This is a genomic window from Mesorhizobium sp. Arg314 (assembly GCF_053714275.1).
This window is the reverse complement of record NZ_JBSKBP010000003.1, coordinates 1-55,079: the sequence shown is the minus strand read 5'-3', so window position 1 is coordinate 55,079 and position 55,079 is coordinate 1. Positions and strand designations below refer to the sequence as shown.

General features: G+C 64.8%; 55 protein-coding genes (1 of these 55 running past the window's edge). 29 read left to right on the top strand and 26 right to left on the bottom strand.

The window, feature by feature from the left end; genetic code table 11:
- From ACWGS9_RS04100 to ACWGS9_RS04090, 3 genes are all read left to right on the top strand, one after another.
- Positions 1–588, top strand: partial view of a lysylphosphatidylglycerol synthase domain-containing protein gene (locus tag ACWGS9_RS04100; RefSeq protein ID WP_454504023.1) — the 3' portion only. The gene continues 330 nt to the left of window position 1, outside the view; 588 of the gene's 918 nt are visible here — the last part of the coding sequence; the start codon falls outside the window, past its left edge; the stop codon is at positions 586–588.
- A gap of 5 nt (positions 589–593) precedes the next feature.
- Complete coding sequence (locus ACWGS9_RS04095; protein WP_454504022.1) at positions 594–1,670, top strand: glycosyltransferase family 2 protein; 1,077 nt, start codon at positions 594–596, stop codon at positions 1,668–1,670.
- A 106-nt stretch (positions 1,671–1,776) separates the two neighbouring features.
- A complete protein-coding gene (locus ACWGS9_RS04090; RefSeq protein WP_454504021.1) occupies positions 1,777–2,934 on the top strand; it encodes an ATP-grasp domain-containing protein in 1,158 nt (385 codons plus the stop codon).
- Between the two features lie 6 nt (positions 2,935–2,940).
- On the opposite strand, the gene ACWGS9_RS04085 is transcribed toward ACWGS9_RS04090, so the two are convergent.
- From ACWGS9_RS04085 to ACWGS9_RS04040, 10 genes are all read right to left on the bottom strand, one after another.
- Positions 2,941–3,246 (bottom strand): addiction module antidote protein, encoded by a 306-nt coding sequence (locus tag ACWGS9_RS04085; protein ID WP_454504020.1) that lies wholly within the window; start codon positions 3,244–3,246, stop codon positions 2,941–2,943.
- Between the two features lies 1 nt (position 3,247).
- On the bottom strand, positions 3,248–3,535 hold the full coding sequence (locus tag ACWGS9_RS04080; protein ID WP_454504019.1) for a type II toxin-antitoxin system RelE/ParE family toxin: 288 nt from the start codon (positions 3,533–3,535) through the stop codon (positions 3,248–3,250).
- A 52-nt stretch (positions 3,536–3,587) separates the two neighbouring features.
- Entirely contained in the window at positions 3,588–4,583 is a 996-nt protein-coding gene (locus ACWGS9_RS04075; protein ID WP_454504018.1) for a Rieske 2Fe-2S domain-containing protein, read from the bottom strand.
- The gene (locus tag ACWGS9_RS04070) at positions 4,580–5,725 is read right to left on the bottom strand and encodes a GNAT family N-acetyltransferase (protein WP_454504017.1); all 1,146 of its coding nucleotides are present in this window, start codon (positions 5,723–5,725) and stop codon (positions 4,580–4,582) included. Before ACWGS9_RS04070 ends, ACWGS9_RS04075 begins: the two co-directional genes overlap by 4 nt.
- Positions 5,722–6,978: a F390 synthetase-related protein gene (locus ACWGS9_RS04065; RefSeq protein ID WP_454504016.1), complete on the bottom strand. Its 1,257-nt coding sequence runs from the start codon at positions 6,976–6,978 to the stop codon at positions 5,722–5,724. Before ACWGS9_RS04065 ends, ACWGS9_RS04070 begins: the two co-directional genes overlap by 4 nt.
- Positions 6,975–7,799, bottom strand: a complete 825-nt coding sequence (locus tag ACWGS9_RS04060; protein ID WP_454504015.1) for an MBL fold metallo-hydrolase — start codon at positions 7,797–7,799, stop codon at positions 6,975–6,977. Before ACWGS9_RS04060 ends, ACWGS9_RS04065 begins: the two co-directional genes overlap by 4 nt.
- Entirely contained in the window at positions 7,796–8,779 is a 984-nt protein-coding gene (locus ACWGS9_RS04055) for an NAD-dependent epimerase/dehydratase family protein (RefSeq protein WP_454504014.1), read from the bottom strand. The genes ACWGS9_RS04060 and ACWGS9_RS04055 overlap by 4 nt, the downstream gene beginning before the upstream one ends.
- 3 nt (positions 8,780–8,782) lie before the next feature.
- On the bottom strand, positions 8,783–9,772 hold the full coding sequence (locus tag ACWGS9_RS04050; protein WP_454504013.1) for a 3-oxoacyl-ACP synthase III family protein: 990 nt from the start codon (positions 9,770–9,772) through the stop codon (positions 8,783–8,785).
- Between the two features lie 93 nt (positions 9,773–9,865).
- Positions 9,866–10,315, bottom strand: coding sequence for a DNA polymerase III subunit chi (locus ACWGS9_RS04045; RefSeq protein ID WP_320213812.1), 450 nt, complete (start codon positions 10,313–10,315; stop codon positions 9,866–9,868).
- 3 nt (positions 10,316–10,318) lie between these two features.
- Positions 10,319–11,821 carry a leucyl aminopeptidase gene (locus ACWGS9_RS04040; RefSeq protein ID WP_454504012.1) on the bottom strand — a complete coding sequence of 501 codons (1,503 nt, stop codon included), beginning with the start codon at positions 11,819–11,821 and terminating at the stop codon, positions 10,319–10,321.
- Between the two features lie 377 nt (positions 11,822–12,198).
- Between ACWGS9_RS04040 and lptF the strand changes: the two genes are divergently transcribed.
- From lptF to ACWGS9_RS04005, 7 genes are all read left to right on the top strand, one after another.
- Positions 12,199–13,395, top strand: coding sequence for an LPS export ABC transporter permease LptF (lptF, locus tag ACWGS9_RS04035; protein ID WP_454504011.1), 1,197 nt, complete (start codon positions 12,199–12,201; stop codon positions 13,393–13,395).
- A 2-nt stretch (positions 13,396–13,397) separates the two neighbouring features.
- Positions 13,398–14,480, top strand: a complete 1,083-nt coding sequence (gene lptG, locus ACWGS9_RS04030; protein ID WP_454504010.1) for an LPS export ABC transporter permease LptG — start codon at positions 13,398–13,400, stop codon at positions 14,478–14,480.
- On the top strand, positions 14,480–16,894 hold the full coding sequence (locus ACWGS9_RS04025) for an LPS-assembly protein LptD (RefSeq protein ID WP_454504009.1): 2,415 nt from the start codon (positions 14,480–14,482) through the stop codon (positions 16,892–16,894). The genes lptG and ACWGS9_RS04025 overlap by 1 nt, the downstream gene beginning before the upstream one ends.
- Positions 16,895–17,118: 224 nt before the next feature.
- Entirely contained in the window at positions 17,119–18,042 is a 924-nt protein-coding gene (locus ACWGS9_RS04020; RefSeq protein ID WP_454504008.1) for a peptidylprolyl isomerase, read from the top strand.
- A gap of 208 nt (positions 18,043–18,250) precedes the next feature.
- The gene (pdxA, locus tag ACWGS9_RS04015; protein ID WP_454504007.1) at positions 18,251–19,285 is read left to right on the top strand and encodes a 4-hydroxythreonine-4-phosphate dehydrogenase PdxA; all 1,035 of its coding nucleotides are present in this window, start codon (positions 18,251–18,253) and stop codon (positions 19,283–19,285) included.
- Between the two features lie 7 nt (positions 19,286–19,292).
- Complete coding sequence (gene rsmA, locus ACWGS9_RS04010; protein WP_454504006.1) at positions 19,293–20,138, top strand: 16S rRNA (adenine(1518)-N(6)/adenine(1519)-N(6))-dimethyltransferase RsmA; 846 nt, start codon at positions 19,293–19,295, stop codon at positions 20,136–20,138.
- 283 nt (positions 20,139–20,421) lie between these two features.
- The gene (locus ACWGS9_RS04005; RefSeq protein ID WP_454504005.1) at positions 20,422–21,000 is read left to right on the top strand and encodes a Fic/DOC family protein; all 579 of its coding nucleotides are present in this window, start codon (positions 20,422–20,424) and stop codon (positions 20,998–21,000) included.
- A 13-nt stretch (positions 21,001–21,013) separates the two neighbouring features.
- Here ACWGS9_RS04005 and gmk read toward each other — a convergent pair whose 3' ends face one another.
- The 9 genes from gmk to fabD form a co-directional block, all read right to left on the bottom strand.
- Positions 21,014–21,688, bottom strand: coding sequence for a guanylate kinase (gmk, locus tag ACWGS9_RS04000; protein ID WP_454504004.1), 675 nt, complete (start codon positions 21,686–21,688; stop codon positions 21,014–21,016).
- A gap of 5 nt (positions 21,689–21,693) precedes the next feature.
- Positions 21,694–22,584, bottom strand: coding sequence for a YicC/YloC family endoribonuclease (locus ACWGS9_RS03995; protein ID WP_454504003.1), 891 nt, complete (start codon positions 22,582–22,584; stop codon positions 21,694–21,696).
- Positions 22,585–22,942: 358 nt separating this feature from the next.
- Positions 22,943–24,196: an endolytic transglycosylase MltG gene (gene mltG, locus ACWGS9_RS03990; protein ID WP_454504002.1), complete on the bottom strand. Its 1,254-nt coding sequence runs from the start codon at positions 24,194–24,196 to the stop codon at positions 22,943–22,945.
- Between the two features lie 163 nt (positions 24,197–24,359).
- Entirely contained in the window at positions 24,360–25,622 is a 1,263-nt protein-coding gene (gene fabF / locus ACWGS9_RS03985; protein ID WP_454504001.1) for a beta-ketoacyl-ACP synthase II, read from the bottom strand.
- 34 nt (positions 25,623–25,656) lie between these two features.
- Positions 25,657–25,893, bottom strand: a complete 237-nt coding sequence (locus tag ACWGS9_RS03980) for an acyl carrier protein (protein ID WP_006203723.1) — start codon at positions 25,891–25,893, stop codon at positions 25,657–25,659.
- 200 nt (positions 25,894–26,093) lie between these two features.
- On the bottom strand, positions 26,094–26,831 hold the full coding sequence (fabG, locus tag ACWGS9_RS03975; protein WP_112101164.1) for a 3-oxoacyl-[acyl-carrier-protein] reductase: 738 nt from the start codon (positions 26,829–26,831) through the stop codon (positions 26,094–26,096).
- Between the two features lie 38 nt (positions 26,832–26,869).
- Positions 26,870–27,136: a type II toxin-antitoxin system RelE family toxin gene (locus tag ACWGS9_RS03970; RefSeq protein WP_454504000.1), complete on the bottom strand. Its 267-nt coding sequence runs from the start codon at positions 27,134–27,136 to the stop codon at positions 26,870–26,872.
- On the bottom strand, positions 27,120–27,341 hold the full coding sequence (gene relB / locus ACWGS9_RS03965; protein ID WP_320309906.1) for a type II toxin-antitoxin system RelB family antitoxin: 222 nt from the start codon (positions 27,339–27,341) through the stop codon (positions 27,120–27,122). The genes ACWGS9_RS03970 and relB overlap by 17 nt, the downstream gene beginning before the upstream one ends.
- 72 nt (positions 27,342–27,413) lie before the next feature.
- Entirely contained in the window at positions 27,414–28,367 is a 954-nt protein-coding gene (fabD, locus tag ACWGS9_RS03960; protein WP_454503999.1) for an ACP S-malonyltransferase, read from the bottom strand.
- 276 nt (positions 28,368–28,643) lie between these two features.
- Between fabD and ACWGS9_RS03955 the strand changes: the two genes are divergently transcribed.
- The 13 genes from ACWGS9_RS03955 to ACWGS9_RS03895 all read left to right on the top strand — a co-directional run bounded on the left by ACWGS9_RS03955 (position 28,644) and on the right by ACWGS9_RS03895 (position 42,434).
- The gene (locus tag ACWGS9_RS03955; RefSeq protein WP_454503998.1) at positions 28,644–30,572 is read left to right on the top strand and encodes an LTA synthase family protein; all 1,929 of its coding nucleotides are present in this window, start codon (positions 28,644–28,646) and stop codon (positions 30,570–30,572) included.
- Positions 30,573–30,973: 401 nt separating this feature from the next.
- On the top strand, positions 30,974–31,468 hold the full coding sequence (rpsF, locus tag ACWGS9_RS03950) for a 30S ribosomal protein S6 (protein ID WP_454503997.1): 495 nt from the start codon (positions 30,974–30,976) through the stop codon (positions 31,466–31,468).
- Positions 31,468–31,716, top strand: a complete 249-nt coding sequence (gene rpsR, locus ACWGS9_RS03945; protein WP_006203718.1) for a 30S ribosomal protein S18 — start codon at positions 31,468–31,470, stop codon at positions 31,714–31,716. Before rpsF ends, rpsR begins: the two co-directional genes overlap by 1 nt.
- Before the next feature lie 265 nt (positions 31,717–31,981).
- Positions 31,982–32,566 (top strand): 50S ribosomal protein L9, encoded by a 585-nt coding sequence (gene rplI, locus ACWGS9_RS03940; RefSeq protein WP_454503996.1) that lies wholly within the window; start codon positions 31,982–31,984, stop codon positions 32,564–32,566.
- Between the two features lie 231 nt (positions 32,567–32,797).
- Positions 32,798–34,087, top strand: coding sequence for a class I SAM-dependent methyltransferase (locus ACWGS9_RS03935; RefSeq protein ID WP_454503995.1), 1,290 nt, complete (start codon positions 32,798–32,800; stop codon positions 34,085–34,087).
- Between the two features lie 67 nt (positions 34,088–34,154).
- Complete coding sequence (locus tag ACWGS9_RS03930; protein WP_454503994.1) at positions 34,155–34,475, top strand: YnfA family protein; 321 nt, start codon at positions 34,155–34,157, stop codon at positions 34,473–34,475.
- Between the two features lie 71 nt (positions 34,476–34,546).
- On the top strand, positions 34,547–35,512 hold the full coding sequence (locus tag ACWGS9_RS03925) for a small ribosomal subunit Rsm22 family protein (protein ID WP_454503993.1): 966 nt from the start codon (positions 34,547–34,549) through the stop codon (positions 35,510–35,512).
- Between the two features lie 460 nt (positions 35,513–35,972).
- Positions 35,973–37,463, top strand: a complete 1,491-nt coding sequence (locus ACWGS9_RS03920; RefSeq protein WP_454503992.1) for a replicative DNA helicase — start codon at positions 35,973–35,975, stop codon at positions 37,461–37,463.
- 65 nt (positions 37,464–37,528) lie between these two features.
- On the top strand, positions 37,529–38,932 hold the full coding sequence (radA, locus tag ACWGS9_RS03915) for a DNA repair protein RadA (RefSeq protein WP_454503991.1): 1,404 nt from the start codon (positions 37,529–37,531) through the stop codon (positions 38,930–38,932).
- A gap of 42 nt (positions 38,933–38,974) precedes the next feature.
- A complete protein-coding gene (locus ACWGS9_RS03910) occupies positions 38,975–39,658 on the top strand; it encodes a CvpA family protein (protein ID WP_454503990.1) in 684 nt (227 codons plus the stop codon).
- Between the two features lie 114 nt (positions 39,659–39,772).
- Positions 39,773–41,254, top strand: coding sequence for an amidophosphoribosyltransferase (purF, locus tag ACWGS9_RS03905; protein ID WP_454503989.1), 1,482 nt, complete (start codon positions 39,773–39,775; stop codon positions 41,252–41,254).
- Positions 41,255–41,347: 93 nt separating this feature from the next.
- Positions 41,348–42,091 (top strand): SDR family NAD(P)-dependent oxidoreductase, encoded by a 744-nt coding sequence (locus ACWGS9_RS03900; protein ID WP_454503988.1) that lies wholly within the window; start codon positions 41,348–41,350, stop codon positions 42,089–42,091.
- 118 nt (positions 42,092–42,209) lie between these two features.
- The gene (locus ACWGS9_RS03895) at positions 42,210–42,434 is read left to right on the top strand and encodes a hypothetical protein (RefSeq protein ID WP_027165524.1); all 225 of its coding nucleotides are present in this window, start codon (positions 42,210–42,212) and stop codon (positions 42,432–42,434) included.
- A gap of 105 nt (positions 42,435–42,539) precedes the next feature.
- Here the strand turns inward: ACWGS9_RS03895 and ACWGS9_RS03890 are convergent, their stop codons facing one another.
- Entirely contained in the window at positions 42,540–43,046 is a 507-nt protein-coding gene (locus tag ACWGS9_RS03890) for an OsmC family protein (protein WP_454503987.1), read from the bottom strand.
- A gap of 219 nt (positions 43,047–43,265) precedes the next feature.
- Between ACWGS9_RS03890 and ACWGS9_RS03885 the strand changes: the two genes are divergently transcribed.
- The 3 genes from ACWGS9_RS03885 to ACWGS9_RS03875 all read left to right on the top strand — a co-directional run bounded on the left by ACWGS9_RS03885 (position 43,266) and on the right by ACWGS9_RS03875 (position 46,757).
- Positions 43,266–44,765 (top strand): S10 family peptidase, encoded by a 1,500-nt coding sequence (locus ACWGS9_RS03885; protein WP_454503986.1) that lies wholly within the window; start codon positions 43,266–43,268, stop codon positions 44,763–44,765.
- A 140-nt stretch (positions 44,766–44,905) separates the two neighbouring features.
- Positions 44,906–45,802, top strand: coding sequence for a DMT family transporter (locus ACWGS9_RS03880; RefSeq protein ID WP_454503985.1), 897 nt, complete (start codon positions 44,906–44,908; stop codon positions 45,800–45,802).
- Between the two features lie 37 nt (positions 45,803–45,839).
- Complete coding sequence (locus tag ACWGS9_RS03875) at positions 45,840–46,757, top strand: DMT family transporter (RefSeq protein WP_454503984.1); 918 nt, start codon at positions 45,840–45,842, stop codon at positions 46,755–46,757.
- Positions 46,758–46,892: 135 nt separating this feature from the next.
- Here the strand turns inward: ACWGS9_RS03875 and ACWGS9_RS03870 are convergent, their stop codons facing one another.
- Positions 46,893–47,747, bottom strand: a complete 855-nt coding sequence (locus ACWGS9_RS03870) for a LysR substrate-binding domain-containing protein (protein WP_454503983.1) — start codon at positions 47,745–47,747, stop codon at positions 46,893–46,895.
- A gap of 111 nt (positions 47,748–47,858) precedes the next feature.
- Between ACWGS9_RS03870 and ACWGS9_RS03865 the strand changes: the two genes are divergently transcribed.
- Positions 47,859–48,266, top strand: coding sequence for a tautomerase family protein (locus ACWGS9_RS03865; protein WP_454503982.1), 408 nt, complete (start codon positions 47,859–47,861; stop codon positions 48,264–48,266).
- Between the two features lie 21 nt (positions 48,267–48,287).
- On the opposite strand, the gene ACWGS9_RS03860 is transcribed toward ACWGS9_RS03865, so the two are convergent.
- Both ACWGS9_RS03860 and parS read right to left on the bottom strand, forming a co-directional pair.
- Positions 48,288–48,794 (bottom strand): RES family NAD+ phosphorylase, encoded by a 507-nt coding sequence (locus tag ACWGS9_RS03860; protein WP_454503981.1) that lies wholly within the window; start codon positions 48,792–48,794, stop codon positions 48,288–48,290.
- Entirely contained in the window at positions 48,791–49,276 is a 486-nt protein-coding gene (gene parS, locus ACWGS9_RS03855) for a type II RES/Xre toxin-antitoxin system antitoxin (RefSeq protein WP_454503980.1), read from the bottom strand. The genes ACWGS9_RS03860 and parS overlap by 4 nt, the downstream gene beginning before the upstream one ends.
- A gap of 226 nt (positions 49,277–49,502) precedes the next feature.
- On the opposite strand from parS, the gene ACWGS9_RS03850 reads away from it, so the two are divergent.
- Entirely contained in the window at positions 49,503–51,725 is a 2,223-nt protein-coding gene (locus ACWGS9_RS03850; RefSeq protein WP_454503979.1) for an AMP-binding protein, read from the top strand.
- A gap of 258 nt (positions 51,726–51,983) precedes the next feature.
- On the opposite strand, the gene ACWGS9_RS03845 is transcribed toward ACWGS9_RS03850, so the two are convergent.
- Complete coding sequence (locus ACWGS9_RS03845) at positions 51,984–52,799, bottom strand: CDP-alcohol phosphatidyltransferase family protein (protein WP_454503978.1); 816 nt, start codon at positions 52,797–52,799, stop codon at positions 51,984–51,986.
- A 3-nt stretch (positions 52,800–52,802) separates the two neighbouring features.
- Complete coding sequence (locus ACWGS9_RS03840) at positions 52,803–53,639, bottom strand: phosphatidylserine decarboxylase (RefSeq protein WP_454503977.1); 837 nt, start codon at positions 53,637–53,639, stop codon at positions 52,803–52,805.
- A gap of 43 nt (positions 53,640–53,682) precedes the next feature.
- Here ACWGS9_RS03840 and ACWGS9_RS03835 point away from each other — a divergent pair, with 43 nt between their 5' ends.
- Positions 53,683–54,576 carry an SMP-30/gluconolactonase/LRE family protein gene (locus tag ACWGS9_RS03835; protein WP_454503976.1) on the top strand — a complete coding sequence of 298 codons (894 nt, stop codon included), beginning with the start codon at positions 53,683–53,685 and terminating at the stop codon, positions 54,574–54,576.
- Here the strand turns inward: ACWGS9_RS03835 and ACWGS9_RS03830 are convergent.
- Positions 54,552–54,893, bottom strand: a complete 342-nt coding sequence (locus ACWGS9_RS03830) for an antibiotic biosynthesis monooxygenase family protein (protein WP_454503975.1) — start codon at positions 54,891–54,893, stop codon at positions 54,552–54,554. The two genes, ACWGS9_RS03835 and ACWGS9_RS03830, sit on opposite strands and share 25 nt — an antisense overlap.
- Positions 54,894–55,079 lie beyond the last annotated feature (186 nt).

Here is a 55,079-nt window from a genome sequence, read left to right as displayed (position 1 = left end):
GCTTCGCTCCTGTGGTTCAGGCTGCAGGACGCTTTCGTCGTCGGCGTGCTGGCCTGCCTCGTCTGGCCGGGCCTGCATCCGGCGCTCAGGGCCGCTGGCATCGCGGCGCTGATCGCCGCCGCGTGGTACCTGCCGCGCTGGGCGCGCGCGCCGCATGACTGGACAGGGCGCGGCAGGATCGTCTCGAAATTCGGCAAATTGCGCGACATCTTCACCGAAGCGACGGGGCGCTCGCGCTATGGCTGGTGGTGGACGATCGCCAATTGGGCGCTGAAGCTCGGCGTGCAGGGCTGGCTGCTCGCCATGCTGCTCGGCACCTCGTTCCGGACCGCCTTTCCCGGCGCGGTCGGCGCGGAAGCCGCCGCCATCCTGCCGGTGCAGGGCGTCGCCGGCTTCGGCACCTATGAGGCGGGTGCCGCCGCAGCACTGCTCTATTCCGGCATCGCTTTGAAGGACGGCCTGCAGGCGGCGCTGGCGCTGCATCTCTTCATCCTCTGCTCGGCGGTCGCAACCGGTGCGATCGCCTGGCTGTTCCCCTCGAAATCGACGCTGCCGGAAACCCCGGCGGCGGGACCGGCAAGGAAATGACCGCCATGAACGTGCTTCCCATTCCGGCTTCCGGATTGCCCGAGGGCGCCGTCATGCCCGAGCACAAGCTCTCCATCGTCATCCCGATGTACAACGAGGCCGACAATGTCGAGCCGCTGCTTGTCCGCATCCATCAGGCGATGGAAAATTACAGCCAGCCCTGGGAAGTGGTGCTGGTCGACGACGGCAGCACGGACGCCACGCCCGCCGAGATCCGCCGGCTTGCGGCCCGATACGGGCCACATGTGCATGGCGTGGAGCTGGTGCGCAACTACAAGCAGACCGCCGCCATGCAGGCCGGCCTGGACGCCGCGCGCGGCGACGTCATCGCGACGCTCGACGGCGACCTGCAGAACGATCCGTTCGACATTCCGCGCATGGTCTATCGCTTGCTGACCGAGGATCTCGACCTCGTCGCCGGCTGGCGCAAGAACCGCAAGGAAGGGTTCTGGATGCGCCGCCTGCCCTCGCGCATCGCCAACAAGCTGATCGCGCGCGTCACCGGCGTGCAGCTCAAGGACTATGGCTGCAGCCTGAAGGTATTCCGCGGCAGCGTCATCCGCAGCGTCCGGCTCTATGGCGAGATGCACCGCTTTATCCCGGCCTGGCTCGCGACAGTGACGACGCCGCGCCGCATCGCCCAGGAAGTGGTGACGCACCACGCCCGCATCCACGGCCAGTCGAAGTATGGCATCTCGCGCACCTTCCGCGTGGTGCTGGACCTCGTCTTCATGTTCTTCTTCTTGCGCTACCGCACACGGCCCGGCCATTTCTTCGGCGGCATCGGCATCGTGCTCGGCGTGCTCGGCTCGCTGATCCTGGCCTATCTGCTTGCGGTGAAAGTGTTCCTGGGACAGGACATCGGCACCAGGCCGATGCTCATCACCGGCTTCTTCCTGGTGATTGCCGGGCTGCAGGCGATAACGTCGGGCGTGCTCGCCGAAATGCTGTCGCGCGTCTATCTCGAGGCCAACGGCGCGCTCGCCTATGTGGCGCGGCCGCAGCCCGCGCATGGCGAGGGCGACGGCTGGCACTGGCCGAGCAAGCCGGCGACCGAGAAGGCAAAGCCGCGCCGGAAATGATCCGGCCGGCCCCAAAATAGCGCAGGGCATCGATAACAGCCCGCGTTGCCAACGACGCCGATTTCGCGCAACGGTTTTTCGCGACGGGAACGACCGCGAATGAGCGATGCCGGGGGCTGACGGATCCATCCTGATTACCGGGGCACGCGCCCCTGTGGCGCTGCATCTGGCGCGCCTTCTCCATGGCGCTGGGCACAGGGTGATCCTGGCCGACACGCCGGCGCGGCCGATCGCGGCAGGGAGCAAGGCCTCGGCGCACTATTATCGACTGCCACCGCCCCGTTTCGCGCCGCAAGCCTATGCCGACGCCGTGGCGGCGCTGACCCGGGCTGAAGGCGTCGGCCTCGTCATCCCGACCTGCGAGGAAGTCTTTCACCTTGCGCTCGTCTGGCGCGGCAGGACCATGCCTGCGCTTTTGTTTGCACCCGATATTGAGTTGTTGGCGCAGGTTCACAACAAGCACAGTTTCATCCGGCTCGCCGAACGGCTCGGGCTGAAGGTGCCGGAAACGACGCTGCTCAGCTCGCGCGGTGATGTCGAAGCCGTGGGCGACCGCTCGCGCGCACTCGTGTTCAAGCCGGTCTGGTCGCGCTTTGCCAGCCATGTGCTGCTGCGCCCGCCGCCGCAAGCGCTCGATGCAATCGCGCCCTCGCCCGCCATGCCTTGGGTGGCGCAGCGTTTTGTCGAGGGCGAGGAGATCAGCGCCTATGCGGTGGCACGCCAGGGTCGGCTCAAGGCACTCGCGCTCTATCGCTCGCTTTACCGCGCCGGCAAGGGCGCCGGCATTTTCTTCCAGCGGGTCGAGGACAGTGTTGCGCGTGAGCTGGTCGAGCATATCGTCGCCGGCACCTCATGGACCGGGCAGATCTCCTTCGACCTGATGCGTGAGCCGAGCGGCCGCGTGCTGCCGCTCGAATGCAATCCGCGCGCCGTGAGCGGCCTGCATTTCTTCCGCGATCCGGCGCGCTTCGCGGATGCCGTGCTCGGCGACGGTCCGGAAGTCGCGCCCGACGTCACCGCGCCGCAAATGGTGCGGCTTGCGATGTGGATTTATGGATTGCCAGCGGCGTTGCGTTCGGGCGGGCTCGCCCGGTTTCGCCAGGCGATGCGCGAGGGCCAGGAATTGCTCGACTGGCCGGGCGATCCCGCGCCTGTAAGGGCGCAATGGCCGGCGCTGGCGGAGATCGCGCGAATGGCGTTGCACGAGCGGATCAGCCTGCAGGCGGCTTCGACGCGCGATATCGAGTGGAACGGGCCTGGTTGAGGTGCTTCACGCTCCGAGCGAACCAGGGTCGATAGGCTTTACGTCGAGCTGCAGGCCCAGGGCCTTGGTGACACCCAGCAGGGTGCTGAGGCGCGGATCGCCCTTTTCACTCAATGCCTTGTAAAGCGCCTCCCGGGTAACACCGGCGCCCTTAGCTACGGCCGTCATGCCGCGAGCGCGCGCGATGACGCCAAGTGCGTGTGCGATATAGGTCGCGTCACCGGTCTCGAACGCGTCGGCAAGGAGCTCGGCCTGAGACTCCGCGTCGTCGAAATATTCAGCGGCATCGAACGGTGTGGTTCTGAGAGCCATATTAAACCTCGTTTGCCATCAGCTTGGCTTTTTTGATGTCTCTGTCCTGGGAGGATTTGTCACCTCCGCAGAGCAGGACGATGACCGTGTTGCCGCGCCGGACGAAATAGACGCGGTAACCCGGCCCATAATCGATCCGAAGCTCGCCTATGCCTTCGAAGAATTTGGCGTCTCCCAGCAGACCGGCCCCAACACGGATGAGCCTCTGAGCGATCTTCCTGGCAGCTCGGATGTCCTTGAGGTCGCGCAGCCATTTCCCGAATTCGTCAGTCTGCCGGACCTCGATCATGTGTGAATTATAATTCACGGAAGCGTTCAAATCAAGGTATGTGAACTATAATTCACAGCTCAATCTCATGCACCCGCGGCTCACCGGCCGCCGCCGGCACCTTCCCGTCCATGATCGCGGCGATATCGCGGCGCAGGAAATCCAGCGGGCCTATGACCGGCAGGGCTTGCGGCGGCAGCCGAGCGTTGTCGCTTGCCGATTTCAGCACCCGGCGGTCCTGGTGCAGCGCGATGGTGAAGAGCGGCTTGAAGGCCAGCGCCTTGAGCTCGCCGAGCAGGCCCTGGCGCCGGCCGATCAGCCAGCCGACACCCTCGACGGTGCGCTCGTCGGCCTGGCGCAGATGAAAGGTGGTGGCAAGCACCAGCCCGTCCTTGCCCCAATATTCGAGCTCGGCGATGCCGGGATGGCGGAAGCGGCCGATGGTCCTCGCGCGCTCGCCTTCCAGCAGCCTGCTGATCAGGCCCTGCTGGCGATCCTCGCCTGTGTAGCTCGCCTCGACCCACCCCTCGCCGCCGGTCACCTCGACCCGCACCAGATGGCGCTTCGCCGTCAGGCCGCGCAGCAGGCCCTTATGGGTGAAATGGGTATGGGTGGCGTCGAGGATGTTCTCGGCGGCATCGATGACCGTCGACTGCGTCGATGAGCGCACCCGCCGCACGATGACGTCCTTGCCCTGCATACAGTGCAGGTAAGGCTCGCCCCGCGGCACGCCGGAAGAAATGAAGACGACGCCGTCGCGCTCGATCGCGGCGAAGCGGCGGACCCGGTAATGCGGCATGGCGCCGACATGACCGGGGATCGCGGTGCAGCGGCCTTCGCCGTCATAGCGCCAGCCATGGTACGGGCATTCGATCTCGCCGCCGACGATCTTGCCGGTCGACAGCTCGACCAACCGATGCGGACAGCGGTCGAACAACGCGGCGATGCCTTGCGCCGAATGGAACAGCACCACGGGCTCGCCGTCGTACAGGATGCGCTTCGGCCGCTTGCCGATATCGGCGGACAGCGCCACCGCCTGCCAGTGGTCTTGCCCGCGGCGCTCGCTCACAGTTCGAACCTCCTGAGCAGGGGAATGCCGACCAGCGCCAGCACGGTCTCCATGACGCGGATCACTATCCGCCGACGGCGCGCCAGATGCCCGGCATAGACGGCGATGTATTCGATCGCGGCGACCGCGCCGCGCCGGCGTTTGAAATCGGCGGCGCCCGCGCTCATGTTGAAGAACAGGCCGCGCGCCGTGGCGTGGTCCTGCGCCATCGCCATCGCCATGCGATAGAGCCCCTCCCCGACAGGCAGGCTTGTGTCGTAGCCGACGATCGGCTGGGTCAGCGTGCCGCCGTTTTCGAACAGGCCGGTGACGGCGACCAGCTCGCCACCCGGCCTGCGCAGTCCTGCCAGGCTGATGATGCCGCGCCGGTGCATCTCGGCGATGTAGCGAGCCGTATAGTGCGGGTTGAGCGGCGTGTATTTGTCGAGATAGAGCATGTTGTAGAGCATCTCGGTGCGGGCATAATCGGCCTCGGTGAAATCGCCATTGCCGACCCGCTCGAAAGGCGTTGCGCGCAAGCGGGCGCGATCGCGCTTCATCCCACGCGTCATCGCGGGTGCGGCGCTGCGGTCGGCGAAGATGTAGATCTGGCGTGCCGCCAGCATGCGAAACCCCTCGGCCTTCAAGGCGGCAATGGTCGCCGGATCGGCGATATCGTTCAACGAGCGGATGACGATGGCGCGATCGGGGAAGCGCGCGGTCAAGGCCGCGCGCAGCGACGCGGCCGTCGGCCGATCGAGCAGCGGCACCGGATTGGTCGAATAGAGCCAGTTGTTGAGCTGCGCCTGGTGATCGAGGCCGCTTGCCCTGACCAGCGGCGCGCAGGCGCTTATCAGGGCGTTGAGCGCGCGCCGCAGCAGCGGGTGGGTGGCGAAGTTGCGCGTCTCGTCCATCGCATAGTCGATATAGGCGCTGGTCGGGCAGCAGATATAGCAGTTGGGCGCTTCATCCGCGTCGTTCAGCGTCAGCGGAAAAATGCGGCCGGCGACTTCGAATGTCTCGACTTTCGTCTTCAGGTTGGCGACGAGATCGTGCACCGGCATCTCGTTGAAAAGGCCTACAAAAGCCTCGACCTTTGCCGGCTTGTTCTCGACCCGGTCTGCCTGCTGCTCAGGCCTTTCCATCATCGCCGCGCCGCTCATCGCGCCTGCTCCAGGCGGCATTCGACGCGGCGCAGTTTGCGGCCTGTTTCCAGCGGCAGCGGCGCGCGGACGAGCGTCACGGCGGCGACCGCCCTTCGCGCTTCCAGCAACGTTAGCACTGCCTGATGAGCGGCAGCCGCCGCATCGTCCGCGAGCGCCGGCGGAAGTCTGAGCTCGATCCTGTCCGGCCCGGTCTGGATGAGGCGAAAATCGTCGATGCGGCGATCGGCCTTGAGCACGGCGTTGCGCAGCACATCCGGCGTGACGAGGATCGGGCCGTTCCTGGAGGTGAGCCGAAAGACATCGTCCATGCGGCCGACAACTTCGTCGACGCAGCGCAGAGGCGAGCCGCAGGCGCAAGGCTGTCCGGACAAGCGCAACAGGTCGTTCATCCGGTAGCGCGCCATGATCTGCGTCCGGCGGCGAAAAGCCGTCACCAGCGGCGTCACCAGCTCCTCGCCCGCCGGCTCGAATTCGAAGAAGACGGAGTCTTCGGCAAGATGCAGTCCGCCCTGCCGGCAGGTCACCGCGAACAGGCCTTCGGTCGCCATGTAGATCTGGTCGAGCGGCAGCCGGAAGAAATCCTCGACGACCGGACGATCGACCGGGTCGAGCATCTCGGCGGCGGAGAAGACCCGCTTCGGCCGGAGCCGAAAGCTTTCGGTCGCGAAATGGCGGAGCATCTTTGGCGGCGCAATGATGACCGTCGGGTCGAAGGCTTCGAGCGCGCCGCGCCAGCTTTCCGGCCCCATGGTCACATCGAAGAAGGCGAGCTTGACCAGGCGCGATTTGCGGGCGCTGTCGTAAAGCCCGGTGTTCTGCGGCAGGATGACGGCGACGCGCATGCCGCGCCACAGAAGATCGGGCGCCGCCTTGGCAAGGATTGCGCCCAGCCAGCGGTATTTCTCGGCCTCGGAAATCACGAACAGGCCGCGATTGCCCGAGGTGCCGGTGCTGGCGCCGACCGTGAGCGCGCCGACGCGGCCGCCCCGCGCCAGGGCCGCCCAGGCTTCCGCGGCGGGGAGGCCGTGAATGTTGAAATCCTGGAAGCGCGCCATCAGCATCGACTTGTCGGTGACCGGCAGGTCGGTGAGGCGCGCCGGCGCCTTGCCGTAAAAGGGCGCGCGCGGCAGGTCGCGGTCGAGGAAGCGCCGCAGGGCCGCCGCCTGCCAGCGTTCGAAGTCGAGGCGGCTCTTGCGCGAGACCCAGCGCGTCAGGGCGAAGGAGCCGACCGCTTCCGCCAGCCCGTTCATGCGGCCTCCGGCGCGAGGTCGTGGGGCGTCGGCGCGGGATCGTGGCAGAGCATGACCTGGCCGCCGGCCGCGAGGAAGCGCCGCAGCATGGCGCTGGTCGGCTCGATCGCCGTGGCATCCTCGGCGATCAGGGTGGCCGGGAAGCCCGGCGTGTGATTTTCCATCAAAGCGGCGAGCAGCCATTGCACATCGACGGCGTAAAGCAGCGGCCGGTCGAGGCCGGCAAACAGCAGGCCGAACTGGCCATCGGCATGGCCGGGAAGATCGACCGCGATGACGCTGCCGTCGCCGAAGAGATCGGCGCCGCCCGGCACGCCTTCGCTCGCCTGAACATACCGCTTGTCGGAGAGGCCATCGAGCCGGGCTTCGAAGTCGGTCGGAAACAGCTCGGCAAAGATACCATGGCGCAGATTCTGTCCGACCGTACGCGCCTTAACCCGCGCCCAGGCGGCATCGCTGGCGATGAAGCGAGCGTTGCGGAACAGCGACAGGCCCGAAATGTGGTCGGCGTGGAAATGGGTCACGATGACGGTGCGGATGTCATCGGGCGACAGGCCGAAACGCCGCAGCACCGGCAGAACCTGTTCGGCAGCGTTGAGCTGAGGTTTGAGCAATGCGCCGTAGAGCCGCAGCATCCGGCCGCGCCGCTCACCGCTCAGCGCTTCCGGCGTGTAGCCGGTGTCGATGAGCGCCGGCCCGGCAGCCGGGTGAAAGATCAGCCCGTAGCGGACGCGCAGCTTGACACTTTGCCAGCCGCCGCCGCGCAGGATCAGCCGCTCGGCGGCGCTCACCCAGGCGCTGTTGGCGAAGACGAGCTTCATGCCGGCACTCCGCCGACAAAAGTGCGATCAAGCCCTTGTTCGAACGAGATTTTCGGCGCCCAGCCGAGCATCCGCTTCGCCTTGGAAAGATCGAGGCTTTGCGCATAGGCAAAGAGGCCGAGCCCATAGCGCGTCACCGGCGGCTCCGGAGGCCCGGGCAGCCGGAGCGCCACCGCTTCCATCAGGCCCGCCGCCAGCATCGCCGGCATGAGCGGCATCGGCCGCCAGCGTGTATGCAAGCCCGCGCGGATGCAGGCCTCGTCGGCGACGCGGCGGACCGGCAGCACCTCGCCGCCGGAAATGTTGAAGACCTGGCACTCTGCCTCCCCGGGTGCAGCAAGCGCCGCCAACACAGCGTCGACCACATCGTCGACGTGGGTGAGGTCGATTGCCGCGCGGCCATCGCGAAACAGCGGCAGCGGCCGGCTTTTTGCCGCCTTGATAAGGCGTGGCAGCAGCGCCCGATCGCCGGCGCCATAGATGCCGCGCGGCCGCAGCACCACCGGATGGATGAAGGGCTGGCCAAGCACGATCTTCTCCGCTTCGCGCTTGGTGCGGGCATAGTGATTGACGGGCTCCGGCAAAGCCGCGTCCTCGGTGAGACCGAGTTGATCGCGAAAGGCGAAGCAGACGGACGGGCTGGAGATATGGACGACGCGGCTGACGCCCTGGCGCTTGGCGAAATCGACGAGGTTCTGCGTCGCCGTGACATTGGCCGCCTCGAAATCCGCGAGCCGGCCAAAGGGCGAAGAAAGCGCGGCGCAATGGATGATCCGTTCGACCCTGTTGAGCCTGGGGGCGAACGTGCTGTCGAGCGGCTGCGCAAGATCATGGCGGATGATGCGATGGCCCATGGCTTCGAGCGCGGCGCAGCGGGCTTCATCGCGGCCAAGCCCAAGCGCCAGCGTGCCGGATGCGGCCAGCCGCTCGAGCACATGGGAGCCGAGGAAGCCGCTTGCGCCGGTGACGAGGACGGTCATCCCTCAGACCTCCAGCGCCATGCCGCCGAAGGAGACGCCGGCCGAGGTCCCGAGGAAGAGCAGCTTCATGCCCGCCGCCACACGGCCCTCGCGGCGTGCGACATCCAGCGCGAAAGGAATGGAGGCCGCGATCTGGTTGCCGAAGCGGGCAGAGATGTCGACCAGCTTTTCCGGCGGAAAGCCAGTCTGGCGTGCCATATGGGCCAGCGCTAAGGGGCTTGCCTGATGCGGTATGACGAGATCGACCTCCTCCCGCCGCCAGCCGGCGCGCTCGAGCAGAGCGTCGACGAAGCCGTTGAAGTGGCGCGAGGTGAGCCGGAACAATTCCTTGCCGTCCATGTGGAAAAGGCTGTGCGCAGCGAACGCTTCCCGCTCCTTTCGGAAATCGAAGCGCGTGCCGCCCGAACCGATGCCGCAGGCTTCCCAGCCGGAAGGATAAGTGCGCATCAGGCTCGCCGCCACCCTGCCCTCGCCGGGCTCGGCCCGGCGCAGCACCGCCGCCGCAGCGCCGTCGCCGAACAGCGCGGCAATCTCGGGCGCATCCTCCCAAGGCAAGGCGCGAGAGGCGACTTCCGACGAAAAGACCAGCGCCGTTTGGCATTGCCCGGCCTCGATCATCCGGCCAGCGGTCTCGAAGGCGGTGAGGAAGCCGAGACAGCTGCTGTTGACGTCGAAGGCGGCGGCCGAGCCGTCGGCAATACCAAGCCGCTGCATGACCAATGGCGCCGTTGCCGGCAACGGCTGATAGGGCACGCCGCAGCCGCCGACGATCAGATCGACGGCGCCCGGCTCGAGGCCGGCATCCGCCAGCGCAAGTGTCGCCGCGGCGCAGGCGAGGTCGATCTGCGATTCGGCATTGCAAACGTAGCGTTCGACGACGCCGGTCGCGGTTTCGAGCGCGCCCCTGCCGAGGCCCAGCCTTTCCTCCAGCGCATTCGTGGCGACGCATTGGGCCGGCACCGCCCTGCCGGTTCCGACGATCCTGATCCGCATCCTTCCCCCGGCGCGTGAACCCGCGTCTGACTAACTCATAGACCGGATCGGGCGTGATGGTAATGATGTCTTTCGAGCGTGAGAGGTCGCTCTTCAGGCCTTGCGCTCCCAGCGCCGGTCAGGTGTCTGCTGCCAGTAGGTCACGGCGTGGCCGGCTTCCTTCATCGTTTTCCAATGGCCGCGGGCGGCTTCGAGCTGTGCTGCGTCATGGCCGTCGAACAGGAAGACGGCGCGCTCGTAGCCGGAAAGCTCGGGCGGCGTTGCGCCGTCGACCAGGAAGCGGATCTGCGCGGCGTTCTGGTTGCCCCCACCGGTGGTGAGCAGGATCGGCTGCTCGGCCGGATAGGCCTCGCGGTCGGTGGCATGCGCCAGGAAAGAATCGTCGCGGAACGTCCACAGATGCTGGTCGAGCGCGTCGCGGCGCTCTTCGGTGCCCGTCTGCACCACCGCGCGCCAGCCGCGCTCGACGCTGCGCTCGAGCAGGCCGGGCAGCGCCTCCTCGAGCGTCGATTCGGTCAGGTGGTAGAACAGGATGTCGGCCAACCCCTATCCCTCGTAGTGATCGCGCACGAGTCGATCGAGCAGCCTGACGCCGAAGCCCGAGCCCCAGGACTGGTTGACCTCGCTCGAGGGCGCGCCCATTGCGGTGCCGGCGATGTCGAGATGCGCCCAGGGCGTGTCCTTGACGAAACGCTGCAGGAACTGCGCCGCGATGATGGCCCCGCCATAGCGGCCGCCGATATTCTTCATGTCGGCGTTCTTGGAATCGATCAGCTTGTCGTATTCGGGCCCGAGCGGCATGCGCCACAGCCGCTCTTGGCTGGCCTGACCGGCGCCGAAAAGGCGGCCGGCGAGCTCGTCATTGTTGGAGAAAAGACCGGCATAGTGCTGGCCGAGCGCCACCATGATGGCGCCGGTCAAGGTCGCCAAATTGATCATGAATTTCGGCTTGAAACGGTCGTTGGTGAACCAGAGCGCGTCGGCCAGGACGAGGCGGCCTTCGGCGTCGGTGTTGAGCACCTCGATCGTCTGGCCCGACATCGAGGTGACGATGTCGCCAGGACGCTGGGCGTGGCCGTCCACGGCGTTCTCGACCAGGCCGATGACGCCGACCACATTGGCCTTCGCCTTGCGCGTGGCCAGCGCGTGCATCAGGCCGGTGACGGCGGCCGCGCCGCCCATGTCGCCCTTCATGTCTTCCATGCCCGAAGCAGGCTTCATCGAATTGCCGCCGGTGTCGAAGGTGACGCCCTTGCCGATGAAGGCGACGGGCGCATCTTTCGCCTTGCCGCCGTTCCAGCGCATCACCGCCAGGCGCGCGCCGCGCGGCGAGCCTTGCGCGACGCCGAGCAGCGAGCCCATGCCGAGCTTCTTCATTTCCTTTTCGGTGAGGATCTCGACCTCGACGCCGAGCGTTTCCAGCGCCTTGACGCGTTCGGCGAATTCGACAGGGCCCAGCGCATTGGCCGGCTCGTTGACGAGGTCGCGCGCAAGCAGCACGCCGTCGACCACCGCTTCCTCACCGGCAAACACCTTCTTCGCGGCCGCGGGATCGGCGCAGTGGACGGTCACCCTGGCGGGCTTGCCCGACTTTCGGTCAGATTGGCCGTCTTCCTTGTCTTTCCTGGTCTTGTATTTGTCGAAGGAGTAGCTGCGCAGCAGGATGCCGGCGGCAAGGCTCGCCGCCTGCCGGCCGTCAGGCTGCAGTTCCGGCAGATCGAGAATGACGGCCACCTCGGTCGCCTTACGCAGCGAAGCGGCAACGGCGCCGCCGAGCTTCAGCCAGGCATTGTCGTCGAGGCTCGAGACCTTGCCGGCGCCGACCGCCACCAACCGGTCGACCGACGTTCCTTCCGGCGCCAGCACTTCGGCCGAGCTTGCGAACTTGCCGGAGAAATCGGCGACCGGAAAGGCACGCGTGAGCGCGCCGGCCGGATCGCAAGCCTTCGCCGCCTCGCCGAGCCCGCCGCCGTCGGCTGCGAATACGAAGACGCTGCCCTTTTTCGGCGCGGCGAATTTGGCAAAAGAAATGGATGGTCTCGACGTCATCAGGTCCTGCTTTCGGGGATGGCCGTAAGGTGCCGGCAAAGGTAATTTTCAGCGAGCAAGAGGTTTGGCAAGCGTGCGCGACATTTGGTCGTTTTCAGCCATTTGGCAAGACTTTGGCCGAAATCGCAGTCTATATCGGCGCCACCATAGACAAAGGATTCGCCTCGGCACGGCCTTAGCTCGCTGCCGCAACCTGCTGTTAACCATCAATGTTTTGCATTTCTTATCCATTGGCGCGGAGACTCCGCCACGCCGGGGCATGTGGCGTGGGGCGACAAACCGGAGCGAGCCGCCTATGACGCAGTTGTGCGGGCGTCGCCGGATCACTACCTTGTCGGCGGGCATGATGCCGTTCGGCAAAATCGAGAAAAGCCTTCATGAAGGTCGTTGAACGCTACATCATGCGCCGCGCGCTGACGATGTTCCTCGCGGCGCTGGTCTGGACGCTGGCGATCGTGTGGACGACGCAGGTGCTGGCCAAGATCGACCTCGTCACCGACAACGGCCAGTCGGCGCTGACCTTTTTCGAAGTCGCGGCGCTCATCATCCCTTCGGTCATCCCGATCGTGGTGCCGTTCGCGCTGGTGGTGGCGGTGGCGCAGACGCTGAGCGCCATGAACACCGATTCGGAGCTTGCCGTGCTCAGCGCCGCCGGCGCATCGCGCTGGACGATCGCGCGGCCGATCCTGCTGCTCGCCATCGCGGCTTGCGCCTTTTCCTTCATCGTCGACAACGCCATCGACCCCTATGCCAGGCAGAAGAACCGCCAGCTGGTGGCGGCTTCGCGCGCCGATCTTCTGTCGCTGATCATCCAGGAAGGCACGTTTCGCAAGATCGACGAGGGCCTGTTCCTGCAGGTCGGCGAACGGCTGCCCGGCAACCGGCTGGGCGGCATCTTCGTGGCCGATTCGCGCGAGGAAGGCGCCAGCCTCACCTATTACGCCAAGACCGGCAGCATCGTCGAAAAGGGCGACGAGAAGGTGCTGATGATGAATGACGGCGTCATCAACCGCAAATCGGTGACCGGCGACCTCTCCGTCATCCGGTTCACCTCTTATGCCTTCGACATGTCCGCCTTCATGTCGGCGGCGAACGACATCACGCTTTTGCCCAAGGACCGCACGACGCAATATCTGCTCAATCCGGATCCCAACGACAAGATGTTCCAGCGCGAACCGGGCAGCTACTGGGCGGAGCTCAACCAGCGCTTCGCCGAATGGTCCTATTCGCTGGTGTTCGCGCTGATCGCGCTTGCCGTTGCGGGCGATGCGCGCTCGCACCGAGAGGCGCGCGTCAATCCGCTGATCACGGCGATCGCCATAGCGCTTTTCGTGCGATGGCTCGGCTTCTTCGCCGCCGGCAAAGCCGACAGGGTCTGGTACTATGTCTACCTGCTCTACGCCATACCGCTCGTCGCCTCCGCGGTTTCGATCTGGTTCATCGTCTCGTCGCGCAGCATGGAATTGCCGGTCGCCTGGGCCGACTGGCTGACGGGCCTTGCCAGGCGCACCGGCGACAACTGGACGGCATTCAAGCTCTGGCTCGCCCGGCGCGCTTCCGGCCAGGGAGCCTGAGCATGGGCTGGACGCTGGGCCGCTATTTCTTCTTCCGTTACGTCTCGATCACCTTCTGGTTCTTCCTGGGCCTGCTGGCGCTGGTGTTCCTGATCGATTTCACAGAGTTGTCCGGACGCACGACCGGGCTGCCGGGTTTCACCTACGGCACGGCCTTCGCCATCTCGGCGCTCAGGATGCCGATGATCATGTTGCAGACGGTGCCGTTCGTCGGGCTGTTCTCGGCGATGGCGACGCTGGTGTCGCTCAACCGCCGCTATGAGCTTGTCATCGCGCGTTCCGCCGGCGTCTCGGCCTGGCAGTTCCTGTTCCCGTGCTGCGTCGGCGCGCTGATGTTCGGCGTGCTGTCGGTCGCCGTCATCAACCCGATCGCAGCACACGGCTTCTCCTGGTCCGAGCAGATGGAGAACGACCTCAGGGCCGGCAAGTCGAACGCCGTCACCACCAACGTCACGCCCTGGCTCAGGCAGAAGACCGAATCCGGCGACACCATCATCGGCGCCCGCGCCATCCTCAATCAGGGCCTGGAGATGGCGGACGCGGTGTTTTTCATCCTCGACCCGCAGGGCAACATCGCCGAGCGCAAGGATGCCGCAAAGGCCTTCCTGCGCGACGGTTACTGGGAATTGCAGGACGTCAAGGTCTTCAAGAACGGCAATATCCAGGCGCTGGCGTCCGACAAGGTGCCGACCAATCTCAAGCCGGAATTCGTGCAGGAACGCCTGGCGCGCCCGGAAACCATCCCCTTCTACGAGCTGCCGCGCAAGATCGAGGTTGCCCGCTCCTTCGGGCTCAAGGCAAATGCCTTCGCCATGCAGTTTGATTCGCTGGTGGCGTTGCCGTTCCTTCTCGTCGCCATGACGCTGATTGCTGCAACGGTTTCAATGCGATTTGCGCGAATGGGGCAGTCGGCAACGATGATTCTGGGTGGCGTCGTGGCCGGCTTTCTGCTTTATGTCGTTTCGGTACTGGTCAAGGCATTCGGTGTCGCCGGATTCGTGCCTACTATGGTGGCTGCATGGGTTCCGGTTGTCGTGGCTATGTTCTTTGGGGTGACCTTTCTGCTATACAAGGAAGACGGCTAGTGAGGGAGGCGGTTTTGCGCAGCCATGGGCAGGCCGGTATGGCACGCCTCTATGGGGCGACCGCCTTGGCATGTCTGTTCGCCTGTGCGGTGCCGACGGCACCCGCGCTGGCGCAGACCATCGCTGCCAAGTCCGTCCCTTCCGGCACGCAGATGCTGCTGGCCGCCGATACGCTTGTCTATGACAACGACAAGCACACGGTGACGGCCGTCGGCGGCGTGCAGATCGACTATGGCGGCAACAAGCTGGTTGCCCAGCGCGTGGTGTATAACCGCGATACCAAGCGCCTCGTCGCCAGCGGCGCCGTCGAGTTGATCAACAGTGACGGCACCAAGGTCAATTCCGAGCATATCGACATCACCGACGACTTCGCCGACGGCTTCCTCAACGCGTTGCGCGTCGAAACGGTCGACAAGGCCTATTTCGCCGCCGAGAGCGCCGAGCGCATGGGCGGCGTGCTGACCACCTTCCACAACGGCGTCTACACCGCCTGCGAACCTTGCGAGGACAAGCCGGACAAAGCGCCGACCTGGCGCGTCAAGGCCAGGAAAATCATCTGGAACGGCGAGAAGAAGACGGTCCGCTTCGAAAACTCGAATTTCGAATTTTTCGGCTTCCCGCTTGCCTATCTGCCCGCCTTCGAGATCGCCGACCCGACGGTGAAGCGCAAGAGCGGCTTCCTGATCCCCGGCATCGTCTACAACAACCATCTCGGCGTCGGCGTCAAAGTCCCCTATTATTTCGCGCTGTCCCCGACATATGACCTGACGGTCACCGGCAGCGGCTACACCAAGCAGGGTTTCCTCGGCGAGGCCGAGTGGCGCCAGCGCTTCAACAACGGCCAGTACACGCTGAAGATCGCCGGCATCCAGCAGCAGGATCCCGAGGCGTTCATCGCCACGGGCAATCGTCCTACCGTCGATTCGGGAGATTTCGGCGATCCGAACAAGTTCCGTGGCATGATGGGCACCAAGGGCCAGTTCGCCATCAACGAGCGCTGGGACTTCGGCTGGGACGTGCTGCTGCAGACCGACAAGGACTTCTCGCGCACCTACAATATCGACGGCTACAGCGATCTCGTCCACCAGTCGTCGATCTACCTGACGGGCTTGAGCGACCGCAATTACTTCGACGTCCGCGCCATGCGCTTCGAGGTGCAGGAGGATACGCTCTCCAGCGATCCGACGGCGCGCGCCTCCAAGCAGCCCTGGGTGCTGCCGTCGTTCGACTATGCCTATATTCCCGACACGTCGCTGGCCGGCGGGCAGCTGTCGCTCAACGTCAATGCACGCGTCATCAGCCGCAACCGGCTGGATGCGGTTCTCGCCAATCCTCTCGACGACACATCCATCAACAATGTGCGCGGCATCGAGGGCGAGTCGAGCCGGCTCACCGCCGAAGCCGAATGGAAGCGCACCTTCACCACCGATGGCGGCCTGCAACTGACGCCGTTGCTCGCCTTCCGCGGTGATGCCGGCTACGTCAACGCCAATTCCGCTTCGATCGCGGCCGTCAACCAGATGGCGGATAATCTCCATGAAAGCGGCGACATGCGCTCCTCGCTTGCCCGCTACATGGCCACCCTCGGGCTCGAGGCGCGTTGGCCGCTGTTGTTCTCGATGCCGAACTCCAGCCATGTCCTGGAGCCGACCGCGCAGGTCTTCGTGCGTCCGAACGAGCAATATGTCGGCGGACTGGCCGTCCCCAACGAGGACGCGCAGAGCTTCGTCTTCGACGCCACCACGTTGTTCGAGCGCGACAAGTTCTCGGGCTATGACCGTATCGAAGGCGGCACGCGCGCAAATATCGGCTTCCGGTATTCGGGAGCTTATGACAATGGCTGGGCCACGAACGCCATCTTCGGCCAGTCCTATCAACTCGCGGGCCAGAACTCTTTCGCCGCACCCGATCTCGTCAATGTCGGGGCCGCATCCGGCCTGGACAAGCAGAGCTCGGATTATGTCGGCCTTGTCGGCTTCAACAGCCCGAGCGGCTTCTCCGGGTCGGTGAGCGGGCGTTTCGACGAGCAGACTTGGGAAGTCAGGCGCGCCGAAGTGAAGGCCGCCTATTCCGGTCTGCCGATATCGCTCAGTGCCAAATATGCCTTCATCGAGGCGCAGCCGCTCTATGGCTTCGCCACCGACCGCCACGAGGTCACGCTCGGCGCCTCGACGCATCTGGCGCAGAACTGGCGGCTGTTCGGCACCGGCACCTACGACCTGGAGACGAGCGTGCTGGTCAGGGACGGTGTCGGCTTCGCCTACAACGATTCCTGCTTCACCTACATCATGACGTATTCGCAGACGCGCGATTCCATTACCAAGGAAGTGTCGCAGAACATCGGCTTCAACCTGTCGTTCCGCACGCTCGGCGATTTCGGCTCGTCAACAAGCGCGGTCGATACCATCCAGTGACCAAGGACGGGCGCACCGCTTCGGGCCCGTGCGTTGTTTCGGGCGCGCCGATGGTGCTTTGATCTTGATTTGGGGCGCGATCCTTCGAAAATGGACCTGATTCTCAGGGTCATGCGCTGGCGACATCGTTTCGCCGCATAGGACGGGCATGGGGTCGACTGCATCGCGCAGGCGTTCTGAGGTCGCGCGGCGCCGTCGTGGCGGGGAAAAATTGGGAAGGTAAGATGAGGAAATACCTGTTTTCGGCAGGATTTGCGCTTCTGGTGGCGGCGACATCGGTTTCGGTCACGGCTGTTGTGCAGCCTGCTTTCGCCGCGCAGATCAAGTATGTCGTCAACAACATACCGATCACCACCGGCGACATCGCGCACCGCGCCGCCTTCTTCAAGCTGCAGCACAAGAAGGGCGATGCCGGGCAAGAGATGATCGACCAGACGCTGCGGCTGGCCGAGGCCAAGCGGCTCGGCATCCGCATAACCGATCAGCAGGTCGACGCCGCCTACCAGCGCTTCGCCTCGGGCAACAAAATGCCGCTGGCGAAACTCGACGCGATCATGAACCAGTCGGGCGTCACCAAGGAACACTTCAAGGAATTCATCCGCGCCCAGATGGCCTGGAACCAGGCGCTCAGCGCGCGCTACCGCTCCGGCGAAGGCGGCTCGGTGACCGAGCAGGATGCGGTCCGTCGCATGCTCGACAAGGGCGGATCCAAGCCGACCGCCATGGAATATATGCTGCAGCAGGTGATCTTCGTGGTGCCGGCCTCGGAGCGCGCCGCCACGCTCGCCAAACGCAAGCGCGAAGCCGACGCCATGCGCGCCCGCTTCAGCGGCTGCGCCACCACGCGCGACTTCGCCAAGGGCCTGCTCGACGTCACCGTGCGCGACCTCGGCCGCGTGCTGGCGCCGCAATTGCCGTCCGACTGGGCCGAGCAGATCAAGGCGACCAAGGTCGGCGCCGCGACGCCGACGCGCGAGACCGAGCGCGGCGTCGAATTCATCGGCGTCTGCTCCTCGCGCGAGGTTTCCGACGACAAGGCCGCGCAGATGGTGTTCCAGGCCGAGGGCAGCGGCGACAAGGACGCCGACGAACTCAGCAAGAAGTATGTCGCCGAGTTGCGCCAGAAGGCCAAGATCGTCGAGCGCTAGAGCCGGATGATTTCAGGTTCGATCGACCTGAAATCTGGATCCGTCTCTAAATCAAAGAGATAGAGCATGATGTCGCCCGAAAACCGCTGCACACTTTTCGGCATCATGCTCCTTAGAGGCCGAGCATGATGTCGCCCGAAAACCGCTGCACACTTTTCGGCATCATGCTCTGAGCGACAAGCGTGCGATACCGCAGCCAACCCACCGCATGAGCACGCAGAAGACCGATGCGCCGCTGGCGCTGAGTGTCGGCGATCCATCGGGCATCGGGCCCGAGATCGCCATCGCCGCCTGGCAGGCGGGCGACAGCGCCGGCGTACCGCCCTTCTATCTGCTCGCCGACCCTGCCCTGATTGAAGCCCGCGCCCGACTCGTCGGCGCAAATGTCACGATTGCCGAGACGTTGCCCGGACAGGCGGCGCATCATTTTGCCCGCGTGCTTCCCGTCGTGCCGCTCCATGCGCGCCATGTCGACAGCCCGGGAGAGCCAAACCCGGCCAATGCCGCCGGCACCATCGAAGCCATCGACCGCGCTGTCGCCGACTGTCTCGCCGGCCGCGCCGCCGCAGTGGTCACCTGCCCGATCGCCAAGAAGCCGCTCTACGATGCCGGATTTGGCTTTCCCGGCCACACCGAATATCTGGCGTATCTGGCCTCGCGCCAGACCGGCAGGGACGTGACACCGGTGATGATGCTGGCCGGACCCGACCTGCGCACCGTCCCGGTGACCATCCACATCCCTCTGGCCGAAGTGCCGAGCGTGCTCACGACGGAGCTGATCGTCGCCACGGCGCGCATCACCGCCGCCGATCTCAAGAGCCGCTTCGGCATCGCGCGGCCGAGGCTTGCGATCGCCGGGCTCAACCCGCATGCCGGCGAAGGCGGCGCCATGGGCCTGGAGGATGCTGCAATCGTCGCCCCGGCCGTCGAGACGCTGAAAGCGGAGGGCATTGACGCGGTCGGACCGCTGCCGGCCGACACGATGTTTCATCCGCGCGCACGCGCCTCCTATGACGCGGCGCTGTGCATGTATCACGACCAGGCCCTGATCCCGGCCAAGACGCTCGCCTTCGACGAGGCGGTAAACGTGACGTTGGGCCTGCCCTTCATCCGCACCTCGCCCGATCACGGCACCGCTTTCGACATCGCCGGCAGAGGCATTGCGCGCGCCGACAGCCTGATCGCCGCGCTGAGGCTGGCGCGGCGGCTGGCCGACAGCGGCCGGCAGGCCGCGGCAGCATGAGGATAAATTGAACGCGCGCACCACGATCGACGGGTTGCCGCCGCTGCGCGACGTGCTCGAGCGACACGGCCTGCAGGCCAAGAAAGCGCTCGGGCAGAATTTTCTGCTCGACCTCAACCTGACAAGCAAGATCGCCCGCGCCGCCGGTGATCTCGACGAGGCGACGGTGATCGAGGTCGGTCCAGGCCCTGGCGGGCTGACGCGGGCGCTGCTCTTCAACGGCGCTCGGCGCGTGATCGCCATCGAGCGCGACGAGCGCTGCCTTGAAGCGCTGGCCGAGGTTTCCAGCCACTATCCCGGTCGCCTGGAGGTCATTCCCGGCGATGCGCTGAAAACGGATTTTGCAGCACTTGCCGGCACGGCGAAGGGCGGACCGGTGAAGATCGCCGCCAACCTGCCCTACAATATCGGCACCGAGCTTCTGATCCGCTGGCTGACCATGGCCGACTGGCCGCCCTTCTACCAGTCGATGACGCTGATGTTCCAGCGCGAGGTGGCGGAGCGCATCACCGCGGGGCCGGGCAGCGACGCCTATGGCAGGCTCGGCGTTCTGGCGGGCTGGCGCACCGAGGCAAGGATCGCTTTCGATGTGCCGCCGCAGGCGTTCACGCCGCCGCCGAAGGTGACCTCATCGGTGGTGCATCTGGTGCCGCGCCCCTCTCCCCTGCCCGTGGATGGCAGAAAGCTCGGCCGCGTCACCGAGGCCGCCTTCGGCCAGCGCCGCAAGATGCTCAGGCAAAGCGTGAAGAGCCTGGGCGGCGAAGCGTTGCTGACGCGAGCCGGCATCGACCCGACGCGGCGGGCCGAGACGCTCAGCGTGGAAGAGTTTGTCAGGCTGACAAACGCGGTTTGACCGCAGGCGCCGGCTCGCCGGACGGGCGGCGCGGTTGCCGCGAAATCATGGAACATGGTAGTGTTGCTGAATGAAAAAGAACCACAGTATCATTCGCTCCGGGCAAAATGGTCAGTTCCTCCTGACCAGTGACAGAGGCGAGAAGATCAGCGCCGTAGAAGGTCTCAAATTGTCACGCCGCATGGCGACGATTCTAACGGAGAGCCGCGCACGAGGGCTCACCGGGGACGAACGCAGGGTGTTGATTAAGGAACAAGCATCTCGGAAAAAATAGGATCGGCAGGTGGTCTACGCCGCTAAAGACGATCCATTATGCTATCCAGGCACAACTGTTCTTCGCAACAAGCTGAATATCGAGGACCAAGCCCAACTCAACGAATTCGAGTTGGCGCTCTTTCTGACCAGGGCCGATGAGGAAATGCCAGCCGGCAACCTGGACTATGAGCACTACAAAGTCGTTCACCATCACCTGTTCCAGGACATTTGCGAATGGGCTGGCGAGATTCGTGCCATTCGCATCGGCAAAGGCGGCAACTGGTTCTGCTATCCCGAATATGTCGATCAGGAGATGCGCAAAATCTTCCACGGAATGATCGAGGCCGACAATTTTCGCGGGCTTGCTATCCAAGACTTCGCAGTTGGAGCTGCGCACGTTTTGGCCGAAATCAATGCCGTGCATCCATTCCGAGAAGGCAATGGCCGGACTCAGCTTACCTTCCTGGCAATGCTGATGGACAACGCTGGATTCTCGTTCAATGCCGATGTTCTCGATCGTAAGCGTGTCCTGGACGCGATGATCCAGAGCTTTGCGGGCGACGAGACTCGCTTGGCGAAGCTCATCATTGAGATCGGCAGGCCTTAATGAGCGGCCCTCCTCACCCCGTCTTCTCGTCCAGCAAACCGGAAATGAAATCGAACAGACCAGGCCGCCTGTCGCGGCGCAGGCGCTCGGCGGCTACGATGGCTCGGACTTCGGCGAAGGCGCGGTCAAGATCGTCGTTGACGATGACGAAGTCGTATTCCTTCCAATGCTCGATCTCGAGGCGAGCGTTCTTCAACCTGGTCTCGATGACGGATTCCTGGTCCTCGGCGCGGCGCTTCAGACGCGCCTTCAATTCCTTCATCGACGGCGGCAGGATGAAGATCGAGACGATGTCGGCGCGCATCTTCTCCTTGAGCTGCTGGGCGCCCTGCCAGTCGATGTCGAACAGCATGTCGCGGCCCTCGGCCAGCGCCATCTCCGCCGGCTCGCGCGGCGTCGCGTAGCAATTGCCGTGCACTTCGGCCCATTCGAGCAGCGCATCGGAATCGCGCAGCCGCTCGAACTCGCGCATGGTGCGGAAATGATAGTGGACGCCCTCGATCTCCGAGCCGCGGCGCGGCCTCGTGGTGACCGAGACCGAAAGCTCAAGGCTCGAATCGCTTTCGAGAAGGTTGCGCGCGATCGTCGACTTGCCGGCGCCCGACGGCGACGACAGCACCAGCATCAATCCGCGGCGGCGGATGCGGGATCCCAGATCCCTGGCGGCCGTCGGCTCCTTGGCAACCATCCCCGTCACTCCAGATTCTGGACCTGTTCGCGAAACTGGTCGACCACCGCCTTGAGCTCAAGCCCGATCGCGGTGACCGCGGCGGCGTTCGACTTCGAGCACAACGTATTCGATTCGCGGTTGAATTCCTGCGCGAGAAAATCGAGCTTGCGGCCGACGGCGCCGCCGCTCTTGAGCAGTGCCCGCCCGGAAGCGACATGCGTCTTCAGCCGGTCGATCTCCTCGCGGATATCGGCCTTTGTGGCGAGGAAGGCAGCCTCCTGGTGCAGCCGGGCAGCATCGAGGTTGGCCGAGGCATCCATCAAGAGACGCACCTGCTCGGCGATGCGCTCGCGGATTGCCGCAGGCTCCCGCGAGGGATCGGCCTCCGCCTTCAGCGTCAGCGCCTCGATGGTGTCGATATGGCCCGCAAGCAGCGTGCCAAGTGCTTCGCCCTCGCCGCGACGCGCCTGCTCCAGCCCGGCAAGCGCTGCCTCGAACGCCGACAAGATCGCGGCATCGAGGGCGGCCCGCTCCTCCTCGGTCTCGACGGCTTCGGGAATGTCGAGCACCCCGCGCAGGGAGAGCAGGCCGTCGGCGGTGGCGGGCTCGGTGCCGAACTGCTCCTGCAAGCGCTTCGCCAGCCCCGCCAGGTCCTTGAGGAACGCCTCGTTGACCACCGGCTGGATTTGCCTGGCGGCGGCACGGCCGACGGTCAACGTCGCCTGGAAATTGCCGCGCGCGAAGCGCTTCTGGACGGTCTGGCGGACGGCGGTTTCCAGCCGGTCGAAACCCTGCGGCAACCTCAGCCTCACCTCGGCGCTCTTGCCGTTCACCGATTTCACCTCCCAGGCAATCGAGGTGCCCTCGCTTTCGGCGGCGGACCGCGCGAAACCGGTCATGCTTTGCAGGTTCATCGCCCTGTCGTCCCCCTGTCGCAGGCAAAGGCCCGCAAGGCCCAGCGCTGCGCGCCCCAAAAATCGCCGGAGATCGGCCGGCGCCCCCTCAAAACATGAATATGGCCTCGCGTCAAAGGACGCGTGCGGCAAGCTCAAAGCGCATCGCGCCGAAACGGATCCAGGCGTCGCACTTCAAGTCTCTGACTGATGCATGTCGTTTAGCCCAAAACCGCTACGCACTTTTGGGCGACATGCACTGAGTTTGATGCATATCGTTTTCCCAAAACCGCTACGCACCTTTGGGCGACATGCACTGAGTTTGATGCATATCGTTTTCCCAAAACCGCTACGCACTTTTGGGCGACATGCATCGAGCCTACTGCGCGGCGCCGCCACCGGCGTCGCCGTTCTCGCTGTTGCCATTGCCCCCGGCGTCATTGCCGTCGGCATTGCCATCGGGAGCGGCCGGCGCCGTCGTCTGGCCGGAAGCCTTGGCGGCGGCATCAGCCTGCTTCTTCTGCAGCGCCCGGTAGCGGGCGACGTTCTGATTGTGCTCTTCCAGCGTCGCCGCAAAGACATGGCCGCCATTGCCGTCGGCGACGAAATAAAGATCGTCGGTCTTCGACGGATTGGCGACCGCTTCGAGCGCCGCGCGGCCGGGATTGGCGATCGGCGTCGGCGGCAGACCCTTGATCAGATAAGTGTTGTAAGGCGTCTGCTTGTCGAGGTCGGACTGGTAGATCGGCCGGTCGGCCGGCTTTCCCTTGCCACCGAACAGGCCGTAGATGATGGTCGGATCCGACTGCAGCCGCATGCCCTTGGCCAGCCGGTTGAGGAAGACGGCGGCGACGCGTGAGCGCTCGTCGCTCTTGCCCGTTTCCTTCTCGACGATCGAGGCGAGCGTGACGAAATCATCGATGTTGGCGATCGGCAGGTCGGGCGCGCGATGGCCCCAGACGTCGTCGACCAGCTTCTTCTGGTCGGCGATCAGCTTGTCGACCATCTGCTGTCTTGTAGCGCCGCGGGTGAAGCGCAGCGTGTCGGTGGCGATGCTGCCTTCCGGCGGCAGGGTCGGCGGCATATCGCCCGTCAGCGCCTCCTGATCGGCGACGCGCTGCAGCGCCTGCTCGACCGTCAGCCCTTCGGGAATGGTCAGCGAATACATTACCGACTTGCCGCTCTTGAAGAGATCCATGATGTCGCGCATCGAGGCGCGCGGCTTGATGGCGTATTCACCGGCCTTCAGCGCCGTTTCATTGCCGGTAGCGCGCACGCCGAGCCGGAAGATGCGGGCATCGCTGATCAGGTTGCGGCGTTCGAGCTGGTCGGCGATCTCCTGCACGCCGGTGTTCGGCTTGATCATGAAGGTATCGCCGTTGGCGGAAGGTCCGGCTTCGACAAAAGCCTGCATGCCGAAATAGAGCGCAGCACCGGAGGCGAGCACCACCAGGATCACCACGGAGAGGAAGAAATTCAGGAACACGATGACCTGGCTGCGCGAGGCGCGCGAGCGCTTCGACGGCGGCGGCGTGCCGGCTTCCGGGCGCAATGCCTCGGCCGCCGTCTTCGGCACGATCGGCCCCTTTGTGCCTTGCCGTCCGAAATCCCCGCCGCCCGGATTAGTGTTCATCACGCCCTGCCGTCTGATCTTGCAACGAATCCCCCGGCGGAAGCCTAGGGGCGAATTTGGCAAAAATGACGGCAGTTGGCGGACTACCGGTAGCTATCTGTTTACGGCACTCCCGGACGGAAAGCCGCTGCCCGGATTTCCTGGAATTGCCCGGGCCGTCTGCTCAGCCACTATAACGCTGGAACACGAGCGATGCGTTGGTGCCGCCAAAGCCGAAGGAATTCGACAGCGCGACATCGATCTGGCGCTGGCGCGGCTTGTTCGGCACGAGATCGATCGCCGTCTCGCGTTCCGGATTGTCGAGATTGATGGTGGCGGGAGCGATGTTGTCACGGATGGCGAGGATCGAGAAGATCGCTTCCGCGGCACCCGCAGCGCCCAGCAGATGACCGATCGACGACTTGGTCGACGACATCGAAATCTTCGAGGCGGCGTTGCCGACCAGTCGCTCGACCGCGCCAAGCTCGATCGTGTCGGCCATGGTCGAGGTGCCGTGCGCGTTGATGTAGTCGACATCGGCCGGCGAGAGCTTCGCCCGGTTCAGCGCCGCCGTCATGCAGCGGAAGGCGCCATCGCCATCTTCGGCCGGCGCGGTGATATGGTGGGCATCGCCGGTCAGGCCATAGCCGGTGACCTCGGCATAGATCTTGGCGCCGCGCGCCTTGGCGTGCTCCAGCTCTTCCAGGACGACGACGCCCGCGCCCTCGCCCATGACGAAGCCGTCGCGGTCGCGGTCATAGGGTCGCGAAGCGGTCTCCGGCGTGTCGTTGCGTTCGGTAGAAAGCGCGCGGCAGGCGGCGAAGCCGGCAATCGACAGCCGGGTGACCGGCGCCTCGGCGCCGCCCGCCAGCATCACATCGGCATCGCCCCACATGATCAGCCGGGCCGCGTCGCCAATGGCATGCGCGCCGGTCGAGCAGGCGGTGACCACCGCATGGTTGGGGCCTTTCAGGCCGTGGCGGATGGAGACCTGCCCCGAGACCAGGTTGATGATCTGTCCCGGGATGAAGAAAGGGCTGATACGGCGCGGGCCGCGCTCCTTGAGGATCATCGCGTTTTCGGCGATGCCGTCGATGCCGCCGATGCCGGAGCCTATCAGCACGCCGGTGGCGCACTGGTCCTCATGCGTCTGCGGCTTCCAGCCGGAATCGGCCAGCGCCTCGTCGGCGGCCGCGATGCCGTAGAGGATGAACTCGCCGATCTTGCGCAGTTCTTTCGGCTCAAGCACGGCCTCCGGGTTGAACGTGCCGTTGGAGCCGTCGCCACGCGGGATGACGTGGGCGATCTTGCAGGCAAGATCGTCCACCTCGAATTCGGTGACGCGCCGACAGGCGCTGCGGCCGGAGAGCAATTCCCGCCAGCTGTGCTCAACGCCCATGCCAAACGGCGAAAGCAGGCCAAGGCCCGTGACGACGACACGCCTCATCGCAGGTCCTCCCCGGTGATGCCTGCGAAAAAACTCAGGCCGAGGCCTTGTCGATATACTTCACGGCATCGCCGACGGTGAGGATGGTCTCGGCCGCATCATCCGGGATCTCGACGCCGAACTCTTCTTCGAACGCCATGACGAGTTCGACCGTGTCGAGGCTGTCCGCGCCCAGGTCGTCGATGAAGCTCGCCTGCTCCGTCACCTTGTCGGCATCGACGCCGAGATGCTCGATGACGATCTTCTTGACGCGCTCTGCGGTGTCACTCATTTGGGGCAATCCTCGTCTTAGGTTGTCTGTCTTCGTTAGCGGGCGGAATGCCGCTAATCAAGCTGAAAGATGGTCTTGCGGGAAACGCGCCGCAGGACCGATTTTTGCCCGAACCGCCGGGTTGCGGGCCGCATTACACGAAAAATGACGGGCGTCCAAGCCGAAATGGCTGTTTTCACAGGCGTCCGGCCGACCTCCTCTCAGATCATCGCCATGCCGCCATTCACGTGAATGGTCTGGCCGGTAACGTAAGCCGCCTCATTGGAGGCGAGGTAGGCTACGGCGGACGCAACCTCGGCGCTGGTTCCCATGCGCCGGGTCGGGATCGCGGCCATGATCGTCTCTTTCTGCTTGTCGTTGAGCTTGTCGGTCATGGCCGATTCGATGAAGCCCGGGGCGACGCAGTTGACGGTGATGTTGCGGGTGGCGATCTCCTGCGCCAGCGACTTGGAAAAGCCGATCATACCGGCCTTGGAGGCGCAATAATTGGTCTGGCCGGGATTGCCGGTGACGCCGACCACCGAGGTGATGTTGATGATGCGGCCATGGCGGCGGCGCATCATCGGATGGGTCAGTTCGCGGGTGAGCCGGAACACGGCGGTGAGGTTGACCTCGATCACGGAATCCCAGTCGGCGTCCGACATGCGCACGAACAGGCCGTCCTTGGTGATGCCGGCATTGTTGACCAGGATATCGACGCCTTCGAGATCAGCCTCCGCCTTCTGGCCGAGCGCCTTGACCGCGTCGCGGTTCGTCAGGTCCGCCGGAAACAGTTTTACGCGGTCACCCAATTCGCCCGCCAAGGCTTCCAGCTTCTCCACACGGGTGCCGTGCAGGCCGACGATGGCGCCCTGGCTATGCAGCACCCTGGCGATCGCTTCGCCGATGCCTCCCGATGCGCCGGTGACGAGCGCCTTGCGGCCGGTCAGTTCGAACATTTTTATTCCCTTTCAAATCGGACAAATCAGGGGTCAGGCTATCTGTAGACGTCGCCTCGATGGCCGATCGTCACGACAAGAATTACGAGCCGCGTGTCTTGTACGTCGCAGATAATCCGGTAGTCCCCAAGTCGGTACCTCCAGAATGTCGCCAACGGGCCCTTAAGTGGTTTGCCTAGCTCACGCGGATTGTCGAGTTCGGCAAGTCGGTTTTCGATGAAATCGCGGATTCGGCGGCGTGTGTGCGGATCTAGTTTTTCGACAAACTTGCGAGCTGAACGAGCGTACTCAAGCGTCCAGGCCACGCCAGAAATCCTCGCTCTTTACGACATCCTCCTCACCTCGCCTGATCCGCTCGAGCACCTCGGCAGCGAGATAGTAGTCTTCTACATCTTCGAGCCCACGTTCAATGAGTTCGCGCAGATAGTAGGCTTTGCTGCGGCCGGTCTTGACGGCGAGAAAGTCCAAGCGTTCTTCAATCTCAGGCGCCAGACGAATGGATGTCGGCATGAGAACCTCCGGTGAATACATGTATTCATGTACCGCTGCGGCGCTAAAAATTCAAGAGAAGAGGAACGACGGTCAGCCGAGAGCCGCCAGCGCCACCTCGACTTCCGCCGCCGTGCCAATGGCGCCGGTGGCGATGTCGCGGTTGATGCGGCGCGCCAGGCCCGACAGCACCTTGCCGGCGCCGACTTCGTAGAGGCTCGACACACCATTGGCGCCGAACCATTCCACGGTCTCGCGCCAGCGCACGCGGCCGGTGACCTGCTGGACCAGGCGGCGGGCGATCTCGTCCGGGTCGCTGGTCGGCGTTACAGTGACGTTGGAAACGACCGGGACTATCGGCGCCTGTTTCGCCACGCCGGCCAGGGCCTCGCGCATGATGTCGGCCGCCGGCGCCATCAGCGCCGAGTGGAAGGGCGCGGAAACCTGCAGCATCAGCGCCCGCTTGGCGCCCTTTTCGGTGCAGAGCTTGGCCGCCAGCTCGACCGCCGCCTTGGCGCCCGAAATCACCAGCTGGCCGCCGCCATTGTCGTTGGCGACCTGGCAGACGGAGCCTTTGCCGGCCCCTTGCGCTGCCTCGGCGCAAGCAGCTTCGACATCGGCCTGCTCCAGCCCGATGATGGCAGCCATGGCGCCCTCGCCGGCCGGCACCGCCGCCTGCATGGCGTTGCCGCGGGTTCGAAGCAGCTTCGCCGCATCGCCGACCGAAACGAAACCGGCCGCGGCAAGCGCGGAATATTCGCCCAGCGAATGACCGGCGACATAGGCCACCTTGTCCTTGAGCGAGAAGCCGCGCGCTTCCAGCGCCCGCATAGCCGCCAGCGACACCGCCATCAGTGCCGGCTGGGCGTTGGCGGTCAGCGTCAGCGTCTCTTCCGGGCCTTCCCAGATGAGTTTCGACAGTTTTTCGCCGAGTGCGGCGTCCACTTCCTCGAAGACGCTGCGCGCTTCGGGAAAGGCATCGGCGAGGTCCTTGCCCATGCCGACGGCCTGGCTGCCCTGTCCCGGAAAGGTGAATGCGACGGCCATTTTGAAGTCTCTCCAGAGGCTGGTTTTCCATGCCTCTGGCGCAAGGCGGACTGCCAAGTCAAGCCCGCGGGCGTCTCTTCGGCCGGCATTTCAGCCGGAAAACCCGGCTGACTCCCTGTTCCAAAAGGCTTTTTGGCGATCACACCTGATGAAAACCGCTCACGAATCGTTTGCTGGCTCTTCTTATTTCGGCCACAGGCGCTAGCTTTGCGTGACATTTCAATGACAGGAACGTGACACGCGTGGAAGGCGGGTTACCTGGCCGGGGGAAGCAGAGTGGCAAGGATCAGAAAAGGTGCGGCCAAGCCCGTGCCGCAGTTCTTGGAAGACGATCCGTCCACCGGCTACCTGCCGGGACGACCTTGGCCGACCGTACGCTACGGCCTGGCGACACTTCTTGCCTCCGCCCTGCTTGTGTTCGCGATCGAATGGATCGTGCGTGGCGATTTCTTCGGCACGGTCGATTTCTTCCTGCAACCCTTCAAGCCGGGCTGGACCACCATCATCGTCTTCGCGCTGGTGCTGGTCGGGCTCGACGCCGTGCTCGGCCGCAGCCACCAGAGCCTGATGATCGTGGCGCCGCTGACGCTGGCGCTTGCCTTTGTCGGTCGCCAGAAATCGCATTATCTCGGCGATCCCCTCTATCCGACGGATTTCCTGTTTGGCCGCCAGATCATGGCGCTGATGCCTCTTCTGGTGCGCGAGCGCCCATGGACCGCCGTCATGCTGGCTGCCGGCATCGTCGGCGGCCTGGCGCTGCTCGTCTACGGCTGGCGGACCTGGCGCCGGCGGGTGCCGATCCTCAGCCGCAAAGGCCGCCTGGCACGGCTGGCGCTTGCCGTGCCGCTGCTCGCCTTCTTTGTCTCGATCATGGATTACGCCACCTTCTCGTGGACGCGCGACCGGCTGCAGATCATCCCGATCATGTGGGACCAGAAGGAAAATTACGCCTCGAACGGTTTTGCGCTGGCCTTCGCGATGAACGTGCCCATGGCGCATGTCTCGGCGCCGCCCGGCTACTCCGAAAAATCGATGGCGGCGATCGAAGGGCCGTACATCGACGCTTCGGTGCCGGACGAGAAGCCGGATATCATCGTGGTGATGAGCGAATCCTTCTGGGATCCGTCGCAGTTGCCCGGCGTCAGCATCAAACCGGACCCGATCCCGACAGTGCGCGCCTTGCGCTCCGGCTCGATGTTTTCTCCCGAGTTCGGCGGCATGACCGCCAATATCGAGTTCGAGGCGCTGACCGGCTTTTCCAACGCCTTCCTGCCGGCCGGCTCGATCCCCTACCAGCAATATGTGCGCACCCCTACCCCGTCGCTGGCGACCTTCCTGAAGAGCGAGGGCTACAGGGCGCGCGCCATCCATCCCGGCACCAACTGGTTCTGGAACCGCGGCGCCGTCTACGCCGATTTCGGCTTCAACGACTTCCGCTCGGAAGAGACGCTGCCGCCGATGGAAAAGCGCGGGCCGCTCGCTTCCGACGCGGCGATGACCGACGAGATCATCAGCGAGGCCGACGCCGGCGACGGTCCGGTGTTCCTATTCGCCGTCAGCCTGCAGAACCACGGCCCTTACGAACCCTACCGCTACTACAACCCGACGCATTCGGTCGACGCGCCGATCAGTTCCTGGGCACGGGAATCGCTGCTTTCCTATGCCGAGGGCTCGGCCGACGCCGACCGCGGCCTGCAGCGGCTGATCGACTGGGCGAAGGCCCGCCAGCGGCCGACCATAATCGCCTTCTTCGGCGACCATCTGCCGCCGCTGGGACCCGTCTATGTCGAGACCGGCTTCCTCAAGGACAATGTGGCGCCGCGCAAGGAACCGAGCGCCGACGCCGCGCTTGAGCATCACGACACGCCTTTGGTCATCTGGTCGAACCGCTCCGGTCCGGTCGAGAGCCTGGGCGCGGTGAGCCCGGCTTTCCTGCCCTACCATATCCTGGCCACGGCGGGCATCACGCACCCCTATTACACCGGCTTCCTCGGCGCGCTGCGCGAACGCTACCGGGTGGTCGACCGCAACCTGCTCCTGTCGCCCGCGGGCGAGGCGACGCCGGACTGGGCGAGGCAAAAGCAGATCGATCCGAAGATCAACGATTTCCGGCTCATCCAGTACGACATGATGTTCGGCAAACGGCACTCGGCGCCCGACTTCTTCCCCGAGACGGTGGACAAGCTCGTCGCGCATACGAGTTGAGCCGGCGGCGATCGGAGCCGGTGGCATAGTTGACGTGCTGGCGTGGACGAGGCCTGAAACGCAATGACCGGAAAATCGATGAAATCCAGGACTGGCCGGCGTTGGCGTTTTTCTGAAGGCTGCGACACTCTGGAGCCGTGCCGGCGCCGTACCGGCCTTGCCTTCCGACAGATTTGCTATATAGACGCGCCCAATCTGCCGGTCCTTGCTGGGGGCTGAACGGAGGGCCGTGGTTTTTTCGGAAGCCACGCATGAAGCCAGAAGCGCTTCGGTCTCCCGTGTCTCCGCTCTCGACCGTCTCGTGATTGCTCCTTTCTTCCCCGTTCCGTCGGGTCAGACAAGTTGCAGAGGCTTAGCCGCGAGGGCCGGTCGAGAGAAACGAAGAAAGGCACTAAAACATAATGGCTCTTTACGAACATGTGTTTCTTGCCCGGCAGGACCTGTCGCAGCAGCAGGTTGACGCGCTTGTCGAACAGTACAAGGGCGTCATCACCGCGAATGGCGGCTCGATCGGCCGGATCGAGAACTGGGGACTGAAGTCCCTCACCTACCGGGTCAAGAAGAACCGGAAGGCTTACTACACGCTGATGGACATCACCTGCCCGCCGGCCGCGCTCAACGAGATGGAGCGTCAGATGGGCCTGTCGGAAGACGTGCTTCGCTTCCTCACCATCAAGGTCGAGGCGCATGAGGAAGGCGCTTCGGCGATGATGCAGAAGCGCGAAGAGCGCTCCGAGCGCGGCGGCTTCGGCGACCGCGACCGCGGCGATCGTGGCCCGCGCTCCTTCGGCGACCGCGACCGCGGCGACCGTGGTCCGCGTTCGTTCGGCGACCGCGAAGGCGGCGACCGTGGCCCGCGCCGTCCGCGCGAAGGCGTTGAAGGGGGTGCAGAATAATGGTCGACATCAACCAGATCCCGACCCGGCGCCCGTTCCATCGCCGCCGCAAGACCTGCCCGTTCTCCGGCGCCAATGCGCCGAAGATCGACTACAAGGATGTGCGTCTTTTGCAGCGCTACATTTCCGAGCGCGGCAAGATCGTGCCCTCGCGCATCACCGCCGTCAGCCAGAAGAAGCAGCGCGAGCTCGCCAAGGCGATCAAGCGCGCCCGCTTCCTCGGCCTGCTGCCCTACGTGGTTCGCTAGGCCTTTTAGATTGACCTTGATCTTGTCCGAAAACCGGTATCCGCTTTTCGGCATCATGGTCTAGCAAGCGGGCGGTTCGCCGCCCGCTCTTTTCACCGACGCGGCGGGCGTGTCGGATTGAGCACTAAATCCCGAGTTGAGGCCATAAGCCTCTAACTGCCAGACAGGCAGGACAGCGACACCGGCGGCGACGCCCTTTTGCTTCCTGACCTGTTCCGAAGAATCCGACGCCGTCTCGAATGGCGCCAACCGAAGGAACGAAACCATGGAAGTCATTCTCCTCGAGCGCATTTCCCGCCTCGGCCAGATGGGCGAGACCGTGAAGGTCAAGGACGGGTTCGCCCGCAATTTCCTTTTGCCGCAGGGCAAGGCGCTGCGCGCCAACGAAGCCAACAAGAAGAAGTTCGAAGGCCAGCGCGCCCAGCTCGAAGCCCGTAACCTCGAGCGCAAGTCCGAGGCCACCCAGGTCGCCGAGAAGCTCGACGGCAAGAGCTTCATCGTCGTGCGCTCGGCCGGCGAGACCGGCCAGCTCTACGGCTCGGTGTCGACCCGCGACATCGCCGACCTGCTGACCGCCGAAGGCTTCACCGTCAACCGCAACCAGATCGAGCTCAACCAGCCGATCAAGACCATCGGTCTTTCCAATGTGGCGATCGCGCTGCATCCGGAGGTCCAGGTCACCGTGACGCTCAACATCGCCCGTTCGGCCGACGAGGCGGAGCGCCAGGCCAAGGGCGAGACGCTGACCACCGCCGAAGCCATCTATGGCGACGACATCAACGACAACGCCCGGCCGGAGAATTTCTTCGACCCGAACGCCGAGTTCGAGGGCGGCGAAGAGAACGCCTGATAACCGCACAATCGAAGCAACGCTTCGGTTCACAGGCCTCCAGAATTTTCTGGACTAACGCCCGGGTCTTCGACCCGGGCTTTTTTGTGCCAAACGGAACTTTCCGACACCCTATATCTTGTGCACATTACAGCGTGGCGCGTCGATTGGACGCGGGCGACGCGTTGTGGCACTTTCGTTCTGGCATTCCAGTCCGATTACCGGGTGATCCGACTGAGGGGACATTTGGTCATGAATATCCTGTTGAAACACGTTCTCGAACGCCTGGTGCGGGCCGGCAGCCTGAAGGTGACCGGCCCCAAGGGTACGACACACAAGTTCGGCGACGGCAGCGGCGAGCCGGTGCATATCCACATCAAGACCATGCATGCCGAGCGCGCCATCTCCTTCGACCCGATGCTGGCGGTGCCCGAAGCCTATATGGACGGCGAGTTGGACGTGATCGAGGGCGGGGTGCTGGGGCTGGTGCGCATCGCCTTCCAGAATATGGGCTCGAGCGGCATCGACGTGACTTGGTCGAAGGCTATCGAGAACCTGCGTCATGCCTTCCGCCGGCTGCAGCAGATCAACACCGCCGCGCGCTCGCGCCGCAACGTGCAGCGCCACTACGATCTGTCGGGCGAGCTCTACAAGCTCTTCCTCGACGAGGACATGCAGTATTCCTGCGCCTATTTCGAACAGCCGGACATGACGCTGGACGAGGCGCAGGTCGCCAAGAAGCGCCACATCGCCGCCAAGCTGCGGCTCAAGGCCGGCCAGACCGTGCTCGACATCGGCTCCGGCTGGGGCGGGCTCGGCCTTTATCTCGCCAAGGCCTTCGACGTCGATGTGCAGGGCGTCACGCTGTCGACCGAGCAGCATGGTGTCGCCACCGACCGAGCCCACGCGATGGGCCTGCAGGACCGCGTGCATTTCGAGCTCAAGGACTATCGCGCGCTCAACGAACGTTTCGACCGCATCGTCTCGGTCGGCATGTTCGAGCATGTCGGCGTCAATCACTACCGCACCTTCTTCGACAAGGCCGCCACGCTGCTCAAGCCTGACGGCGTCATGTTGCTGCACACGATCGGCCGTTCCGGCGTGCCGTGGGCGACCAGCGCCTTCGTTCGCAAATACATCTTCCCGGGCGGCTACATCCCGGCTCTTTCCGAAGTGATGCCGGCGATCGAGAAATCCGGCCTGGTCGTCACCGACATCGAGATTCTGCGGCTGCACTACGCCGACACACTCAAGCATTGGGGCGAGCGCTTCGCCGCCAACCGCGACAAGGCCAAGGCGATCTATGACGAGCGCTTCTGCCGCATGTGGGAATTCTATCTCGCCGCTTCCGAGGCCGCCTTCCGCTGGCAGGACCTGGTGATCTTCCAGTTCCAGCTCGCCAAGCAGAACGACACGCTGCCGGTGACGCGCGACTACATGGCCAAATGCGAGAAGGCGCTTGAGCTGCGCGACCTCGGCCACCAGGAACCGGCCGCGCCTGCTGCCGCCAAGCCGACCCGCCGCCGCAAGGTGATGGAATAGACACGCATTGCCGCTTGCCATTGCGGCCTGACGCCACGAAAAAGGTCTCGTTCGCGAGACCTTTTTCATGACATACTTGATCTACATCGCAGCAGCCCTTGCCGAGATCGCCGGCTGCTTTTCGTTCTGGGCGTGGTGGCGGCTGGAGAAGTCGCCGCTCTGGCTTCTCCCCGGTCTCGTCTCGCTGGCGCTATTCGCCTTCCTGCTGTCGCTGGTCGACACGGATGCGGCGGGCCGCGCCTACGCCGCCTATGGCGGCATCTACATTGCCGCCTCGCTCGGCTGGCTGTGGCTGGTCGAAGGCGTGCGGCCCGACCGCTGGGACCTGGCGGGGGCGGCACTCTGCATCGTCGGCGCCTCCGTAATCCTGCTTGCGCCCAGAGCATGACGCCGAAAAGTGTGAAGCGGTTTTCGGACGACATCATGCTCTATCTCTTTAATTCCAAGGGAGCCTGACCGATGGAACTCCCCGCCCAATTGCGGCAAGGCGTCGACAGCCTGCTGGAGAAGGAGCCGCTCCCGGCGCTGAAACGGGCCGCCAGGACGCTTTCCGAACGCTACCGCGCCGAGCTGCGCGACGGCCGTCTGCATATGGGCGAGGAGATGGCGGTCAAGGCCTATCTGGCGACGCGGCTGCCCGCCACCTATGCCGCAGTGCGCGCCAGCCTGGAGGCGCTGACCGAGGCCCGCCCCGGTTTTCGGCCGGCGAGCCTGCTCGATATCGGCGCCGGACCTGGCACAATGCTTTGGGCCACGAGTGACGCATGGCCCGGGCTCGAACAGGCGGTTCTGGTCGAGGCAAGCGCTGCCGTGCGCAAGGTCGGGCAGGTGCTTGCAGAGGGTGCAATCGCGGCCCGCGCCGACTGGATCGCCGGCGACGCGACGATCGATCTTGACGGCATCAAGCCCGCCGACCTGGTCAGCGCCGCCTATGTGCTGGACGAGATCGTGCCCGCCTCGCTGCCGAAGCTCATCGACCGCCTCTGGCGGCTTACTGCCGACACGCTGCTCATCGTCGAGCCCGGCACGCCCGCCGGCTGGCAGCGCATCCTTGCCGCGCGGCTACAGCTGATCGAGGCAGGAGCGCATGTTCTGGCGCCCTGCCCGCACGCGGCGCCCTGCCCGATCGCGCCACCCGACTGGTGCCATTTCGCGCGCCGCGTCGCGCGGTCGCGCCTGCACCGCCTGGTCAAGGAAGCCGAGGTGCCGTGGGAGGACGAGAAGTTCATCTACCTCGCCGCCTCCCGGCAGCCGGCGCCGATCCGCCCGGCACGGGTGATCGCGCCGCCCAAGGGCGGTTCCGGCAAGGTGGTGCTGAAACTCTGCCAGCCGGACGGCAGCGCCGGCGAGCGCCTGTTCAGCAAGCGCGACGGCGATGTCTTCAAGGCGGCGCGGCGGGCGGATTGGGGCGATACGCTGGCGTAGGACGCACACCTCGACGGCATCGAAAGAAGTCGCGGTGCCAATGCGCTGGCAACTCGTTTGCTTTGGGGATTAGCCGAAGCACCCGAGCTTCGTCATCCACGGGCGGAGCGGGAGCGAAGCGGACGCGCAGACCCGTGGATGACGACTTGACGAGTGTTTCGGCTAACCTCGAACGTTCGTGCCCGCCTGCCCCAAACGGACAATACATCCGCTACGAGCGAGGCTCCAACGGCGGCTCGTCGACAAAATTGTTCTTGCTTCGTTCCGCGCCTGCACGTAAGAATTACGGCTTGCCGAGTCAACCGGAATCGGGCCACCGGAATACTGTCCTGTGGACGGTTTGCCGTTCCTGTGAACAACGTGAATCAAGGTCGGTTGGCCGCACAGTGATGCAGAAAGGTCAGCACCCGATCCGTCTCGTTCTGGTATCGAGGAAGGCGGGATCGAAATCGGGGACATCATGGCAGAGGCGGCACGAAAATTCGGCGCGGCGGAAACGCCGCTCTATCGCGAGGCACCGAACAACATCGAGGCCGAGCAGGCGCTGCTTGGCGCCATCCTCGTCAACAACGACGCCTTCTACCGTGTCTCCGATTTCCTGAAGCCCTCGCATTTCTACGAGCCGCTGCACCGCCGCATCTTCGAGGTCGCGGCAGAGCTCATCCGCATGGGCAAGATCGCGACGCCGATCACGCTGAAGACCTTCCTGCCGGCCGACGAGAAGGTCGGCGACATGACGGTGGCGCAATATGTCGTGCGGCTGGCGGTCGAAGCCGTCACCGTCGTCAACGCCACCGACTATGGCCGGGCGATCTACGACCTTGCGACACGCCGCGCGCTGATCACCGTCGGCGAGGACATGGTCAACATCGCGTACGACGCGCCGGTCGACATGTCGCCCTCCGACCAGATCGAGGACGCCGAACGACGGCTGTTCGAGCTCGCCGAAACCGGCCGCTATGACGGCGGCTTCGAAAGCTTCAACGATGCGGTCAAGACCGCCGTCGACATGGCCAACGCCGCCTATATGCGCGACGGCCATCTGTCCGGCATCGCCACCGGGCTGCGCGATCTCGACCGCCGCATGGGCGGCCTGCAGCCCTCCGATCTGATCGTGCTCGCTGGTCGTCCCGGCATGGGCAAGACCTCCCTGGCCACCAACATCGCCTTCAACATTGCCGAGGCCTACGTCCCGGCGCAGCAGGCCGATGGCAGCTTCAAAGCCGCCAATGGCGGTGTCGTCGGCTTCTTCTCGCTGGAAATGTCGTCGGAGCAGCTCGCCACCCGTATCATCTCCGAGCAGACCGAGATCTCGTCCTCGAAGATCCGCCGCGGCGAGATCACCGAGATGGATTTCGAGAAGCTCGTCGCCTGCTCGCAGACGATGCAGAAGATCCCGCTGTTCATCGACCAGACCGGCGGCATCTCGATCGCGCAGCTTTCGGCCCGCGCGCGCCGGCTGAAGCGGCAGCGCGGCCTCGACCTCATCGTCATCGACTATATCCAACTGATGCAGGGATCGAGCGCGCGCGCCTCGCAGAACCGCGTGCAGGAAATCACCGAGATCACCACGGGTCTCAAGGCTTTGGCCAAGGAGCTCGGCGTGCCGATCATCGCGCTGTCGCAGCTGTCGCGTCAGGTCGAAAGCCGCGACGACAAGCGCCCGCAGCTCTCGGACCTGCGTGAATCCGGCTCCATCGAGCAGGACGCCGACGTGGTGCTGTTCGTTTATCGCGAGGAATATTACCTCAAGAACCGCGAGCCGAAGCTCGGCACCGAGGAATACGTCAAATGGGAAAACGAGATGAACGAGGCGCGCGGCAAAGCCGAGTGCATCGTGGCCAAGCAGCGCCACGGACCGACCGGCTCGGTCAGCCTCGCCTTCCACGGCGAGTTCACGCGCTTCTCGGATTTGGCGGAAGAGCATCATTTGCCGGAAAGGTTTGAGTAGCTCTTGGGAAAGGCCTCATTCCTTCACCCTGTCCCGCCGACGTATCCATTGTCGGGCCACGCCTAATGGCCAGATCGCGCGTTCAGTTCATCTGCCAGAATTGCGGCTCGGTGCACCAGCGTTGGGCCGGCAAATGCGATGCCTGCGGCGAGTGGAACACGCTGGTCGAGGAAGGCACGTCCGGCGGCATCGGCTCGGGGCCTGCCAACACGCGCAACGCCCGCAAGGGCCGCGCCGTGGTGCTCACCAACCTGTCGGGCGACATCGAGGACGCGCCGCGCATCGTTTCGGGAATCGGCGAGCTCGACCGCGCCACCGGCGGCGGCTTCGTGCGCGGCTCGGCGCTGCTGGTCGGCGGCGACCCCGGCATCGGCAAGTCGACGCTGCTGACGCAAGCCGCCGCCGCGCTTGCCTCTAAGGGCCATCGCGTCGTCTATGTCTCGGGCGAGGAAGCGGTGGCGCAGATCAGGCTCAGGGCGCAGCGCCTCGGCGTCGCCTCGACACCCGTCGAGCTCGCCGCCGAAACCAATGTCGAGGACATCCTGGCGACGATCGCCGACGGCAAGCGGCCGGACCTCGTCATCCTCGATTCGATCCAGACGCTGTGGACCGACCTTGCCGATTCGGCGCCGGGCACCGTCACCCAGGTACGCGCGGCCGCCCAGGCGATGATCCGCTACGCGAAATCCACAGGTGCCGCGATCGTGCTCGTCGGCCATGTCACCAAGGAAGGCCAGATCGCCGGACCGCGGGTGGTCGAACATATGGTCGACGGCGTGCTCTACTTCGAAGGCGAAGGCAATCATCACTTCCGCATCCTGCGCACGGTGAAGAACCGTTTCGGGCCGACCGACGAGATCGGCGTGTTCGAAATGTCGGACAAGGGCCTGCGCGAGGTCTCCAATCCGTCCGAGCTTTTCCTCGGCGAACGCCACGCGAAATCGCCGGGCGCCGCGGTGTTTGCCGGCATGGAAGGCACCAGGCCGGTGCTCGTCGAGATCCAGGCGCTGGTCGCGCCCTCCTCGCTCGGCACGCCGCGCCGCGCCGTGGTCGGCTGGGACGGCGCGCGGCTGTCGATGGTGCTCGCTGTTCTGGAAGCGCATTGCGGCGTGCGCTTCGGCCAGCACGACGTCTATCTCAATGTCGCCGGCGGCTACCGGATCTCCGAGCCGGCGGCCGATCTCGCGGTCGCCGCCGCGCTGGTTTCGTCGCTCACCGGTCTTGCCCTTCCCGCCGATTGCGTCTATTTCGGCGAAATCAGCCTATCGGGCGCCGTGAGGCCGGTTGCGCATGCGCAGCAGCGCCTCAAAGAAGCCGAAAAGCTGGGTTTTGGAAGCGCGGTGCTGCCGCTTGGCAGCGAGGAAGTTGCCGGGGGGATCGGGGCCGGCGCGTTCCAGCCCACCGAGCTTGCCGACCTTGTGGCACGCATAGCCGGCTCGCGGCGCGGCCGTGCCGACGACGGGGAGTGACGCGGCTCGTCGGGCCGTAAGACAGGAAGTGGGGCGAGAACCATGCCGATTACGCTGCTAGACGGAATCCTCGTCGGCTTCACGCTGGTCTCAGCAATGCTCGCCATGGTGCGCGGCTTCTCCCGCGAAGTGCTGTCGGTGGTTTCCTGGGCAGCGGCGGCGGCCGCAGCATTCTTCTTCTACAAGCCGGTCCTGCCCTACGTTCAGCCCTATGTCGAGAACGACAAGATCGCGATGGCCGCTTCCGCGGGCGTCGTCTTCCTCATCGCGCTGATCGTCGTCTCCGTCATCACCATGAAGCTTGCCGACTGGATCATCGATTCGCGTATCGGCGCGCTCGACCGCACGCTCGGCTTCCTCTATGGCGCGGCGCGCGGCATCCTGGTGGTCGCGGTGGCGCTTATGTTCTTCAACTGGCTGGCCGGCGCCAAGGCGCCTGCCTGGATCGCAAACGCCAAGTCGCGGCCGCTGCTTGAGACGATCGGCGCCAAGCTTGAAAGCGTGCTGCCGGAAAACACCGAGGAACTGGTCAACAAATACACGCATAAGGGCACGCCGCAGGCCGGCGCGCCGGCCACGACCGACCAGCCCGCTGCCGAACCTCCGGCCGGCGACGAAAATGCGCCGGCGCCCGACGACAGCGAGAACGGGGCCCCGGCCGACAACGAGCCGGCGCCTGCCACGCCGGCGCCTGCCCCGGCACCCGCTCCGGCGCCGGCAAACTGATTTCGGGCAGAGTCGGCACGGCCTGCCCCTGCTATTTGTGAATGCCTGAGGGCATGCGTTGCGTTCGGCGAGCGATGGCCCTATATGGCAGCTTTAGCGGAGCTTGAGCACCAGATGGCAGACTCAACGGCAGACGCAGGCAATGTCCTTTCCGCCGAGGCCGACGACCATTTCCACGACGAATGCGGCGTGTTCGGCATATTCGGCCGGCAGGATGCGGGGGCCATCGTCACACTCGGCCTTCACGCCCTGCAGCATCGCGGCCAGGAAGCGGCCGGCATCGTCTCCTATGACGGCACCCAGTTCCATGTCGAACGCCATGTCGGCCTGATCGGCGACACCTTCACCAAGCAGCGCGTCATCGACAGCCTGCAGGGCAATCGCGCCATCGGCCACACGCGCTACGCCACGACAGGCGGCGCCGGCATTCGCAACATCCAGCCCTTCTTCGCCGAGCTTGCCGAAGGCGGTCTTGCGGTTGCCCACAACGGCAACCTCACCAACGCGCTCACCGTGCAGCGCGCGTTGCAGAAGCAGGGCTCGATCTTCTCCTCGACGTCCGACACCGAAACCCTGCTGCACCTGGTCGCGACCAGCAAGGAGCGCGATTTGAATTCGCGCTTCATCGATGCGGTACGCCAGGTCGAGGGCGCCTTCTCGCTGGTGGCGATGACGGCCAAGAAGATGATCGGCTGCCGCGACCCGCTGGGGATCCGCCCGCTGGTGCTGGGCGACCTCGACGGCGCCTGGATTCTCGCTTCCGAGACCTGCGCGCTCGACATCATCGGAGCCCGTTTCGTGCGCGACATCAAGCCCGGCGAGATGGTGGTCGTCACCTCCAAGGGCATCGAGAGCCTTTTCCCGTTCGAGCCGCAGAAGACGCGCTTCTGCATCTTCGAATATGTCTATTTCGCGCGGCCGGATTCCTCGGTCGAGGGTCGCAACGTCTACGAGGTGCGCAAGCGCATCGGCGCGGAGCTCGCGCAGGAAAGCCCGGTCGAAGCCGACATCGTGGTACCCGTGCCGGATTCCGGCACGCCGGCCGCGATCGGCTTTTCCCAGGCCGCTGGCATTCCCTTCGAGCTCGGCATCATCCGCAACCACTATGTCGGGCGCACCTTCATCCAGCCGGGCGATTCCATCCGCCACATGGGCGTGAAGCTCAAGCACAACGCCAACCGCCGCATGATCGAGGGCAAGCGCGTGGTGCTGGTCGACGATTCGATCGTGCGCGGCACCACCAGCCAGAAGATCGTGCAGATGGTGCGCGACGCCGGCGCCAGGGAAGTGCATATGCGCATCGCCTCGCCGCCGACCAGCGCGTCCTGCTTCTACGGCGTCGACACGCCGGAGAAATCGAAGCTGCTTGCCTCGCGCATGTCGGTCGACGAAATGGCCGAGTTCATTCGCGTCGACTCGCTCGGTTTCCTTACCATCGACGGCCTCTACCGCGCCGTCGGCGAAGCGCGCCGCGACAACGACCAGCCGCAATTCTGCGACGCCTGCTTCACCGGCCAATATCCCACCCGCCTGCTCGACTTCGAAGGCCACGACAATGTGCGCACGCTGTCGCTGCTGGCATCGAGCGGATCGTAGGGCGCCCGGACCTTCATTGCCTTCACCAAGTTACCCCCCTCTGTCCGGCAGGGCAGAGGGGGTGTCTCGCGCCCATCTTATGGAATCTTTCATATGACCCTCGACCTTTCCAACCGCGTGGCGGTCGTAACCGGCGCCTCGCGCGGCATCGGCTATTTCATCGCCAGGGAGCTGGCGGCGGCCGGCGCGCATGTGATCGCGGTGGCGCGCACCGTTGGAGGGCTGGAAGAACTCGACGACCAGATCAAGGCCGACGGCCGCGGCCAGGCGACGCTGGTGCCGCTCGATCTTTCAGACATGGCCGGCATCGACCGGCTGGGCGGCGCAATCCATGAGCGCTGGGGCAAGCTCGATATCCTGGTTGCCAATGCCGGCGTGCTCGGCGTGATCTCGCCGATCGGCCATGTCGAGGCCAAGACGTTCGAGAAGGTGATGACCATCAATGTCACCTCGACCTGGCGGCTGATCCGTTCGGTCGATCCGCTGCTGAGACTTTCCGACGCCGGCCGCGCCATCATCCTGTCGTCCAACGCGGCGCACTCGGCGCGCGCCTTCTGGGCGCCCTATGCGGCTTCGAAGGCGGCGGTCGAAACGATGATGCGTTCCTGGGCGCATGAGACCGAGACCCTGCCGCTAAGGGTCAATGCCGCAGATCCCGGTGCCACCCGCACGGCGATGCGCGCGCAGGCCATGCCCGGCGAGGACCCGGAGACGCTGCCGCATCCGTCCGAGATCGCCCGGCGCATCGTGCCCCTGGCAAGCCCGGAGCTGAAGGAGACGGGCCTGATCTTCCAGGCCAAGCACAACCGCTTCGTCGCCTACCGGCAGCCGGAATAATTGTTCACGGGTCTGTGAACGGCGCGGCGGAAGCGTGTTCCACTGCCCTGCTTTCGCCAGCTGCCGGGAGTTGCTAGGATCGATCCGACTCCGACATCCAGCAAAGCGAGGAACTCCCATGGCTGCTACTCCCAGCGTAGCGTTGGTCTGGTATCTGGTGATCGCCGGCCCGCAAGGCGGCATGGTGGTGCTGCCCAGCACCTTCGACACCCGCGAACAGTGCACCAACGCCGTCACCGAATATCAGAAGCAGCCGACGCCTCAGGGCTGGGCCGTGCAGTGCGTGCCGAGTGCTTCACCCTTTACCGATGAAGGAGATGCCGAAACGCCCTCGGCGCAGTAGCGCGAGGCCCTGCCACCAGGTGCCGCGAGGCCGGCGGGACAGCGCCCCCCTCTGCCCTGCCGGGCATCTCCCTCACAAGGGCCCACAAGGGGGAGATTAGCAGCTTCAGCGTTGTGCGCTCACCGTCAGCGCCGGCTTGTTGTTGATCGTCTGGAACACCACGCAGTAGCGCTCGGTGAGCTTAATGAGCGAATCGATGCGCTCCTGCGGCTCGTCGGTGTCGAGGTCGAATTTCAACCGGATCTCGCGGAATCCGACCGGCGCGTCCCTGGCGACGCCGAGCGTGCCGCGAAAATCGAGGTCGCCCTCGGCCTCGACTGTGGCGTTGCCGAGCTTGAACTCCAGCGCCGTCGCCACCGCTTTCAGCGTCACGCCGGCGCAAGCGACCAGCGCCTCCAGCAGCATGTCGCCCGAGCAAAGCTCAAGGCCCGACCCGCCCGTGGCCGGATGAAGGCCGGCAACAGCAAGCGCCCTGCCCGTCTCCACCTTGCAGGCGATCGACTGGTCGTCGAGCGTTCCGCGGGCTCTCAGCGTGATCAGCGCCCGCGCGGCGTCGTCGCGATAGGCTTCCTTCAGCGGCGCCTGCATGGCCTTGAGTGCGGTGGCGTCCATTGTCGAGATTCCTTTCGATCAGTCTTTGGTGGTTGATAGCACTGTCTGAGGTGCATGGGCAGAATCTGCAGCGCCCTTCGCCCAACATTGGCGATTGGCGAAAGCAAACGTGACGGCTGATCTCCCCCCTTGCGGGGGAGATTGGCAGCTTCCGCGATACCGCCCTTTGACTTCGCCCGCCCCAGCCATACCTTGCGCTAATCATCCAGCGGAGTTCTCATGCGGTCCAAGCTCATCGCCCTCATCCTCCTTCTTGTCGCCGCCTTCGCGCAGCCAGCGCTCGCCGCCGAAGCACCGGAACGGCAGGCGCCGGCCGGCGGCGTGCTGTCGCTGTTGCCGCCGCCGCAGGTGACCGAGCATTCCATCACGCTTGGCGGGCGCAAGCTGGACTACCAGGCCAAGGCCGGCACGCTGTCGCTCTTATCCGGCAAGGGCGAGGTTACGGCCGAGATCTTCTATGTCGCCTACACGCAGCAGTCGCCCGCCCCGGCGAAGGAGCGGCCGATCACATTCGTCTTCAACGGCGGGCCGGGCGCGGCTTCGGCCTATCTGCATCTCGGCGCGATCGGACCGCGCATCGTCGAGACCGCGGCCGACGGCGAATTCCTGCGGCCGCCGCAAAAGCTCATCGACAATCCCGACAGCTGGCTCGACATGAGCGATCTCGTCTTCGTCGATCCGGTCGGCACCGGCTACAGCCGCGAGGCGCCGGGGCATGAGCCGAAGGAATTCTGGAGCGTCGACGCGGACGCCAGTTCGGTCGGCGCCTTCATCCGCCTCTATCTGGCGCAGAACGGCCGCACCGGATCGCCGCTATTCCTCGCCGGCGAAAGCTATGGCGGCTTTCGCGCGGCGCTGCTTGCCCGCACGCTGCAGGAGGATGTCGGCCTGAGCCCGAGCGGCATCGTGCTGATCTCGCCGGCGCTGGAGTTCATGCTGGTGCGACCCGATCAGTTCGACCAGTTGCACTGGGCGCTGGAGCTGCCTTCGCTGGCGGCGACGCGGCTGAAGGGCGACGGTGTGGCTGGTGACGCGTTGCGCGACAGGCTCGCCGAGGTCGAGCATTACGCGCTCGGCGATTACCTGACGGCGTTGAACAGCGGGCTGGAGCAAGGCGGCAAGCTGGCAAGCGGACGCGTTTCGGAGATCACCGGCCTGCCGCTCGAGCTCGTTCAACGCAATTTCGCCCGCATCCCGATCGGCCTCTTCGCCAAGGAATTCCGGCGCGCCACGGGCAAGGTGCTCAGCCCCTATGACGCCACCATCGGCACCGCCGATATCGCGCCTCAAAGCGCGCGCGACGCCGGCCCCGATCCGGTGCTCGACCGTAGCGTTCCGGTGCTCACCTCCGCCTTCGTCGCCTATGCCCGCGACGAATTGAACTACCGCACCGATGTCAGCTACCGGCTGCTCAATGACGAGATCAGCCGCAGCTGGGATTACGGCACCTCGGGCCAGGGCTATGCCGGCGTGATGAACGACCTGCAGCGGGCGCGCTCGCTCAACCCGGCGCTGGGCGTCGTCATCGTCAACGGCTACACCGACCTCGTCACGCCCTATCTCGCCTCGCGCTATCTGGTGAACCAGGTTCCCTCGCTATTCGACGCCAAGCCGATCCGGCTCGACGTCGTCGACGGCGGCCACATGATGTATCTGCGGCCGGACGGACGGCGCGCGCTGAAGGACGCCGCATCGGAGCTCTACCAGGCGACGCAGTAGGCCCCGACCGGCCCAAAGCGAAAGACCTGCGCCAACGCAAGCGCCGTGCTGGAACAGCGCAGCACCTGTTTTCACTCGTATAGCTGCGGGTGTGGCTCCGACTGGGGCGGAACCGCGTCACGCAAACACGCTGAAACAGCATGGCCGATGTCGTCGTCCTCGAAAGCCGCGAAAGGGTGCTGGCCGGCATCCTGTTCACGGCTGCCGCCTATTTCCTGTTTTCGGCGCAGGATGCCTCGATCAAGCTTTTGGTCGCCGGCATGGCCGTCTGGCAGATCATGTTCGTCCGCTCGATCACCGTGCTCGTCGCCTGCGGCGCGATCGGCGGCAAGCGGCTGTTTGCCGATACGATTGACTCGCCGATCGTCAAGCCGATGCTGGTGCGCAGCGCCTTCACGCTGGCCGCCTGGCTTTGCTACTACAACGCCGCCCGCTCGCTGCAGCTCGCCGAACTCACCACCATCTATTACGCCGCGCCGATCATCGTCACCGTGCTTTCGGTGCTGATCCTTGGCGAGACGGTGCCGCTGCTGCGCTGGCTGGCGGTGTTCATCGGTTTCGTCGGCGTGTTCATCGCCTGCGATCCGGCGCGGCTCGGCCTCTCGCTGCCGGTGCTTCTGGTGCTGGCGGCGGCCGTCCTTTGGGGGATCGCCGTGGTGCTGTTGCGCAAGACCGCCATGCAGGAGCGCACCATGATCCAGCTCGTGCTCAACAATTTCTATTTCCTGCTCTTCTCGGCCGTGCCGGCGCTGATCTGGTGGCACATGCCCGACGGAACGCAGCTCCTCTTGCTCGTCAGCGTCGGCGCGCTCGGCGGCGTGGCGCAATACATGCTGTTCGAGGGCATGAAGCGCGCGCCGGTGTCGATCGTGGCGCCGTTCGAATACACCTCGCTGGTGTGGGCCTTCGCGCTGGGCTTCGCCATCTGGGGAGACCTGCCGCGCACGGAGGTGTTCATGGGCGCGGGGCTGATCATAGGCGCCGGGCTGCTGATCGTCGGCAACGAGCACTTCCGCAAACGGGAGCAGGCCTCATGACGGAACGCTGTCAGCAGCAACCAAATAGGCTTGCGCCATGACGGATACGCTGGGCATGCCGGAAAAGCTTGCGCCTAGGGCGGCCGATGCAGCGGCCGAGCGCACGCTCGGCATCATCCTCGTGTCGGCCTCAGCCATCGCCTTCGCGCTCACCGGCGTGCTGACCAAGTCGATCCACGCCGATCCTCTGACCATCACCTGCTGGCGTGGTTTTTTCGGCTCGATCCTGATCAGCTTCTATGTGCTGTGGCGCCGGCGCCGCTCGGGCGGGCGCGAAAGCCTGAAACTCGGCTGGCGCGGCTGGCTGCTTGCGGTCGAGGGCGCTGCCGCCAGCATCGCCTTCATTTCGGCCTTCAAATTCACCTATGTCGCCAATGTCGCGGTCATCTATGCGACCTCGCCCTTCATCGCGGCGCTGCTTGCCTTCCTTTTCGTGCGGGAAAAATTCCGGCTGCAGACGATGGTTGCGGCCGCCGTATCGCTTTGCGGCGTCGCCATCATGGTAGGCGCCGGCCTCGGCAACGGCCATCTGTTCGGCGACGGGCTGGCGCTGCTGATGACCGCCGGCAGCGCGCTTTATATGATCATGGTGCGCGCCTTTCGCGATTCGCCCGTCGTCTGGGCGGGTGCTGTCTCGGCTTTCCTGCTTTTCGTGCTCGGCTGGTTCGTCACCGATCCGCTGGCCGTGTCGGCACGCGACGTGGTGCTGCTTGCCGCCTTCGGCTGCTCCTTCGCGATGGCCTCGATCCTGTGGACGGAGGGTTCGCGGCTCATCCCGTCGGCGGAAGCCGGCCTGCTCGGCTCGGCCGAGGTGCCGTTTGCCATCCTGTTTGCCCTGCTGTTCCTCGGCGAAGTCCCGCCAATGGCCAGCATCATCGGCGGCGCCATCGTGCTTTGCGCGGTTTTCGCGCACGCCGGACGCGACTGGCTGAGGGCGAAAACGGCGCGCTCGTAAAATTATTTTGCCGAGTCACGGAACCATCATCAGAGTCACGCATTATCGGATCGACGGGTCACCCCCCAAGTCCCCCCAAACCCCTCGACCCGTCCGACTAGAAGCCGACCCCGCAAAAGGTCGGCTTTTTCTTTGTCAGGACGACAACGCCAGGCCAGCACCGAGCAGCTCCGCCAGATCCCGCGCAGGGCGGGCGGCCTCGCGGCCGAGCCGGATGGCGAAGTCGGCCATCGGCAGCGGCGGCAGGTCGAGATCGGCGGAGGCCTCCACGATACCGGAATGGGCGAAACGCCGGGTGCGCGGCGTCAGCGCGATGCCGGCATCGACCGCGGTGCGCAGGCCGGCAAGGCTGGCGCTGCCGGCGGCAATGCGGTAGCGGCGGCCGGCGACGTCGAGGGCATTGAGCGCGGCATCCCTGAAACCGCAATAGGGGTCAAGCAGGGCCAGCGGCACCGCTTCCTGCCGTGTCGCCAAGCCTTTTTCCGAGCAGAGCCACAGCATCGGCTCGCTGACCAAGGCCGCTTCATCCGGCGATGGGGCATGGCGCATGGTGATCGCGAGGTCGAGCTGGCCCGCCTGCAGCGCCGATCCAAGCTCCAGGGAGCGGCCGACGCGCAGCTCGATCCTGACGCGCGGATGGCTGACGGCGAAGGCGCGCAAAAGGTCCGGCAAGCCGCGGTCGGCAAAGTCCTGCGTCGTGCCGATGGCGATGCGGCCGCCGGCGCGCGCGCCCTTCAGCGCCAGCCAGGCCTCGGTGTGGACGGCAAGGATGCGCCGCGCGTGGCCGACAAGGTCCTCGCCGGCCGGCGTCAGCCCGCGGCCCCTGCCCTGCGGGACCAGCAACGGCTCGCCGACGATCTCTTCCAGCCGCTGCATCTGCGCGGTCACCGCCGACGGCGTGCGGCCGACGGTGGATGCGGCCTTGGCGAGCGAACCGCCGTCCACGAAGGCGAGGAAGGTTCTCAGGAGATCGGGATCGAGCGTTTCCATACTTCGACAATATCGAATCATTTGTCAGAAACAATTCGATTTTGTTGATGTTAAGGTAGTGACATGGTCCTCCCATCAAAGGGCAAGACGCCCAACCCGAAGGAGAGAAAAATGCCGATCATCACCATCAGCGTCACCGGCAAGCCGGACGCCAAGCTGTCCGCCGCTATTGCCAAGGAGGTCACCGAGATCACCGCCACGCAGTTGCGCAAGGATCCGACGATCACGGCCGTTGCGGTAAACTACATCGACCCCCAGCACTGGTTCGCCGGCGGCAAGTCGCTGGCCGAGCACGGCACCAACACGTTCTGGCTCGACATCAAGGTCGTCGACGGCACCAACACCAAGCTCGAGCTCGAAGCCTATCTCAAGGCGATCTTCGAGGCTTTCGGCCGGCTGCTGGGCGGCGTGCATGAGGAAAGCTATGCCTTCGTGCACGAGGTGCCGGCTTCGGCCTATGGCTATGGCGGCAAGACGCAGGAGTTCCGGTTCATCAGCGGAAGGTTGAAGGCGGCGTGAGGGCATCTGCACCTTCGCCATCTATCTCGCGGGAGGATGAAGCCTTGTATCAAGCGCGAAATCCTCCTGGAGATGCAGCCCGTAAAGGCCAGCCGCCCGGCCGGGATCGAACACCAGGTTCCAGCTATGCTGAGACACCGCACTGGGAATTAGAAACAAGTGGTACTTTGCGAGCAGATCGTCGCCAAATTGCTGCTGCCCTGCGCTGGGAATGCCGGGGCGCAGCCAGTTTGCGTTTGGGATATCGTCAATTTCCACCACATGGATCTTTGACGGATCGGCGATATCGAATGCCGTCAACACGTGACGGACAGTATCGAGCGTCCGAAACCCCTTGTGAACGGCCACCTCAAGAATGGCAGTCGAGGGATCAACGGACGAGTACACGGCCCTGACACCTTTGCTATTCCACCTTCCTCCGAGTTTGAAGGCTCCCTCACCGCTGTCCCAAGCTGCCTCGAAGCGTTTGTGGTCAAGTCTCCAGCCGAGGACAGTTCCTGTTCCAAGAGAGCCTGGCACAGGCGTCACGCGTAGACACCGTAGTCGAGCCGCTCAAGAAACTCCTGTACGAGTATAGTACCCGCCGCCGTGGCCAGCAGATCGATCGGTCGCCGGTTGTCCAAGCCCATAGCGGGTTCAATCATCCATTTTTCAGCCTCTTCCTGAGTCCCAAGAACGGAGGTGGCCTTCGTGAGAACCCTGGCGAAATTCCAGGTTCTAGAGCCTTGCTCCCGATTGAGGGTCCTGGAGTGATCCGACTTGTGCCGCTGAAATGTCCGCTCGCTCATGCCGAAGGCCGCCTCGAAGGCATCTGCATCAATGACTGTCAGTTGCCCGACAAGACTTTCCAAGGCCTGGCTTGGAATTCCATGCAGGATCATTTCGTGTGCTTCGAGCGGACTGGACACGGAGAATCCAAGAACCTTCTGTCCGCCGAACAGGTCGACTAGCCGTTCGAACTCCGGCTCCATGCGCGGTGCTTCGGCAAACCCCGTCGGGAAATTGGCCATGTTACTTCTCCGTCACGTGTCGCTTTATTTACGACATGTGGCGGAGCTTTTCAAGTGGGCGCATTTCAAATGAAGAACGATCGCCTGGCATCGCTGCCCAGTGCGAAATCGAGGCATTGCGCGGTCGCCCCCTCCCGCACATTGACCTTGCCCTCCATTCCGCTACCCTCTGCCACCGAAGCGGCCGCTTAAAGAGCCGCGCTGGAGGAGACTGGGAGAGAGCGGCATGATCCTGACCCTGGCGCTGCTGGCGGGCCTTGTCTTTGCCTGGCTGCTGATCGCGGTGATCGAAAGGTTCCGGCTCGACCTGCGCTTCACCCAGGCGCTGCTCTATGTGCCGTTCAAGCTCGCCTACCGCATCGCCGACAACCGCATCCGCATTGCCCGCAGCGCGAAGACGCCGGTCATCTATGTGGTCTCGCACCAGTCGCGCATCGAGCCGGCGCTGATGCTGTCGCTGCTTCCCGACGACACGCTGCACATTCTGGACGAGGCTTCGGCGCGCTCGCCCTGGCTGGAGCCGTGGCGCGAGCTTGCGCGCACGATTGCCTTCAATGCCGAGCATGTCTTCGTCAGCCGCCGGCTGGTGCGCGTGCTGAAGGGCAAGGGACGGCTCGCCGTCTATCTGCCCGACAATGTCGAGCCGGACGTGAAATCCTTCCGGCTGTTTCGCGCCATCACCCGCATCGCCATGCAGGCAGACGCCCGTATCGTGCCGATCTTCGTTGCCGGCACGCGCGACCTGCCGGTGTCACTGACGCCGAAGGAGAAAGCGCCTCGCCACTGGTTCCCGCGCCTGTCGGTGAGCGTGCTGGAACCGATGACCATCGCCGAGCTGGTGGCGCGCAACCCCGACATGGCCTCAAACACCAACGCGCTGTTCGACCATTTCGCCGAGGCGCGGCTCTATGGCACAGATCTCGACCGCGGCCTGTTCCTCGCCATGCGCGACGCGGCAGATCGCGTCGGCCCCTCGCATGCGATCATCGAGGATGTGATTTCCGGTTCGCTCAGCTATCGAAAGCTGTTCATCGGCGCCCGCGTGCTCGGCCGCCACTTCGAGGCGGTGACGGCGCCCGGCGAAGCGGTCGGGGTGCTCTTGCCCAACGCCAATGGCGTGGTGCTGTCCTTCGTCGGCCTGGTCTCGGCGGCCAGAGTAGCGGCGATGATCAACTACACAGCCGGCCCGGCGAGCGTGACCGCGGCGATCCGTACCGCGGTCATCAGGACGGTGGTGTCATCCCGCGCGTTCATCGAAAAGGCGGGCATCGACGACATCGTCGCCGCTGTCGAGGCGGGTGGGGCCAAGATGCTGTGGCTGGAGGATGTGCGCGCCAGCGTGACGACCCTGGACAAGATCGCCGCCGCGCTTCTGTGGCGCTTTCCGCTGCAGCGGCAGCAGGCGGGCAAACCGGCGGTGATCCTGTTCACCTCCGGCTCGGAAGGCACGCCGAAGGCGGTTGTCCTGTCGAACCGCAACCTGCTTGCCAACGTCATGCAGGCCGAGGCGCGCGTCTCCGTCTCGCCGGCCGATATCCTGCTCAACGTGCTGCCGGTGTTCCATTCCTTCGGGTTGACCGGCGGCACCATCCTGCCGCTGGTGCTCGGGATAAGGCTGTTCCTCTATCCCTCGCCGCTACACTACAAGATCATCCCCGAGATCGCCCGCAAGGTGAAGCCGACCGTCATGTTCGGCACCGACACCTTCCTTGCCAACTACGCCCGCACCGCCAAGGACGGGGACTTCTCCAGCCTGCGCTTCGTCGTTGCCGGCGCCGAAGCCGTGAAGCCGGAGACGCGGCGCACCTATCGCGACCGTTTCCAGGCCTCGATCGTGGAAGGTTTCGGGCTGACGGAGGCGGCACCCGTGGTGGCGGTGAACACCGCGATCCACAGCCGCGACGGCACGGTCGGGCGGCCACTGCCGGCGATCAGGATGAAGCTGGAGCCCGTCGAAGGCATCGCCGAGGGCGGCCGGCTGTGGCTCGACGGGCCGAACATGATGATGGGCTACATGACCGCCGACCGTCCCGGCGAATTGCAGACGCTGGAAGGCTGGCATGATACCGGCGACATCGTCTCGATCGACCGTGAGGGCTTCATCACCATTCGCGGGCGGGCAAAACGTTTTGCCAAGATCGCCGGCGAGATGGTGTCGCTGGGCGCCGTCGAGATGCTGGTGCAGTCGCTGTGGCCGGAAGAGCGCCACGCGGCGGTGGCGGTGCCGGACAAACGACGCGGCGAGCGCATCGTGCTGGTGACGACGGCTGACGACGCCAATCCGGAAGAGCTGCGCCAGTTCGGCAAGAAGGCGGGCGCCGCCGAGCTGATGGTGCCCAACGACATCATCAAGGTGGACGAGATCCCGGTGCTGGGCTCCGGCAAGACGGATTATATCTCGGCGCGCAAGCTGGCGATCGATCGCCTGGGGCTGGGCGTGGCGGCGTAGCGCCTCTATCTCCCCCCTTGTGGGGGAGAAAGCATTTTCCTGCATTTGCGAGCGGGCTTGTCCCCGAGCAAGTGCTTGGAAAATGCCAGAGAGGGGATTTCGTAGGGCGCGGACGCTGCTTCGCGTAGAGCGCCAACTTCTCATGGTGGGCGCCTTTCCCCCTCACTTGCGATTTCTAACACTTAGCTTCGCTAAGATGTTGAAATCGCTTTCTCCCCCACAAAGGTCCCACAAAGGGGGGAGATAACGGCGCCGCGCCTACCCGATATCCGAAGGCGGCACCTTTTCCCCCTCCAGCATTGCGCGCTTGGAATAGGCGCGCACACTGAACGGCAGGAAGAGCAGATAACCCCCTACCGACGCGGTCAGCGTGTACCAGGGGTAGGCCATCAGCAGCAGAATATAGAGCACCGCGCCGAGGATGACCGGCAGCACCCTGTCGCCCGGCACCTTGATGCTTTTGCCCGAATAGACCGGCAGGCGGCTGACCAGGAGGAAAGCGATGAGCACGGTGAAGCCGGTGGCGACGAAGGCGGCCGGCCGGGTTGGCTCCAGCCCGAGCCGCAGGAAATAGAGATAGAGCGGCAGCATGACCAGCACAGCGCCGGCCGGGGCCGGCACGCCGACGAAGTATTCGGTCTGCCAGGCCGGCTGGTCGGTGTCGTCGGCCAGCACGTTGAAACGGGCAAGCCGCATGCCGCAGGCGATGGTGAACAGAAGTGCCGCGATCCAGCCGGGCGAGCCGGCGCGGTCGAGCAGGAAGGCATAGAGCACCAGGGCCGGCGCCACGCCGAAATTGACGATGTCGGCCAGCGAATCCATCTGGGCGCCGAATTTCGAGGTGGCTTTCAGCATGCGCGCCAGCCGCCCGTCGATGCCGTCGAGGAAGGCGGCAAGCAGCACCATGACCACTGCGATCTCGAAACGGTTCTCGAAGGCGAAGCGGATTCCCGAAAGGCCGGCGCAGATGGCAAGCACGGTGACCAGATTGGGCAGCACCATGCGCATCGGGATCTCGCGGATGCGCGGACCGCCGCTGGCATGGGCCTCGAATTTTTTGAACGGCGCGCCCAACGCTCAGGAAATCCTGACCAAGGGCGTGACCGCCGTGCCGCCGAATTCGGCGAGCACGGTCTCGCCGCCGACCGCCGTCTGGCCGACCGCGACGCGCGGCACGGCGTTCGACGGCAGGAAGACGTCGACACGCGAGCCGAAGCGGATCAGGCCGAAACGCTCGCCAATCGCGATCGAGCCGCCCGTCTCGGCCCAGCAGACGATGCGCCGCGCGACAAGGCCGGCGATCTGGACGGCGGCAACCGTGCCGTTGGGGCTGTCGATGACCAGCCCGTTGCGCTCGTTCTCAGCACTTGCCTTGTCGAGTTCGGCATTGAGGAATTTTCCGGGCTTATGCTCGATGCGGGTGATCCGGCCGCGCACCGGGGCGCGGTTGATGTGGCAGGAAAACACGTTCATGAACACCGAAATGCGGGTCATCTCGCCGGAGCCGAGACCAAGCTCGCTCGGGGGCACTGCGGGTCCGACCGCCGAGACGACGCCATCGGCCGGGCTCACCACCAGCCGGTCGTCAACCGGCGTGACGCGCTCGGGATCGCGATAGAAATAGATGCACCAAGCGGTGAGGATCAGCCCGATCCAGAACAGGATCGAGGAGAAATAGCCGAGAACCAGCGTTGCCGCGGCAAAGGCGGCGATGAAGGGATAGCCTTCGCGATGGATCGGAACGAACGTATTCTTGACCGAGTCGAGAAGCGTCATAGGGCTCAAGGGCAGTCCCTGTTTCAGGTTGCGCCTCAATAGCGGAAAGCCCCCCTCCCTGCAACGCAACAATGGCGGAGGATGGGCGAGGCTGTGTGGCGACACTGATTTCCGCACCGAGTGTCGGAACCTGGCCATCTCATCCGTCCTAGGCTGGACAACACACCCAGGGAACCAGCCAATGTCGTCATCGAGCAGCGCGAGGAAAGCCAATATCATCACCGAGGGCCTTGCCTTCGGCGAGTCACCGCGCTGGCATCAGGGCCGGCTCTGGCTCTGCAACTGGGGCACCGGCGAGATCGTCGCCGTGGACGAAGATGGCAAACCAGAGGTCGTGCTTAGGGTGCCGGCCGTCCTGCCCTATTCGATCGACTGGCTGCCGGATGGACGATTGCTCGTTGTTTCCGGCCGGGACGGCCTTCTGCTGCGGCAGGAAGCGGACGGGACGCTCGTCACCCATGCCGATCTCAGGCAACTGTCGAAGAACCCCTGGAACGAAATCGTCGTCGACGGGCGCGGCAACATCTATGTCAATGGCGGCGGGCCGGCGCCAGCGCCGGGCGAGCATTTCGGGCCGGGCACCATCGTGCTGATCACGCCGGACGGCGCGGTTCGACAGGTCGCCGAGGATATCGCTTTCGCCAACGGCATGGCGGTGACGCCGGACAACCGGACGCTGATCGTCGCCGAATCCCATGCCAACCGATTGACCGCGTTCGACATCGGCGAAGATGGCGGCCTCGCCAACCGGCGCGTCTGGGCCGATCTCGGCAACGACTATCCCGACGGCATCTGCTTCGATGCCGAAGGCTGTGTCTGGTATGCCGACGTGCCGAACCAGCACTGTGTCAGGGTGCGCGAAGGCGGCGACAAAATCGACAGTGTCGAGGTCGATCGCGGCTGCTTTGCCTGCATGCCGGGTGGTGCCGAGGGTAGGACGCTGTTCATCCTCGCCGCCGAATGGCGTGGCTTCGAAAACATGGTGAGCGACGCCCGCACCGGCCAGGTGCTGAGCATCGCTGTGTCCGCGCCGGGAACCGGATGGCCTTCTTACAATTCCGGCACGCGCTGGTAGTTGGCGATGTCGGCCTTGACGCCCAGGCGCGCGATGGTTTCCTGCGCGCTGAAAGCGATGCGCTCGTGTGCTGTCTTGACGATCGGCACCACCTTGTCGACCGCGGCCTGGCTTTCCCACTCGACCATGGTGACGATGTTGAACTCGCCCGGGCCGGAGACCTGCTCGAGCAGGAAATCCTGCACAAAGCCTTCCTGCTGGCGCAGCAGTTCATGCGTCATGAAAACCTTGCCGATGATTTCGTCGCGCGCTGCCGCCGGCACGACGAATTTGTCAACCCGGAACACGCTGCCATTGCGCTGATTTTTGGTGCTCATTTATCCATCTCCGATTTGGAAGGTTGCTTGGCAGGAGGCTCGGAGACGGTTTGCAAGCTCAAGGTAAGTTGAGGTCAAGGGGAATTTTTCCCCTTCCTTCTCCCCTTGCGGGAGAAGGTGGATCGGCGCGCAGCGCCGAGACGGATGAGGGGTGCTCCAGCGGAGTGAGGCGTTGGTGTTCCCTGG

Excerpts from the sequence above, each read along its gene's own strand:
- rpsF (WP_454503997.1), top strand. The coding sequence starts at position 30,974 with ATGGCTCTTTACGAACATGTGTTTCTTGCCCGGCAGGACCTGTCGCAG.
- ACWGS9_RS04020 (WP_454504008.1), top strand. The coding sequence starts at position 17,119 with ATGAGGAAATACCTGTTTTCGGCAGGATTTGCGCTTCTGGTGGCGGCG.
- ACWGS9_RS03895 (WP_027165524.1), top strand. The coding sequence starts at position 42,210 with ATGGCTGCTACTCCCAGCGTAGCGTTGGTCTGGTATCTGGTGATCGCC.
- lptF (WP_454504011.1), top strand. The coding sequence starts at position 12,199 with ATGAAGGTCGTTGAACGCTACATCATGCGCCGCGCGCTGACGATGTTC.
- ACWGS9_RS03890 (WP_454503987.1), bottom strand. The coding sequence starts at position 43,046 with ATGGACGCCACCGCACTCAAGGCCATGCAGGCGCCGCTGAAGGAAGCC.
- rplI (WP_454503996.1), top strand. The coding sequence starts at position 31,982 with ATGGAAGTCATTCTCCTCGAGCGCATTTCCCGCCTCGGCCAGATGGGC.
- ACWGS9_RS04055 (WP_454504014.1), bottom strand. The coding sequence starts at position 8,779 with ATGACCGTCCTCGTCACCGGCGCAAGCGGCTTCCTCGGCTCCCATGTG.
- ACWGS9_RS04065 (WP_454504016.1), bottom strand. The coding sequence starts at position 6,978 with ATGAACGGGCTGGCGGAAGCGGTCGGCTCCTTCGCCCTGACGCGCTGG.
- ACWGS9_RS04040 (WP_454504012.1), bottom strand. The coding sequence starts at position 11,821 with ATGACGTCGAGACCATCCATTTCTTTTGCCAAATTCGCCGCGCCGAAA.
- ACWGS9_RS03925 (WP_454503993.1), top strand. The coding sequence starts at position 34,547 with ATGGAACTCCCCGCCCAATTGCGGCAAGGCGTCGACAGCCTGCTGGAG.
- ACWGS9_RS04095 (WP_454504022.1), top strand. The coding sequence starts at position 594 with ATGAACGTGCTTCCCATTCCGGCTTCCGGATTGCCCGAGGGCGCCGTC.
- ACWGS9_RS03875 (WP_454503984.1), top strand. The coding sequence starts at position 45,840 with ATGACGGATACGCTGGGCATGCCGGAAAAGCTTGCGCCTAGGGCGGCC.
- ACWGS9_RS04090 (WP_454504021.1), top strand. The coding sequence starts at position 1,777 with ATGCCGGGGGCTGACGGATCCATCCTGATTACCGGGGCACGCGCCCCT.
- ACWGS9_RS03880 (WP_454503985.1), top strand. The coding sequence starts at position 44,906 with ATGGCCGATGTCGTCGTCCTCGAAAGCCGCGAAAGGGTGCTGGCCGGC.
- fabG (WP_112101164.1), bottom strand. The coding sequence starts at position 26,831 with ATGTTCGAACTGACCGGCCGCAAGGCGCTCGTCACCGGCGCATCGGGA.
- ACWGS9_RS03980 (WP_006203723.1), bottom strand. The coding sequence starts at position 25,893 with ATGAGTGACACCGCAGAGCGCGTCAAGAAGATCGTCATCGAGCATCTC.
- parS (WP_454503980.1), bottom strand. The coding sequence starts at position 49,276 with ATGGCCAATTTCCCGACGGGGTTTGCCGAAGCACCGCGCATGGAGCCG.
- pdxA (WP_454504007.1), top strand. The coding sequence starts at position 18,251 with ATGAGCACGCAGAAGACCGATGCGCCGCTGGCGCTGAGTGTCGGCGAT.
- ACWGS9_RS03885 (WP_454503986.1), top strand. The coding sequence starts at position 43,266 with ATGCGGTCCAAGCTCATCGCCCTCATCCTCCTTCTTGTCGCCGCCTTC.
- ACWGS9_RS04060 (WP_454504015.1), bottom strand. The coding sequence starts at position 7,799 with ATGAAGCTCGTCTTCGCCAACAGCGCCTGGGTGAGCGCCGCCGAGCGG.
- mltG (WP_454504002.1), bottom strand. The coding sequence starts at position 24,196 with ATGAACACTAATCCGGGCGGCGGGGATTTCGGACGGCAAGGCACAAAG.
- ACWGS9_RS03835 (WP_454503976.1), top strand. The coding sequence starts at position 53,683 with ATGTCGTCATCGAGCAGCGCGAGGAAAGCCAATATCATCACCGAGGGC.
- gmk (WP_454504004.1), bottom strand. The coding sequence starts at position 21,688 with ATGGTTGCCAAGGAGCCGACGGCCGCCAGGGATCTGGGATCCCGCATC.
- ACWGS9_RS04050 (WP_454504013.1), bottom strand. The coding sequence starts at position 9,772 with ATGCGGATCAGGATCGTCGGAACCGGCAGGGCGGTGCCGGCCCAATGC.
- ACWGS9_RS03840 (WP_454503977.1), bottom strand. The coding sequence starts at position 53,639 with ATGGCCAGGTTCCGACACTCGGTGCGGAAATCAGTGTCGCCACACAGC.
- ACWGS9_RS03910 (WP_454503990.1), top strand. The coding sequence starts at position 38,975 with ATGCCGATTACGCTGCTAGACGGAATCCTCGTCGGCTTCACGCTGGTC.
- ACWGS9_RS04080 (WP_454504019.1), bottom strand. The coding sequence starts at position 3,535 with ATGATCGAGGTCCGGCAGACTGACGAATTCGGGAAATGGCTGCGCGAC.
- ACWGS9_RS03830 (WP_454503975.1), bottom strand. The coding sequence starts at position 54,893 with ATGAGCACCAAAAATCAGCGCAATGGCAGCGTGTTCCGGGTTGACAAA.
- ACWGS9_RS03900 (WP_454503988.1), top strand. The coding sequence starts at position 41,348 with ATGACCCTCGACCTTTCCAACCGCGTGGCGGTCGTAACCGGCGCCTCG.
- ACWGS9_RS03870 (WP_454503983.1), bottom strand. The coding sequence starts at position 47,747 with ATGGAAACGCTCGATCCCGATCTCCTGAGAACCTTCCTCGCCTTCGTG.
- ACWGS9_RS03920 (WP_454503992.1), top strand. The coding sequence starts at position 35,973 with ATGGCAGAGGCGGCACGAAAATTCGGCGCGGCGGAAACGCCGCTCTAT.
- purF (WP_454503989.1), top strand. The coding sequence starts at position 39,773 with ATGGCAGACTCAACGGCAGACGCAGGCAATGTCCTTTCCGCCGAGGCC.
- ACWGS9_RS03935 (WP_454503995.1), top strand. The coding sequence starts at position 32,798 with ATGAATATCCTGTTGAAACACGTTCTCGAACGCCTGGTGCGGGCCGGC.
- lptG (WP_454504010.1), top strand. The coding sequence starts at position 13,398 with ATGGGCTGGACGCTGGGCCGCTATTTCTTCTTCCGTTACGTCTCGATC.
- rpsR (WP_006203718.1), top strand. The coding sequence starts at position 31,468 with ATGGTCGACATCAACCAGATCCCGACCCGGCGCCCGTTCCATCGCCGC.
- ACWGS9_RS03995 (WP_454504003.1), bottom strand. The coding sequence starts at position 22,584 with ATGAACCTGCAAAGCATGACCGGTTTCGCGCGGTCCGCCGCCGAAAGC.
- relB (WP_320309906.1), bottom strand. The coding sequence starts at position 27,341 with ATGCCGACATCCATTCGTCTGGCGCCTGAGATTGAAGAACGCTTGGAC.
- ACWGS9_RS03930 (WP_454503994.1), top strand. The coding sequence starts at position 34,155 with ATGACATACTTGATCTACATCGCAGCAGCCCTTGCCGAGATCGCCGGC.
- radA (WP_454503991.1), top strand. The coding sequence starts at position 37,529 with ATGGCCAGATCGCGCGTTCAGTTCATCTGCCAGAATTGCGGCTCGGTG.
- ACWGS9_RS03850 (WP_454503979.1), top strand. The coding sequence starts at position 49,503 with ATGATCCTGACCCTGGCGCTGCTGGCGGGCCTTGTCTTTGCCTGGCTG.
- ACWGS9_RS04085 (WP_454504020.1), bottom strand. The coding sequence starts at position 3,246 with ATGGCTCTCAGAACCACACCGTTCGATGCCGCTGAATATTTCGACGAC.
- ACWGS9_RS03865 (WP_454503982.1), top strand. The coding sequence starts at position 47,859 with ATGCCGATCATCACCATCAGCGTCACCGGCAAGCCGGACGCCAAGCTG.
- ACWGS9_RS04070 (WP_454504017.1), bottom strand. The coding sequence starts at position 5,725 with ATGAGCGGCGCGGCGATGATGGAAAGGCCTGAGCAGCAGGCAGACCGG.
- fabF (WP_454504001.1), bottom strand. The coding sequence starts at position 25,622 with ATGAGGCGTGTCGTCGTCACGGGCCTTGGCCTGCTTTCGCCGTTTGGC.
- fabD (WP_454503999.1), bottom strand. The coding sequence starts at position 28,367 with ATGGCCGTCGCATTCACCTTTCCGGGACAGGGCAGCCAGGCCGTCGGC.